The sequence below is a fragment of the Psychrobacter sp. Pi2-51 genome (genome assembly GCF_904846665.1).
GTDB classification, from domain to species: domain Bacteria; phylum Pseudomonadota; class Gammaproteobacteria; order Pseudomonadales; family Moraxellaceae; genus Psychrobacter; species Psychrobacter glaciei.
The window spans coordinates 57,672-115,342 of record NZ_CAJHBP010000009.1 but is presented as its reverse complement, the minus strand read 5'-3'; the positions used below and the strand labels follow the sequence as shown (position 1 = coordinate 115,342).

38 protein-coding genes (2 of these 38 cut by a window edge) are annotated in these 57,671 nt (G+C 43.5%); 22 read left to right on the top strand and 16 right to left on the bottom strand.

The window, feature by feature from the left end; genetic code table 11:
• A protein-coding gene (locus JMY08_RS07055; protein ID WP_201592554.1) for a YihY/virulence factor BrkB family protein crosses the window boundary here: on the bottom strand, nucleotides 1–188 show its 5' end (the start). The gene continues 676 nt to the left of window position 1, outside the view; only the first 188 of its 864 coding nucleotides appear in the window; it begins with the start codon at nucleotides 186–188; its stop codon lies off the left edge, out of view.
• A gap of 130 nt (nucleotides 189–318) precedes the next feature.
• A complete protein-coding gene (locus JMY08_RS07050; protein ID WP_201592553.1) occupies nucleotides 319–2,034 on the bottom strand; it encodes a TolC family protein in 1,716 nt (571 codons plus the stop codon).
• A 596-nt stretch (nucleotides 2,035–2,630) separates the two neighbouring features.
• On the opposite strand from JMY08_RS07050, the gene glpK reads away from it, so the two are divergent.
• The 5 genes from glpK to JMY08_RS07025 all read left to right on the top strand — a co-directional run bounded on the left by glpK (nucleotide 2,631) and on the right by JMY08_RS07025 (nucleotide 8,692).
• Complete coding sequence (gene glpK, locus JMY08_RS07045; RefSeq protein ID WP_201592551.1) at nucleotides 2,631–4,235, top strand: glycerol kinase GlpK; 1,605 nt, start codon at nucleotides 2,631–2,633, stop codon at nucleotides 4,233–4,235.
• A gap of 262 nt (nucleotides 4,236–4,497) precedes the next feature.
• Nucleotides 4,498–5,010 carry a hypothetical protein gene (locus JMY08_RS07040; protein ID WP_194618730.1) on the top strand — a complete coding sequence of 171 codons (513 nt, stop codon included), beginning with the start codon at nucleotides 4,498–4,500 and terminating at the stop codon, nucleotides 5,008–5,010.
• Between the two features lie 172 nt (nucleotides 5,011–5,182).
• Nucleotides 5,183–6,514, top strand: coding sequence for a hypothetical protein (locus tag JMY08_RS07035; protein WP_201592548.1), 1,332 nt, complete (start codon nucleotides 5,183–5,185; stop codon nucleotides 6,512–6,514).
• 241 nt (nucleotides 6,515–6,755) lie between these two features.
• Nucleotides 6,756–7,784 carry an endonuclease/exonuclease/phosphatase family protein gene (locus JMY08_RS07030; protein WP_201592546.1) on the top strand — a complete coding sequence of 343 codons (1,029 nt, stop codon included), beginning with the start codon at nucleotides 6,756–6,758 and terminating at the stop codon, nucleotides 7,782–7,784.
• A 215-nt stretch (nucleotides 7,785–7,999) separates the two neighbouring features.
• The gene (locus tag JMY08_RS07025; protein ID WP_010198157.1) at nucleotides 8,000–8,692 is read left to right on the top strand and encodes a TetR/AcrR family transcriptional regulator; all 693 of its coding nucleotides are present in this window, start codon (nucleotides 8,000–8,002) and stop codon (nucleotides 8,690–8,692) included.
• A 113-nt stretch (nucleotides 8,693–8,805) separates the two neighbouring features.
• Here the strand turns inward: JMY08_RS07025 and JMY08_RS07020 are convergent, their stop codons facing one another.
• From JMY08_RS07020 to JMY08_RS06990, 7 genes are all read right to left on the bottom strand, one after another.
• The gene (locus JMY08_RS07020; protein WP_201592544.1) at nucleotides 8,806–9,579 is read right to left on the bottom strand and encodes a hypothetical protein; all 774 of its coding nucleotides are present in this window, start codon (nucleotides 9,577–9,579) and stop codon (nucleotides 8,806–8,808) included.
• Nucleotides 9,580–9,681: 102 nt separating this feature from the next.
• On the bottom strand, nucleotides 9,682–15,027 hold the full coding sequence (locus tag JMY08_RS07015; protein WP_201592541.1) for a DUF11 domain-containing protein: 5,346 nt from the start codon (nucleotides 15,025–15,027) through the stop codon (nucleotides 9,682–9,684).
• Between the two features lie 120 nt (nucleotides 15,028–15,147).
• Nucleotides 15,148–17,184 carry a DUF11 domain-containing protein gene (locus tag JMY08_RS07010; protein WP_201592538.1) on the bottom strand — a complete coding sequence of 679 codons (2,037 nt, stop codon included), beginning with the start codon at nucleotides 17,182–17,184 and terminating at the stop codon, nucleotides 15,148–15,150.
• 46 nt (nucleotides 17,185–17,230) lie between these two features.
• A complete protein-coding gene (locus tag JMY08_RS07005; RefSeq protein WP_201592535.1) occupies nucleotides 17,231–17,695 on the bottom strand; it encodes a hypothetical protein in 465 nt (154 codons plus the stop codon).
• 567 nt (nucleotides 17,696–18,262) lie between these two features.
• On the bottom strand, nucleotides 18,263–20,356 hold the full coding sequence (locus tag JMY08_RS07000; protein WP_201592533.1) for a hypothetical protein: 2,094 nt from the start codon (nucleotides 20,354–20,356) through the stop codon (nucleotides 18,263–18,265).
• 69 nt (nucleotides 20,357–20,425) lie between these two features.
• Nucleotides 20,426–20,890, bottom strand: a complete 465-nt coding sequence (locus JMY08_RS06995) for a hypothetical protein (protein ID WP_201592532.1) — start codon at nucleotides 20,888–20,890, stop codon at nucleotides 20,426–20,428.
• Between the two features lie 291 nt (nucleotides 20,891–21,181).
• Nucleotides 21,182–24,313, bottom strand: a complete 3,132-nt coding sequence (locus JMY08_RS06990) for a DUF11 domain-containing protein (RefSeq protein WP_201592531.1) — start codon at nucleotides 24,311–24,313, stop codon at nucleotides 21,182–21,184.
• 837 nt (nucleotides 24,314–25,150) lie between these two features.
• On the opposite strand from JMY08_RS06990, the gene aceE reads away from it, so the two are divergent.
• Both aceE and JMY08_RS06980 read left to right on the top strand, forming a co-directional pair.
• Nucleotides 25,151–27,964: a pyruvate dehydrogenase (acetyl-transferring), homodimeric type gene (gene aceE, locus JMY08_RS06985; protein ID WP_010198169.1), complete on the top strand. Its 2,814-nt coding sequence runs from the start codon at nucleotides 25,151–25,153 to the stop codon at nucleotides 27,962–27,964.
• Nucleotides 27,965–27,989: 25 nt separating this feature from the next.
• Entirely contained in the window at nucleotides 27,990–29,738 is a 1,749-nt protein-coding gene (locus JMY08_RS06980; RefSeq protein ID WP_201592530.1) for a 2-oxo acid dehydrogenase subunit E2, read from the top strand.
• A gap of 257 nt (nucleotides 29,739–29,995) precedes the next feature.
• On the opposite strand, the gene JMY08_RS06975 is transcribed toward JMY08_RS06980, so the two are convergent.
• Entirely contained in the window at nucleotides 29,996–30,625 is a 630-nt protein-coding gene (locus tag JMY08_RS06975; protein ID WP_010198177.1) for an OmpW/AlkL family protein, read from the bottom strand.
• Between the two features lie 809 nt (nucleotides 30,626–31,434).
• Here JMY08_RS06975 and JMY08_RS06970 point away from each other — a divergent pair.
• Nucleotides 31,435–32,418: an ion transporter gene (locus tag JMY08_RS06970; protein WP_189581520.1), complete on the top strand. Its 984-nt coding sequence runs from the start codon at nucleotides 31,435–31,437 to the stop codon at nucleotides 32,416–32,418.
• A 146-nt stretch (nucleotides 32,419–32,564) separates the two neighbouring features.
• Here the strand turns inward: JMY08_RS06970 and JMY08_RS06965 are convergent, their stop codons facing one another.
• The 3 genes from JMY08_RS06965 to JMY08_RS06955 form a co-directional block, all read right to left on the bottom strand.
• Nucleotides 32,565–33,212, bottom strand: a complete 648-nt coding sequence (locus JMY08_RS06965) for a TerD family protein (RefSeq protein WP_010198180.1) — start codon at nucleotides 33,210–33,212, stop codon at nucleotides 32,565–32,567.
• Between the two features lie 80 nt (nucleotides 33,213–33,292).
• Nucleotides 33,293–34,432, bottom strand: coding sequence for a helix-turn-helix transcriptional regulator (locus JMY08_RS06960; RefSeq protein WP_201592529.1), 1,140 nt, complete (start codon nucleotides 34,430–34,432; stop codon nucleotides 33,293–33,295).
• A 210-nt stretch (nucleotides 34,433–34,642) separates the two neighbouring features.
• Nucleotides 34,643–37,411, bottom strand: coding sequence for an AAA family ATPase (locus JMY08_RS06955; protein ID WP_413786691.1), 2,769 nt, complete (start codon nucleotides 37,409–37,411; stop codon nucleotides 34,643–34,645).
• A 430-nt stretch (nucleotides 37,412–37,841) separates the two neighbouring features.
• Between JMY08_RS06955 and rsmG the strand changes: the two genes are divergently transcribed.
• From rsmG to JMY08_RS06905, 10 genes are all read left to right on the top strand, one after another.
• Complete coding sequence (gene rsmG / locus JMY08_RS06950) at nucleotides 37,842–38,558, top strand: 16S rRNA (guanine(527)-N(7))-methyltransferase RsmG (RefSeq protein WP_201592527.1); 717 nt, start codon at nucleotides 37,842–37,844, stop codon at nucleotides 38,556–38,558.
• Between the two features lie 261 nt (nucleotides 38,559–38,819).
• Nucleotides 38,820–39,593 (top strand): ParA family protein, encoded by a 774-nt coding sequence (locus tag JMY08_RS06945; protein WP_189581528.1) that lies wholly within the window; start codon nucleotides 38,820–38,822, stop codon nucleotides 39,591–39,593.
• A gap of 263 nt (nucleotides 39,594–39,856) precedes the next feature.
• Nucleotides 39,857–41,002 (top strand): ParB/RepB/Spo0J family partition protein, encoded by a 1,146-nt coding sequence (locus tag JMY08_RS06940; protein WP_201592526.1) that lies wholly within the window; start codon nucleotides 39,857–39,859, stop codon nucleotides 41,000–41,002.
• A gap of 78 nt (nucleotides 41,003–41,080) precedes the next feature.
• The gene (locus tag JMY08_RS06935; RefSeq protein WP_010198190.1) at nucleotides 41,081–41,815 is read left to right on the top strand and encodes a MotA/TolQ/ExbB proton channel family protein; all 735 of its coding nucleotides are present in this window, start codon (nucleotides 41,081–41,083) and stop codon (nucleotides 41,813–41,815) included.
• 86 nt (nucleotides 41,816–41,901) lie between these two features.
• Nucleotides 41,902–42,333: an ExbD/TolR family protein gene (locus JMY08_RS06930; protein WP_010198193.1), complete on the top strand. Its 432-nt coding sequence runs from the start codon at nucleotides 41,902–41,904 to the stop codon at nucleotides 42,331–42,333.
• Between the two features lie 138 nt (nucleotides 42,334–42,471).
• Nucleotides 42,472–44,259 (top strand): lipid A export permease/ATP-binding protein MsbA, encoded by a 1,788-nt coding sequence (msbA, locus tag JMY08_RS06925; protein WP_201592523.1) that lies wholly within the window; start codon nucleotides 42,472–42,474, stop codon nucleotides 44,257–44,259.
• Nucleotides 44,260–44,337: 78 nt separating this feature from the next.
• Nucleotides 44,338–45,450, top strand: a complete 1,113-nt coding sequence (gene lpxK / locus JMY08_RS06920) for a tetraacyldisaccharide 4'-kinase (protein WP_201592521.1) — start codon at nucleotides 44,338–44,340, stop codon at nucleotides 45,448–45,450.
• A gap of 35 nt (nucleotides 45,451–45,485) precedes the next feature.
• Nucleotides 45,486–46,301, top strand: coding sequence for a 3-deoxy-manno-octulosonate cytidylyltransferase (gene kdsB, locus JMY08_RS06915; protein WP_189581540.1), 816 nt, complete (start codon nucleotides 45,486–45,488; stop codon nucleotides 46,299–46,301).
• 137 nt (nucleotides 46,302–46,438) lie between these two features.
• Entirely contained in the window at nucleotides 46,439–47,575 is a 1,137-nt protein-coding gene (locus tag JMY08_RS06910) for a DNA polymerase III subunit delta' (protein WP_189581543.1), read from the top strand.
• A 155-nt stretch (nucleotides 47,576–47,730) separates the two neighbouring features.
• Nucleotides 47,731–48,078, top strand: a complete 348-nt coding sequence (locus tag JMY08_RS06905) for a PilZ domain-containing protein (RefSeq protein WP_189581546.1) — start codon at nucleotides 47,731–47,733, stop codon at nucleotides 48,076–48,078.
• Nucleotides 48,079–48,234: 156 nt separating this feature from the next.
• On the opposite strand, the gene ppk2 is transcribed toward JMY08_RS06905, so the two are convergent.
• Both ppk2 and JMY08_RS06895 read right to left on the bottom strand, forming a co-directional pair.
• Complete coding sequence (ppk2, locus tag JMY08_RS06900) at nucleotides 48,235–49,248, bottom strand: polyphosphate kinase 2 (protein WP_228293107.1); 1,014 nt, start codon at nucleotides 49,246–49,248, stop codon at nucleotides 48,235–48,237.
• A 236-nt stretch (nucleotides 49,249–49,484) separates the two neighbouring features.
• Complete coding sequence (locus tag JMY08_RS06895) at nucleotides 49,485–51,041, bottom strand: acetyl-CoA C-acetyltransferase (RefSeq protein ID WP_201592520.1); 1,557 nt, start codon at nucleotides 51,039–51,041, stop codon at nucleotides 49,485–49,487.
• Nucleotides 51,042–51,690: 649 nt separating this feature from the next.
• Between JMY08_RS06895 and JMY08_RS06890 the strand changes: the two genes are divergently transcribed.
• The 4 genes from JMY08_RS06890 (at nucleotide 51,691) to JMY08_RS06875 (ending at nucleotide 56,595) form a co-directional block, all read left to right on the top strand.
• Complete coding sequence (locus tag JMY08_RS06890) at nucleotides 51,691–53,091, top strand: 3-oxoacyl-ACP reductase (protein ID WP_201592518.1); 1,401 nt, start codon at nucleotides 51,691–51,693, stop codon at nucleotides 53,089–53,091.
• Between the two features lie 398 nt (nucleotides 53,092–53,489).
• A complete protein-coding gene (locus tag JMY08_RS06885; RefSeq protein WP_201592516.1) occupies nucleotides 53,490–54,404 on the top strand; it encodes a MaoC family dehydratase in 915 nt (304 codons plus the stop codon).
• A gap of 80 nt (nucleotides 54,405–54,484) precedes the next feature.
• Entirely contained in the window at nucleotides 54,485–55,009 is a 525-nt protein-coding gene (locus JMY08_RS06880; protein ID WP_201592514.1) for a beta-lactamase hydrolase domain-containing protein, read from the top strand.
• 170 nt (nucleotides 55,010–55,179) lie between these two features.
• On the top strand, nucleotides 55,180–56,595 hold the full coding sequence (locus JMY08_RS06875) for a serine hydrolase domain-containing protein (RefSeq protein ID WP_201592512.1): 1,416 nt from the start codon (nucleotides 55,180–55,182) through the stop codon (nucleotides 56,593–56,595).
• A 13-nt stretch (nucleotides 56,596–56,608) separates the two neighbouring features.
• Here the strand turns inward: JMY08_RS06875 and JMY08_RS06870 are convergent, their stop codons facing one another.
• Nucleotides 56,609–57,671 carry the 3' portion of a cation:proton antiporter gene (locus JMY08_RS06870; protein ID WP_201592511.1) on the bottom strand. It continues 185 nt past the right edge of the window, so the window shows 1,063 of its 1,248 coding nt (coding positions 186–1,248); the start codon falls outside the window, past its right edge — the gene reads right to left on this strand; it ends in the stop codon at nucleotides 56,609–56,611.

Genomic DNA, 57,671 nt, shown 5'->3' with positions numbered 1-57,671 from the left:
TGCATTTCAACAGGTGAAAAAGCGAGACCATAAATCAGTACAAACACGGCCATTGCTGGAAAAATAGACAAAAAACCAAAAAAGCCTACGCTTGCGCAATGTGCCCAAACATTAGGGCTATTTGCTATACGCCATGTCTGAAGCAGGTGCGGCAGCCAATGGGTTACTTTAGAAATTAATTTTTTCATAAAACGCTTATTCGCAGTAGAGCTAGGGTTAGTAGTATCGTAAGGTCAGTAATAATATAGCCATTAGCCATTTAATTATCATCAGTATAAGCGCTTATCAACACGCTCTATTACTCTTCACACGGGATCATCATTCACTATACAAGATAGGTAGCCGAATATCTGCCGCATTAAGATAGGTATTAAAAGCCAGTGGCGTCCCGCAACTTTGCATGAGAGCGGCAAGCGCTTGCACATAGCTGTTGGCTGCCTGCGCTTGTTCAGTTCGTGCTTTGAGAGACTGCGTTTGGGCTTGAACCACGTCGACCGTCGTATTTACGCCTTCTTGGAGACCCAACTGACGCAAGCGCAATACTTCTGCTGCCAAGTCAACATTGCTCTGTAATGCTTGATAACGTGACTGGGCATTATTTATATCGTGCCAATTTTTTTCGACCAATAACAATAGATTGTCACTGACTTCAATCTCAGAGAGATCCGCTTGGCGTATTTGGGCGTTGCTTGATGCCAGTGATGCTGTTTTATCGAGTCCACCCCATAGCTTCCAAGTGGCAGAGATACCAGCGACCCAACTGGGGTCTTTTTCGACTTGTCCGTAGCCGTACAGCATAACCGTAGGCTTATAACCCGTATCCGATAACGCATGCAGTTGCTGAGCCTGCGCGCGTTTGGCGGCGACTTTCTGTAACCCTGGATGATTGGCAAGTGCCAAGTCTTGGAAATAGCTCACATCAGGTAGCGGGCGACTTGAGACAAACAAAGGCGTGGTTGGTTTGATACGATAATCGGTACGTAATAGCCGCTGCAAAGCAATCATCGCAAGGCGTGCATCGTTATTTGCATTGACCGATTCGCTTTTAGCATCTGCTAAGGCAGACTGTGCTTCTAGTCTGTCGACGCGTGAAATAAAGCCTTCTTCGAACAGACGCTCCGCCATATGATCGGTCTGCTGCAAGGTATCATAAGCATCTTCACGCAAATAGGCAGCGATAATGGCCAGCTGCGCCTTAAAATAGCGCTCAATTAGGGTGTTATAAAGCTCGTTTTTGTCTAATAGGCTGTCCGCGACCGCTTCTTGGGTACGGGCATCGGACGCGCCTGTTAACGCTGTTGTCCGCCCAGCAGTGTAAATAGGCCAAACAACGCCAATACCTGCGCCCGTCGTTGAGCCTGAACGATTAAAATCATAAGACTCTGGGAGACGCTCACCGACCAATTCACCAAAATTTGGCAAATCTGTGGTTGGTGGAATAGGAGGGATAACCTCATCTACACTATTATTGATCTCATTAACGATGCCGTTTTTGAGCGATGATAAATCAATGTCTTCTTCCACATGATAGGCACTGGCCGATACGCGGGCAAACACCAGCGGATTGTCTATGGTTTTTAGGGCATCGGTCTGATATTGACTCGCGGCAATGGCGGCTTCATTGGCTGCTAACTTTGGTGAGACTTGCAATAAGATATTTTGCGCCTGCTCAAGACTCAAAAAGCTAGAGACTTCCAAGGGATAGCTATTATCAACCGCTTTGTGCGTGATAGGATCGATAAGCGTGGCTAGGCGGCTCTGTTGCTCAACGCCTTGGCTATGCATGGTGGTGGATGCAGGGTCATTGATGACAGTATTATCGCCCACTGACAACGTTGTATCCGTCTGAACAGCCGTCGCAGCGCCAGTTTGTCGTTCATCATCAGCGTCAACGATCTGGGTTACCGTTACTGGTGGCACGTCATTCTGTGACTCAACGTTATCCATGTTAGCGTTTGCTGAGGTAGCGACGGACAGCCCCATGAGCATAACCGTCATCACAGCAGTAGACAGAGTTGATAATGCAAATTTCATAAGTCACATAAGCCATTAATTAGAATGCAAGATTTTTTAAAACAACGCGCGATACTCATCACTTTAGCCGACCACATATTAGCGTCGTTATGCTCTTATTATAGTCAGTTCTATAAAAGCAGGATGTTTTGTCTTACTTTCTCTCGCTTTGCAAATATAAGGGAAAACAAAATACAAAAAACATAACTAAAGTTTTGTCATGCATAATTCGGGTACACTCTAGACACACAACCGTGACGGGTCAAGCCTCAATATCTTGTCGTTGTCTATTGTATAGTCAATCTTGATGTGGTAAAGAAATGGTTTTGGCTTTTATAATAGCATTATTATTGATTAAACTATCAGAACATAACCGTGATCATATCATGAATTTTTCATCTATTAACTAATTGATAATTAAATGATTTTTTGTATTTCATTACTTTAGTTTTACTGCTAATTATTAATAATGAAGGTTATGTTTCGACTATTGATATTATTAACTGGTAGAAATTTAAGTAGGTTAATTTATTTATGAAAACCGCTGAATATAAAAATATGAGAATGATATAAACTATCAATCATAGAATAAATAAGACCAGTAAAGGATATGAGTAATGGCAGGATATATTTTGGCTTTAGATCAAGGCACCACTTCGAGTCGCGCGATATTATACGATGATCATGCGCGTCCCATCAAAATGGTGCAACAGCCAACCACATTACAGACACCCAAAGCGGGCTTTGTGGAGCAAGATGCCCAGCAGATTTGGCAAACTCAGATTAGCTGTGCGCATGACGTTATTAACCAAGCAGGGCTGCTCGCTACCGATGTCACTAGCATCGCCATCACCAATCAGCGTGAGTCTATTGTCATGTGGGACAAGCAAACGGGCAAACCCTTGGCACCTGCGATTATTTGGCAGGACCGCCGTACTGCAAGCTACTGCAAAACGCTTGCCGCTGAAAGCGCGGGTGGTGGGGCTCATAGCGGTAGCACGGATGAAGACGATGACATGGCACACGAAGTGCAGCGAATCACCGGTTTACGCTTAGATCCGTATTTTAGTGCCAGTAAAATCGCTTGGCTGCTCGAAAATGACCCCAAGCTTAGCGTACGAGCACACAAAGGCGAGGTGGCAGTCGGCACCATTGATAGTTGGCTTATCTATAAATTGACAGGTGGTGAACATGTTATTGATGTGACCAATGCTTCACGGACGCTGTTGTATGATATTCATAAACTGGCATGGTCGGAGAAGTTGTGTACGCGCTTTGCTATTCCCATGAATATTTTACCCAAAGTCCTGCCATCCGATGGTGATTTTGGCAAAACAAAAAAAGGCTTATTTGCCAAGCAAATCCCTATTCAGGCAGTATTAGGCGATCAGCAAGCAGCACTTTTTGGCCAAGGCTGCCTCGATGCTGGCATGGCCAAAAACACCTATGGGACGGGCTGTTTTATGCTGATGAATATCGGTCAACAGCCAAAGTTGAGCGAGCATAAGCTATTGACGACGATAGCGTGGCAACGAAAGACGACAACGCTGCGCCCTGACAATTTATCCTTTGATCAAATTGTGCAGTCTGGCAAGCGTATGCTACAGCCGCCCAAAAAAGAAGTCACCTACGCGCTAGAAGGCAGTGTGTTTATGGCAGGGGCAATCGTCCAGTGGCTACGTGATAATCTGGGGATGATTCAGCAAAGTGGTGAGGTCGAAAACTTAGCGCGGCAGGTCAATAGTAGTGAAGATGTGGTGCTGCTCCCTGCATTCACAGGGCTTGGCGCACCTTATTGGCGCTCGGACATCAGTGCCAGTATTACAGGTATGAGCCGCGGCACGACCAAAGCGCATATTGCCCGTGCCGCGTTGGAGGCAGTTGCTTACCAAACGTATGACGTGTTAATCGCTATGCAAAAAGACAGCCCGCATCCCTTAACCGAACTGAGAGTCGATGGCGGTGCTGCCAATAATGATTTGCTCATGCAGTTTCAGGCAGACTTATTAGACGTCCCCGTACTGCGTCCCAGAGACACGGAAATTACTGCCAAAGGTGCAGCGCTCCTTGCTGGTCTAAAGACGGGATTGTACGATGAAGCAACGATGCAATCCTCATGGCAAGTCGATCGAGTATTTGAGCCGAGTATGTCTGCTGATGAACGCGAGCAGCACCTCTATAAATGGCAACGAGCCATCGCAAGGTCGTTAATGCAGATGTAGACAGGGTTTTTTGCTGAAACTAGCGGCATCATGTGTTTGTGATTACTCAAAGCATAAATCCATCGTACAAAACCTTGAGAAAGATACAGGCTGTAACGCAAGACAATCGTAATATGGACACAGTTTACATAATCTATCTATCTGTTCTTGTACATAAATTTCTATAATTTAGATGAATCAAATAAAAAATGACTCAAGCAATATCGCTAATTTTTAGCACTTAATAACTCTAAAATATAACAAATAATTTAAGGATAATATTATGAGTAACCATGACGAAATTGATCGCAGTGAAGTAAAACATATGTCAAAAGAAGCCAAGCAAGACTTGAATGCTGACATCATCACAGGTGAGCCAGGCTCACATCCAGTAGGTACTGGTATTGGCGGCTTAGGTGGAGCAGCTGCAGGTGCAGCAATCGGTACGATGGCAGGACCACTCGGTACGTTAATCGGCGGTGCTATTGGCGCTATCGTTGGTGGCGGTGCAGGTCATGCAGCAGCTGAAGCAATTGATCCAACCCATGAAGAAGCTTACTGGCGTGCAGAACATGCAAACGCTGACTATTATACAGAAGAGCATGACTTTGACCGTGATTTACACCCAGCTTATGCGGTAGGGTATGCTAACCGCGCTCGCTATCCTGCGGATGCTCGCTTTGAAGATCATGAAGCAGATTTGGAGCGTTCATGGCATGAAGTGAAAGGTGAGTCACGCATGGAGTGGAATGAGGCACGTAGAGCATCACAGGATGCATGGAATCGTGTGTCGTAACATTAGCAAATAGAAAACCTCGGCATTTCCGTATTTTTATAGCTGAGTTTTTACATTTGGCAATTGTAGTTATATTAAAGCCTCTAGAGCATGCTCTAGAGGCTTTTTTGCATGTTGAAACCTTGGTAGTTGTGGTAATCTTAATGATGTCTTAACAACCCATAGAGCTACTATGACTGACTCTTCTTCTGAAACGTGTGAGCTTGCCCCTGATATCGCCAGATTTTATCAAGGTAAGTCTTTACAAGGTCAGCCACCCAGTCTTTGGACGCTGGTGTTGTCTCAAGTCACTACTTGGATATTTGCACGGTCGCTCATGAATGCGGCCGTTTTGGGGTTTTTCTATGGTATCGCTGGTACTTTGGCTTATGGGATGTATTATTTTAGTTTTATCACTGGCGCGCATATTGTCGATAGCTTACGATTCAAACATGGTTTCAATAACATACAGACATTCATGCAAGTCAAGTTTGGGGCAACTGGTGAGCATCTTTATAATGCAGTGATTGGTTTTCGATTAGTGAGTGAGGTGTTCAGCAACTTACTGGTATTTGGGTTTATCACCACCTTGTTCGTGGGCTTTAATGAGAATTATCTAATACTGATTATAGCGGTTGCCACCTTAATTTATTCTTCAATTGGTGGGCTGCACACGGCGTTAAAGACAGATGTTGCCCAAGCGTTATTGACGATCGTCGCCATTGCTGTTCTGTCGGTTGCTATGTTTGCACATCCCTTGTTTTCCTTCGATGACATTATCAGCTCATCCAATACCGCTGACAACAAGGGATGGATATTGTTGATAGTTGCATTTATCCAAATATGGAGTTATCCCGCTCATGATCCTGTTATGACTGACCGAGGATTTTTAGCAGACAGGGCCACTACCAAAAAGTCATTTTACTATGCTGCTCCTATTTCGATGGCTTGTATCCTTCTGTTTGGTTTGCTAGGTGTATTCGCACAGCTGAACAATGCAGGCGGTGCCACTGAAGTGACGCAAACGCTCAATACGCTATTCTCACCAGCGGTAATGATGTTGTTTAGTTTCGCCTTAATTATTTCAGCCATATCAACATTAGATTCTACGTATGCCAGTGCCGCAAAATTGATAGCCATTGATATGAAACTGGTAAAGCCAACTGTTAGAAATGGCAGACTAATCATGTTAGGATTTTTGCTGGCAGGCTTGGCCTTCATTGCAACTGGTAGCAAAGACCTGTTTGATGCGGTGGCTATTAGTGGTACGGTTTCCTTGTTTTTAGCACCTGTCGTGTTTTTTAGTATTTGGTCAAGTTGGGAAGTCAAACCTTGGGCCATTATAGTGAGCTTTGTATCAGCGCTCATGGCTGGTATTGTCTATATGTTAGAAAACGGTGGCTATATTACAGTGATGGCACCAGTGTTTGGCGCAGAGCACAAATACGTGCAGCTGTTGATATTATGTGTCATGGCTTCTATGATTGGTAGTATCGCCTTTGTATTGGCTCGCAAACGAATGTGATTAGCCAATCTGTTGAACAGCTAACTACGTACAGATGTAACATGCATATAAATATTTAGTGTTATGACTTTGATGGAGCAAGTATTCGCTACATTATCAGTTGATCGATTTTTTGAGTTTTAAGTAGCAGGATAAAGCAATACGAAACACTACAGATTTAGTACGGGCGGTCTATTATCATGAACAAGTTGCGTTATTTATTCATAATAATGCATACTATACATATAGCACTAGGATTTTTATGACTTACTCTGCCAATAAAGGTATTGATAAACAATTTTATATCGCCACTGCTAATTTACTAAATTTTGCCAATCCCAATCGTACTTACTATGAAAATGCTGAGCCATATAGCAATAAAGAGTATGAAAATAAACTGCGTGGTATCAGCGATTTACTAGAAAAAGCCCATGCCGACATCATTGCCGTACAAGAAGTATGGGACAGTGAGGCGTTAGAAGCGCTGGCGGTATCGTTAGGATTTAAGCCTGAACATGTGGTTATTCCGCTGGCAAGCAATGATAGTGCGAGCCCTTATACCCAAGGTAGAGGGGCGCAAAATACGCCTGCAGTGGGAATTATTAGTCGCTTTGAGCAGCTAGAGACAACTTTATTAGAAGAGGTGGCACCAAAGGCGGTGATTGATATTCCTGATATCGGTCCTTATAAACGCTTTAATCGCCCACCGTTGGTATTGCGAGTCGATGCATTTGGGCAACCAATTACTGTTATTACGGCTCATCTTAAAAGCAAGCGCGCTTTTTTCTTACGTGATGAAGCTGGCAATTTGCTAGAAGATATGGATGACCCTAATATTCGTATTCGTGCCAAACTTCGTAGCTTATGTATGCGGGCAGCAGAAGCGGCCTCCATCCGTATGTTTATTATCGAACGCTTAAAGCATACTCGCGAGCCCTTAATCTTACTCGGTGATATGAACGATGTCACGGGTAGTGTGACCACGCAATTGATGACTGAAACTGGCGAAGTGAATTACGACAAAAGCATGCGTGATGTTGCCTTGTTTGATGCCGCTCGTGTCCAAGCGCGTTATGGCTGGATGAAAGATGTAGCGTATACCCATATCTATCAAGGTATGCCAGAAGTGATTGATCAGTTGTTTGTTTCAGAAGAATTCTTGCCTGATAGCAAGTTTGCGCTTGGTCAAGTTGAACGAGTTGACTATTTTAATGACCATTTGAAGTGGGATTATGCCGATAGAGTCATCGATCATGGTATTATAAGGGCGAAAATAAAACTTCATGATTAACCCTATTATGTTGTTAATTGATACATTCTTTTTTAACCCATGCATGTCCCTTGCTTGATAGTGTACAAGCGTTTATGATGCCTCTTCATTGAATATAGAGCGGTAATATTAGCCCGTATTACCAACTAACGAACAGTCTTTCTTAGATTTAGAATGAATACTGTCCAATGAAGACCATATTTATAAAGATAGGGCACAACATTAAGAGATTTATAATGAGCGAAAACAAAGACGAAAAGATTGAAGATGTGTTGGTAGACTCGGAACTGGCAAAAAAACTGGTACCGAATAAATTCAAGTTCACCAGTCAGCAAGGCCGTGCACGCCGTCAGAAACTTTTGGCTGGTGCCAAAAAGTTGAGCGAAACACAAGCTATTAATGATATTACTTTGGCTGCTGTATGTGAAGAAGCCGGCATTCCAAGAGCCTCTGCTTATCATTTTTTCCCTAATATCGAAGCAATATTTTTAGCATTACGCTTTTTGAATGCAATCGAAATATTAGAAATAGTAGAAACGGTCGATATCGGTAATTATGATAGATGGCAGGGTTATTTGACGGCACTTATCGATAAGTGTGTGACGATATTCCATAACGATAAAACCAAAGCCAAGCTTGTTTATGACACTAATACACCTGATTTTGAGGGCGATAGTTTTGGTGAAGATATCGATCATCAAATCGTTGATTTGGTTTATAAGCGTTTGTCAGAGCGTTATGAGATGCCGAGTTTCCACGACATTCAAGACACGCTATTGATCGCCTATAGTATTGTAAATGCTATCTTTACCCTATCTTATCGCCGTCATCAAAGTATCACCAATGAGTATATTCAAGAAGCGAACACCGCATTTATTGCTTACTTGCGTTGCTACCTACCAGAAAAACTACCACGTAAGAATCGCTAGTCTTTCTGCAATTTAGCCATTTTGATGACACGCCCTAAGTAAATAAAAAAATCCGACATCATATGTCGGATTTTTTGTGTCTACTGTCTTTGCTCATTATGGTTATGATTGGTCTAACGGATCGGCGTTAATATTTGCCCACGGCAAATATCAGTACTCGTATCTAAAGGCGCATATTGCTCATAATAGTTGACGATTAAATTCTGCAAAGCAACGTTGGTTTGCGAATCATTGGCATTCACATAGGCTTCACGTGCTTGCTCTAGCCAACGGTCTGCCATGCGAAAGTGGCTGCCTGACTCGCGCCAGCCTCGCTCGCATTGATTGGTCGCTGCCCAGATGAGAGAAACCTCACTGAAAGCCAGTTCACGTGGTGCTGAAGTAATACCGTCACTATCTTTTAGGGCGCTTAGGGTTGCCCACAGATCGGGTCGCATCAAGGCTGAGTTGGAGGGAATGTTTTGATGCAGGCTGATGTCTTGTATCGTATCATTCTTTAGCGCGTGTAGTATGGTTTCTGCAAACTGTGCTGCTTGTAGCCCAGCAGTTGAGCGACTATTCATGCTGTCTTGATGGATGGCATAGGTCAGCCAAGCTTGCGCTTTATAAGCAAAGTATTGCTGACGTGCGCTCATACTTTTTTTCTGATACTCTTTTAATTGTGTCAGCATACACTGCATAGCACGTTGATGTGTGCTTTGATATTTATAAGCAGGCGTTTTGCTTTGCAATTCACTATCACAATAGTCATTGGCTTGTAGAGTGGTAGCTTGAGTATGGCTGTCTGCTGCCACTGCTGATGACGCAGTTGCCAGTAGTAATACTGCTGAGAGCGCAGTATAGATAGGCTGTTTGTAAGTTATTGCTTTAATCGCAGAGTACAACATAATACTGACCTTATATTAAGGTAATAAGTGTGGATATTTACTCTTATTAAGACTGACTTTATGAGTGACTAACCGATGAATAATAGCAAAGTAACATTTAAATTATAACGTAGAATTACTGGTCAGACGTTTGTTTTTGCGTGGGTCTTCACGTTTGAATAAGTCTTCATCAAACTTAAAGCGTAGTCTAAAGTAAGCACCTTCTTGAGTGCTATCATCATAAGCGATGTCTTCATCTTCAAAACCCATAAAGTTGTAGCCGAGTGATAACCAAAGGTTTGTCATTGGGCTATAGCCCACTTCAGCACCCAGCATATAAGACATATCATCCGCTTGTTTATTCCAGTAAGTACCTGCTTGTAAACCAATATCCCAGCGTTCGCTAATATCGTATAAGCTGCGTGCATAGACAGCATGAGCTGTGTTATCGCTTATGATATTGTCCGCATCATACTCCGTGTATTTTCCTGCGTAACGACCTGATAGCGTCAATGGGCGAGTCGGGTGGTAGTTGCCGCTCCATGACCAAACAATCGCATCTTTTTGATAAGGATCATTGCCAGTCGCGTTGTCATCTAGGCGATACTCAAGCTTCGCAAGCATATCGAGCTGATTGCTATCATAATCACGATATGCAGCGCCAAGCTGGAAACGGTTGATGGTGCGATGACCATCGTTGTAATCTACTTGTGAGTAGATATCTTTTGCTAATAAAGTAATATCATCGGTGTAACGATAAGCAATGCCCGCGCTGCCGAGAAGGGTATCACTGGTGTCGCCCCAACGTTTTTCTAAACGCCCTGAAGCCTTGTAGTTTTCTTTGGCTAGGTACTCAACACCGACACCCGCTGCGGTTGCCGTGCTATCTTCCTCACCTTCTAAAGACTCGACACGCTCAAATAGTGTGCTTAAGGTCAGACCTTCTTGGACATACCATTTGTTTTTTAGACCGATAGCTGCTTCTGCTTCGCGTGCACTGATTGCATCACGCATACGGTATTCGCTGTAAACCTTACCGTCTTTCATATAAGTGGCATCGAATCCCACGACCGTACGCTGACGCTCATCAGAATCATCTAGACCGTAGCTACCTGACAAACTATTAATTAAGTCATGGCGGGCGTATAAGCGACCTAAGCTACCCAGTGGCGTCTCGCCGCCGATAGAGGTGGCATTACGTTCGCTATTGTCAATATCTTGCTCATATTCGGCAAACACTAACGAGTTGTTCAGCTTGGGCAAACGTGCTGTCAGACGGGCGCGGGCAGTCGTCCCTTCGATATCTTTGTCAGCGTTACTGACGCCATTGAGTGCTGATTGATTGATGATGTCATCGTTGAATATTGTATCATCGGTGACATCTAGCACGTCAGTGGCTGCTTGGGTATTACGTGAGGCGGCAGTCGCATCTTGCTTGTAGTAGCGCACCCCAATCTCGCCAACGATATTCTGACTTAGACGCTGTTCAATGCTTGCTTCTACACCTTCGCGATTGGCTTCGGTTGTATGATCTTCAGTGCGCACGCCTTCAAATTTAAGTGCCGTTTGCTTGTTGTTTAATGTATGAGTAACTTCAACACCAGATTCAGTACGACCAGCTGTCTGCGGCGAGGCGCCAGTGACAAAGCCTTCGTCTGTGTCGTTATAATAAGCTTTGGCACGGGTGTTTTTCTTGTTATCAAAGTCAAGCTCGATACGTAGTGCGTCGCCTTCGACATCGTTACCTTCTAAAAGATCGGCATTAATCTGATTGCTTGGTTGAAAGTTTGGGTTTTCAGCTTTGTTCATTGCATATTCGGCAACTAACTTTAGCTTATCGCTAAATTTGATAACGCTGTTGACACTGGCCAGCTCTTCTTTATTAAGTGGATCGTCACTGTTGACATAGCTACCACCGATAGCCACTTTAGCATTCAGTTGTTGCTTGGCAGCGATACCGCCGACCAAGTATTCTTCACCGCCTTCGTCTACTTCTACAGTGACTCGTAGATAAATAGGGTTGCCATCGATATCTTGGCTAGCGATAGGGGCTTTTAAGAATAGGCTGCGGCTAATAGGATCAATTTCATAATCTGCAAAGCGGGTAAGGGTTTCACGGTTGACGATTAAACCTGGATTATTCGCATCGCGAGTAATAACCTCGATCGTTTCTGAATTCTCTAATACGGCATCAAAGTTTTCAGCCAATGGATAAGGACCTGAGATACCCAAACCACGAGTTTCATTAACGCGCTGACTGGTGCTGGTCTCGGCTATGAAGGCAGTAACACGAGTGTTGTTGTCTTCATACTGTGCTTTTACACCCGTCAACGTACGGTTGTACTGACCAAGTTTGATGCCTTCGTCGTTATCGACTTGAGTTTTTAAATCACCATACATGGCAAATGAGCGGCCTTTATCTACTCGAACATAAAGCTTGCTGGTAGATTGGGCGTCAAAACCTTTGGCTGATGAATCGCCATAGACGGGATAGTACTCGCCAGGCTCGATATCACGGAATAGGCGCTCGCCTTTTTTATCACTGTCATAAGCGAGAGTTAGCAGATAGTCACCGCGTACTTTGCCTTTGAGGAACATCGCAGCACGACCAGATGCCGTATAGTCATCGTTACCAGCAAAATCATTAAGCTCTTGCTCAAATGCACCTTGAGCATCAGTAATACTGCCGCCATCAAAATCTTTGAGTGAAATAGCGCCTTCTACGATACCAACAGCAATGAGAGGGCGTAGTTTAGCAGTGAACTGTAACGGAATGATTTGTTTGCTACTACCAACATCGATGACCAACTCCCCTCTACCGGGTACGCTTGGCGCGGTCACAGGGATTAGTAGCTCACCGCCAGAGACGATCACTTGGGTACCAGCTTGGTCTTTACTGCTGTCGCTAAGATTGATACGACCAATATTGGTATCGATAGTGATCGGCGTCGAAGCGATATAAGGACGACCATCACGGTCTTTTAGGCTAATAACGACTTGATAATCGCTCACGCCATCTGCTGGTACTAGCTGTGCTTGAGTACGATAGTCGATCGCTTGCAAACTATCAGGCGTCAATACTTTGATAGTTTGCTCAGAGATGACTTTGCCATTTACGTCAGTAGAAACACCGCGCAGGGTATTGTTTCCGCGTTTTAGATCAACAGCATAGTAATCAAAAGCGGTCACATTCTGCTTTTCTTGCTCAGCCGTTTTGCCGATTTGCTGCTCTGAAACCGCTTTACCATTGGCATAAAGGGTAAAAATAGAGCCTAAAGGCGCTTGGACCTGTACCATTTGCTTATAAGTACTGAGCTGCTGACCTTCGCTTAGGTTGATAAAGGCAACATCATTATTAGCCACTTCTTTCAAGTATTCTTCTAGCTCTTTTTCTACTGGTGGCGCTACCGTGGTAACGGCCATATCGACACGACTGTCTGCTGGATTGACCATTTCATTGACGATAGCAGAGTCACAGTGATTACCAAGGTCTAGATCGCCATTGACGTTACAGCCACTGGCTTCTACATTGTCATCGTAGTCACGATTGTAATCAGGGTCTAGAGTTAGCTCAGTTTTTACGGCTTGCTCAAGAGTGTCATTTTTAGCGCTCACAGATTTGCTACGAGCAACAAGCTCTGCGTTCAAGCGTTCCGTGCTATCGCCCATACCACCAACGATAGCAAAATCGGCACGATGTAATTCGCCATATTTTAAGTCAATGAAACGGCTACCCGTATCACCCGCATTACGATTGCTTTGGGTAACCAATTCGGTTTCTCTAGGTATGGTAGTGCGATCAATTTTTAGCACGTGAGTCTTGGCACTAACGCCATAAAAATTATACTTACCTTCAGGATCGGTCACGATAAAGTTACCGTTTTCCATATAAATGCGCACGCCTGCGACGCCAAGCTCGCCATCTTCTTTTTGTTGGATACCATCACGATTGATGTCGTGATAGACCTTACCGATGATGATGCCATCTGTATTCATGACACCGCGCTCTACTTCAATCTTCCACTGTGCTTCTCTTGAGACTAAGCTTTGACCTTGTTCGTTGCTAGCAACAGCAGTCGCGCGATTGGTGCCATCACCACCCAATGATGAAGCGCCAATCAATACACGGTAAGTGATCTTTTTACTTGCGCCGTTTGCCATATTACCTAAGCTTAATACTTGGTATTTGCCATCGGCTTTGAATTCAGTGGTTTGTGCTTGGTTGATATCGACACCATTGCCAGACTTGTTTTCGTCGATACGAACGCTGCTTGCGACCATGTCAAAACCGCGTGGTAGCGCATCTTTTAGCTGGACATCATAGGCAGTGGCGTTACCATTATTGGTCACATTGATGGTGTAATTGACATAATCACCAAGCTCAGCACTCTTAACGTCACTTTCTTTGGTCACAACTAAGGTTGGATTTTCATCAATGATATTGATTTGTGTATTTAGGTCTAAGTAATCAATATATACGAGAACGTTGTCGATATTCGTGTTAGAGCCATCGTCCGGTAATGGCTCAGACCCAGTATCGACAAAGGGATTGATACAAGCTTCTAAATTAGCAGTTAGAGTATCGTTTGCCACAGTCTGGATGATCTTGTCATTGATAGCGTTGGCATTGTTTTGTGTTGGTGCGGACAGCTGATATTTACCTGTGTTATTACCTGTCTCTATTCCTCTAAGTGAGTAAGTATCGCCTGTTTTTGAGGACTTGATGGTAATCCATACTTGATCTGGCTTATCAGATTGAACGTTGCATTGGGCGTAGCTGGCTTCTACATATACATTAGAGCCAACTTGAGCGCTACCTTTGGGACCATCAAACTTATCGTTAGTGAAGTCGATACCAGGTTTGATGATTATGGATCTATCCGTTGCAGCTGCTGTAACGGATTCGTCTTCGATGACGACGGCACCAATTTTGATCGCTGCTGTATCGCCGTTAGCACTGTTAGGATCTGTCAGAGCCTGTATGATCAGCTGAATATTTTCAGCTTGACCCAAAGCAATTTGAGCACTTAAGCCGTCAATCGCAATCTGCTTGTCTGTGCTGTCAATGATGCCGTTTTTGTTAACATCTTGGTATACCGTAAAGTTAGATAAGCTACTTGGGTAATCGAAGCTTAAGGTAACCGTCTCATCATACGTACCATTGTTTGAAAGTACATTTATCCATTGAACTGTATCACCAGCATTGACAGTTTTTAGTGCTGGCTGAGTGATGCTGACATCATACTCAGGCAAGGTTAAAGATTTAAAGGTGACCTGATTAGACGAGCCTGACTGACTGCTGGTTCCGACATTGTAGTTGGTTTGTGCAATATTATTAATCGTTGTCACGCCATTACCGTCTTCGGCATGAGCGATATTTGCTTGCATAAGTAGCATCGATGCTGCCAACGCAGACAATGCGCCTACACGGTAGCGAGGGTTACGAGACGAGAATACAATCTGGCGCATAATCGGTAATCCTACTTATGAAAGAAAATATAGTTTCTATAGATATGAGTTGTAAATGGTAAAGATGGAGTTTTCTTAAGCGGCTTAAGAAAACTCCTTACAAGAAGTGTTCGCTGTTAATTATGGTGCAGTGTTAGTGCCGGTCTGAGATATTTTGGCAGAGAAATAAATAGTTCCTTTCTCTTTTCCTGTCAATGTGCCAAACGTACCAACAATGGTTTTACCAGAAACATTTGACGTCGCAGCTGGTGAGTTCACTGAGGTTTTAGACTCAAAATCATTTTGATAAGTCAATGTGTTGACCAAAGTATCCGACAAGACAACATTGGTGATTGTGTTGCTGGTGAAGGTGTTAGTAGCTTCTAGTCTGTAGAATGCACATTGCTCAGCTTTGGCAGTGACTTCAGTCGTTACCCATTGACTATTAGCAATGGTCGATGGCGAAGTACCACAAGCCGCCGCTGCTTGGAATTTGAATAAATCAATACCTTGCATCGTCGTCGTTGACGTCGTAGATATGTTGTCAGTAGGGGCTGGCGTGCCATCTACTATTGTCTGTGGCAATACTTTGATAGTGATGGTTTCAAACTTCCCAATATCGCTATCTTGGCCTTTGTTGCTGCCTGAACCATTGGTATTGACCAATACGCCAATATTAACCGATTGACCAGGAGTCAAACCTGCATTTACAGCCTCATTTAAGTCATATTGACCCTGTGCATTTGGCGTTAATACTGTCTCACCAGTATCAAGCACACCATTATTGTTGGTGTCTACAAATACTTGACCAACAGTAACCGGAACGATATCTGTTATTGGTGTAATCGTGAATAGGACATCACCTTTGGCTTTTGCTTCTGTAATGGCACTACCATCATTGCTAATAGTATAAGTGTAGCCGTTAGCGCTACTTTGTAAGGCTACTTCTTTATTGATACCGTCAGTGATGTTGATGTCACGATTCTGGTTCTGAGCGGTCACCGTAGCATTGGTATTATTATCTTTACCAATATTAGGATTGGTTGGATCTTCGTAGTTGTTCTCGTTCGTAACTGTATCGGCAGCATCACCTGAACTATCAACTAAATCAAAGATTCCGTCGCCATCGACATCATCTCTGACGATAGCGTAGTTGACGAAGTCGCTACCAGTCGTTGCATTATCTGACTTCTTAGCGCGGAACTTGAGAGTGATGGTGTTGCCTTGATTGATGTTCTGACCAGTAACGGTGATCGTTCTACCATCAGTTGAGATAACAGGCGTCTGGTTACTACTACCACCAGTTGTGGTGGGAGCAACATAGTTAGCTTCATTAGGTTGAATCACAACTAAGCCATCAGGCATCACATCTTCGATCGTGACGGCAGTACCATCGGCAGTGCCTTGGTTTTTGACAGTAATAGTATAGTCAACGTAAGCATTGACGTTATTCAAATCAATAACTTTGGTGCCAAGATTGCTTCGTGCTGACTTAGTGATCGCATAGATAGGCGATACAGTGATTGCGTTATCAGTGTTGGTAGCAGTTCCTGCTTCGCCTTTACCAGTTAGATAAGCACTTGTAGCAGTGACATCTAATATACCGTTATCACCAATCACACGACTGTCATTTTTGTCTGCTGCGGCAGCAATCGTAATAGCTGCTGACTCATTTGGTGCAAGCTTAATTGTTTCTCCATTAAGGATAGTCACAACGTTGCCCACAGGTGCATTATTAGCATCTAACTTTTGATAAGTAATCTTGCTATCTGCAAGAGTATAGTTGAAATCATCGCCACCTTCGTTCGCTAGATTAATCGTATAAGTATCCGCGATGTTACCGTTATTACTAAGGGTATGCGTGAAATTTACCGTTGCGCCTACTTGTGGATTGATATTGATGTTTTCATTGATATCGTCAGTAGCAGAAGCACCACCAGTTGCAACTAAACTAAACGCACCTGTTTCGGAGACTTTGATGGTTACTTCGTTAGACTCAGCGGTTTGCTGAGTATTATTACCAGTGACATTATAGGTCGCTGTCGCGATGTTTTTTACAGAAAACGCGTCTTTTTGGTTGTAAGATACGTCAGTTACCGCATTGGCTGTACTAGCGAGACCCATAGCGGTCACAATACCAACAGTCAAAATCGAGTATTTAAATAGGGTAGGTTTCATACGGTAAATCTCCTAAAGGGTATAAATGAAAAGTCCTAAAAACGAACTATTCGACAATGGTATTGAGTGCCACAGCGGCAGACTTCTTGGCGGGTAGTAATTTGATATTCCAACGCAATGTGCGGTATTCAGAATAGGGGATTTTGACCATTTTGCCATCGACTTTGCGCATGAGTGGCATATCGGCATAGTTTTTGCCATCGATACTGGCTTGCGCGCTTGCTGGTAGTGCTTCGCCGTTGAACGCCATATTGGCAGGAATCGGTAAGATAACGGCTAGATCACTGATGTTTTGATTTACGGTATTGGTATAAGTGGCTTTGTACTGAATAACCGTACCTGCTGGTGCTGTACTGACCGGTGCATAACTGACTTTACCGTCGGCATCCTTAACAACTTTGTTAGCCGTCAGCTCCATTTTTAGAGCATTGTCAGCATGAGCTGTGCCTAGCAAAGACAAAGAGGTCAGAGTAGCTAATAAAGTAGTACGAAAGATATTGAGGTGTTTCATAGTATATCCCTTGCTTGTATCGCAGCTGTTAGTTTGATTTTGACTCGGCATTATAAGAGTTATATCTACAGCGAAGCTACTAATGGACAGTAAAAATTGCTAACAACGATGAATTACATATTTTGTAAAGGCATTATTACAAATTGGCAACAACCAATCATCATAAAGATGACAAATGGTAGTTTGAAGTACTCCAAAGGTAAAAGTCATAAATATCAAGGTACTTAGCAGCATTGAACCACTAGTAAGGCTGAAAAAATTGACTTTAATACCTCAAAAAACTTAATGAGGCACATAAATTTTGTTTCAAATATATTTTATGTGGAAAATAATGTAATTTTTTTTAGCCGTTAAGCAATGATTTTGCAAGAATGCGATGGGTAATAAGATTTGATAAAGGATCTACAAATAAGACGTGATACTGACTGAAAATAAGAGATAGACCGTGCAAGAGTGTAACAGGGAAGGGTGTCAAATTATGGGTGTTTATAAGCATCTAGTGATGCTTATAAACATTTTGCTCAGGTAAATAAAACTAACAGTTAGTCACTATTAAACGCTACCTATTTATGGTGCTACCGTGCGATTGTTTTTAATCTTCACAGCAAATTTCATAGTACCAGTGCCTTGAGGCGCCAGTGTAGAGATGTTTGTGCTGATAGCATTTCCGTTGATCGCTGCTTGAGTATTAATGGTGCTATTTGCCGTAACCGTCGTAGCCGCTGTACCGTCTCTATAATCGGCTTTGTCTGAAAAGTTAGATAATAAATCCGAAATGGTCAATCCAGTAATGCTGAATCCTAACGGTGCCGCTGAAGAGTTGTTAAATGCCGCGATCTGATAGATAACACATTGACCAGGTAAGGCAGCAAGAGGATCAGATGAGCTGCTAAAAGTAGTATCAACGACGTTATCGCAATTAGCATCTAAGCCTTGGCTCTTGACCAAAGTTAGACCTTTAACGTTGGTAGTATCTGTAATTGAAGGCACAGTAGGTGCACCTGTACCCGCAGCTGTTACAGTAACTACTGTACTCTCAGTGGTAGCAGTCGTTGAGTTCTCTGGTGTGAACAAAGGCGCGTTGCTAGATGAGACATTATAATTGATAGTTACCGTACTATTAGGTGCTAGTCCAGCAGTCAGTTTACTTGTGATGTTATAAGTATTAACACCATTGACGACTGTAGGTGCGATAGAGATGGCGGTTTGCGGTACTAAAGGACCGGCAGGACCATCTGGATCATAAACGATCGTCACAGAGTTAGGCACTAGGTTCACAGCATTTGATTTGTTGCTGTCAGTGATAGTGAAGGTCAGCTGATTGTCTTTACCTTCAATATCTTTGCCTGTGTTGGTAATAATGGTCTGATGAGTGACTTGACCAACAGCATCTGTAGTAGAGGTGCTAGGGGCAATCTCTTTAGTCGTTGGATTGGTGAGCGTCAAGTTACGCTTAATGGTCGTAAAAGGTTGAGTTGAGTCATTACCATCATTGCCAGTAGCGACCGTACCATTAGTAAAGTCGGTGTCATCGACGAGGTAGAATCTACTAACGTTTTCAACAGTGCTGTCTGTACTATCGATAAGCGTGTTGTCAGTCGCTGGAATATTATCTAAATCGTCAGTGACTTTAACATGATTCAATGCATTATTAGCTAGGGCAGCAGCAGGGTCTTTTTTGACTGTGAAATTAATTGTGATACTTCCACTTGTAGGAATGTTCACTCCCGTTAACTCGAAGCCTTTACTAGTCTGACTGAGCGTGCCTTTAGTTGCATTACCAGCAACGACGATACTATTCGTCGTCAATGCTGACGCTATGAGCAAACCTGTAGGCAAATTATCTGTGATAGTAATATCAGTAGCATTAGCAGAGTATGTGGTAGTTGGGTTTTTGACTACAATTGTATAGGTTGACGTATCATTGTCATTGTTAAGATCTAAAGCTTTGTTAAACGTCTTAATGATGCTAAAAGTTGGTAATTTAGTGACAGAGTCATCAGTGTTAACCAGTGTTTTAGTTGGAATAGTCGCAGGGATAAGCGTACTGGTAGCGCTTAACTTGAGATTTTGTTTGTTACCACCTTTATTACCATTAGTCTTGGCATTAATAGTGAACTTAATGAATTGACCTTTTTCTAGGGTAATGGTTTGGTTGTTTGCTGTACTGACAGGAATACCAGATTCTGAGGAGACAGGAGTAACACCTGCACCTGGGACTTGCCCTTCATTATAAATAGAGTACGAAACGGTAGAGGCAGAGGCAGTAAGATCATAATCAGTATCGTCGCCAGTCACATTTTCTAACTTAAGCGTATAACTATCACTACGGTTACCTGTGTTGGTCAACGTATGCTGAAATACTGCAAAGCCATTGGGTGCCACTTCTTCATTCACGTTTGAATCGTCAGGAGAGTTGCCATCTGGGTTGTTTGAAACCAAAGAGAACGACAGCTTCTCTGATACTCTGACAGTCACTGTGTTCGATGTCACTGGCGTTTGCGCGACAGTGCCGACGCTGTAGCTGGCTGTTGCCACGTTTCTTATGTCAACAGTGGTATCGCTAGAAACACTTGTTGCTGCCATAGCAGTGGTGGTTATACCTAGTGCAGCAGTCACACCAACAGCGATTAGACTATATTTAAAAGTATTTGATTTCATAAGGTGCTCCGAGATGAAAGGTAATAAACGGTTAATTCAATAAGCTATATATGAGACAAGCAACTTTTATTAGCTAACCTTTGTATTTAGCGCCACGACAGCAGACTTATTAGCGGGCAGTAATTTGATATTCCAGCGTAGCGTACGGTATTCAGCTAATGGAATTTTGACTAGCTTGCCATCAACCTTGCGCATAAGCGGCATATCTGCATAGTTTTTACCATCGATACTAGCTTGCGCGCTGGCAGGCATGGCATCACCAGTGAAGGTCATGCTAGTAGGGATAGGTAACGTCACCATCAGATCATTGATGTCTTTATTAACCGTATTGGTATAATTTGCTTTGTACTGAATGACTGTACCGGCTGGTGCAGTACTTACGGGTACATAAGTGACTTTGCCTTCAGCATTTTTGACCATTTTATTAGCGGTTAGGTTCATTTTCAGTGCATCATCGGCGTAAGCGGTATTTAACAAAAAGGCAGAAGTTAAGGTTGCCAATAAAGCGGTACGTAAAAAATTAATATTTTTCATATTATAATTCTCGCTTGAATCACTACTATTTATTAGATAGTTGCATGATTACAAACAAGCGACACAAAGTCATTGAAAAAGTGACAAATGGCAGGTTGAAGTAGTTGAATGGTGTCGTTGCTTCTATTAGAAACGCTTATCTAAAAAGGATTAGAAGACAGCTAAGTATCAAGTAAGATTCAGATAGAAATAAGAAATATGACTGAAACTAACGGTTAAGACAAAAAACTGCCTATCTAGTATAGAGACCAGATAGGCAGTTTTTTTAAGGCATTTATACGGTACATGGGTTTATTGACTGGTACCGTACTTGGTATTGAAATACAGGGTCGCCTTTGTAGGAGAAGTTCCAGTAGGCTTAGCCAAGTTGAATTTACTAGAAACTATTTTATCTACGGGTAATGTGCTTGTATTTTCGTTGATAGAAACTGGATTTCCTAAAGGAAAAGGCGAAACGAATATAGATTTAACTGGAGTGATTTGCAGGGTATCTGTGATCTGAATATCATTTAAATCAACATGGCCTCGGTTATAGGCTTCTACTCTATAAGCGATACATTTTCCAGGCTCTATGTTGTTTATGTCCGCAGTGCTAAACAAAGGCGTCTGAGAAGGCGTATCACTCGTACCGTTATAGCTAGAATTGATGTTACAGCTATGGACATATTGCGACTTAATTAAAACTATAGAAGTATTATTGGATTGAACTTCACCGAAGTCTAGATTACGTAAATTATTACTTTCTGTCTTATAGTCAAAAGTATTAGCTACTAAAGTGACTTCACGAGTGTTTGGTGTAGTATCGACGCTATAGACCCAATTGCTTGGCTCTACTTGCACGACACAAACTTTTTGAGGGGATAATGTCGCTATGGTACTTCCTGGTACAGTAAATTTGTATTGGCCCAACAGTAGACCTGAAGTGGCTGTATCTGGTATGTTCTGTGCGGTAGTACCAGCAATATCGGTGCCGCCATCAGTGCCACAGTTTGTCAAGCGTACTTGAAGACCGCTAGCGCCAATACCTGACTCTTTATTGTTGCCGCTGCTGTCAAAAATACCATTGAAATAGTTAGCGTTGCCAGTGAAGGTGCTAGTAATATCTTGCCTAGTATTTTCATTAGAAGGAATTCCACCATTGTCATTAAATACGAAGCCAGTAAAAGTATATACCGATGGAGTATTGGTAATCGTACAGGTGATTTCATCGCCGTAGTTTAAGTTTGATAGAGTAAACGAACGAGTAGGTATAGTTTCTGCGTTCAGGGTTGCAGTACCATTCGTAGTTGTAAAAGTGCTTCCCGTAGTTGCATTGTTGCAAATATAAGTAGCACTATAATTGCTTACCGAACCATTTATGACGCGCTCACTAATAGTATATGTTTTAGATTCAGCTAAACTCAACAAATCACTAGTACCATTGTTAATGGTAGCAGCATTGCCAGTAGTGGTAAATGAATTAGCAGATAAAGAGTCTCCAGTTACTTTTATCTCGAACTGATCAGCACTGTCTGCGGAATCGTTGACACGATTGCCATTGAGCGCTTTTTTTACTACGAGCTTTGGCGGTGCTAAGCAGAAGTAAAAGTCGGAATATCCAGTTACATAAGCACCAGCAGAAGTGGTGGTAGCGCCTTCAGAGTATGGATTGCCGTGAGTTATCGCAAAAGGAGTTGAAGCAGGTTTATAACCCCAGTCGATATTGAAGTTACAAGGACTTGCTGTATTACAGTTGTCCCAAGCTGTTCCTGAAATGGTTTGATTACCATTGGATAGCTGGAATGGTTTGTTTTCAGTTTTCGAAAAAACACCGCCAGAAGAAGCTAGTGTTATGGACTCTATATAACGTCCGGGTTGATTGGCATCTAAATCCTGAACGACAAAGCCATACTTAGATACAGGCTTATTGATAGTCGCTGTTAGTCGATGATCGATAGGCGCACGGAAACTATCATGATACATGTTAATAGCGTTGGCAGTTGCATCAGTGAAATTAGTACCAGTTGGGTAACCTGTCCGTAAATTTATTTGATCAGTAAAGGATAAGTTAAATTTTATGTTACCAAAGACATATTCCTTAGATAAACTACCCGTTACCCAAGCAATAGGTAATATCTCTTTAGGAGTATAGTCTGGAGCATTATTACCAATATAAAACATCTTATGCCCACTTGGACAACTCGCGGGTGCTACAGGAGAACCACCACTAAATATAGAGGTAACAGTATTACTATCACTTGCAGCCTTCAAATCTAAATTACTTGCTTTGATGGTCGCCGTATTAGTAACCGTTGATCCTTGAGATGCTGTGACTTTGGTAGGTACCCTTATACTATAAGTTTTGCCCACCGCTAGGCTTGGTATATTGAAACCACCTGTACTTTCCAACTGCGTTCTAGTTGGTGCTATAGCACAAGTATCTGTACTATCTGTCCTATCACAACTGATATCATTCTGTTTACTAAGACCAGTAACGATTGGATCCTTCAAGGTAATATTAGTTAGGGGCGTATTACCATTATTAGTAACTTTAATCAGGTAATTAGTAATGTTGCTTGTACCTACACTGTCTGTCCCATCATCTTTTGTAATCTCATACGAAGCAGGCTGATAGCAATAGCTATCTAAACGAAAGTCAAAAATTCGACTTGAGATATTGTTAGTAGTATCGTTGTCTGTATTTGTATAAATCATCTTTACTGATTTAACAGGCTCACTAAAAACTACCGATCCTTGGCATCTGGATTCAAGAGTAGTACCGCAGTTGAAGTCTGTATCTAGTCTCAAACCTTCTCCGCTAGTATTAATAACACTAGAGCCAGATATGGATTGAAATACACCGTTTACAGTAGCGTTACTCTGCGTAGTTCCAACGAACTTTACATTATCGTCCCAATAGCTGGTTCCGCTAGATGATTTATCAATATCAAATGCACTGAGTGCTACTTTATTTAGAAAAAGAGGCTCACTATTCGCAGTGTTCTGAAAATCTAACGTAATCTCATTACGAACAGAGCTATTATTGGGTGTGTTTCCTGAAAATCTAATAGCAGTATAGCCACCACTTGTTAGTGTATTAACGTTTGTAATAGCACTACTACTAACGTTAAAATCGGCAATACTCATTTTTATTTTAAGTGGGATATTGACTACTGTGCTACTAGTAGGAGCATTTACGCTAGTCATATCAATATAGCTGCTATTGAAGCTGTTCCTAAGAGGAGAATAACTACTATTACTCAAAAAACCTTGAGTTGAGCCAGCAGGACAAGAGGTAGCAGAGCCATTATTCAAAGTAAGCGCAAAAGCAGACCCACTACCTAAAGAAAAGAGCAAAACTCCCACTACAGCCAATATTTGTTGTAAGTATCTGCGATATGAATAAATATCGGTAGCTTCTGGAATTTCTTGAGACTGATGCATATAGTCACCTTTTATGTATTTATTCATTCGAGAACTTTTATGTATGTAATACAAACATAACTGATTTATTATCTAGATAACGGTTACAAATGGTGGTTCAGTTTAATAGATAGAAAAATATGGTTTATCCAGTGAGCAGTAATAACGAAATGACAAAATACAATATTAGGCATCTGATGTGTAATTTGTAGGATCTATTGCTTACCAGTTTAACAGATGAATGTATAAATCATGTAACTTGCTATTTTATAGAATAATTGTAAAAAATGTCTTAAAGAGTCGATAGATGGCAGGTTTTTTGTGACCAGATGCCAAATTTCTGACTTGTAGTATAATTATTTATATTTTGTACTTCTTATTTTCTATACATCTTATGTTTACACATCGCGATTATCTCAAGTTATCTGAATTTTTCCTTGTCATTCAAATTGTTACATTCTGCATATTCTCTTAAAAAGCCATCAAATATTTACTTAATAACTAATCGTTATTTATTTAAAAAATACTTGTCATTTCGCCATTTCTTTACAGCCATAAACAACCTATCAATAAACGCCTATAATATAGAGTGATTATCGTTTAATAATTAGATATATAGCACGAGTTTTGATTTTGTTATGCTTCTTTTTCTTCAAGATGCTAAAGGGTCGTTGCGTTATATTGTCACCTGAGCTTTATATGACTGCAACACATGATGGAGCGGCGGCCTGTCGCCTGCTACCTGTAACAAGGAAGTCATTCAGCAAAGCGTTAGCACATTACTATATTAAATAACACGTTGATTTAACAATACCCTGTCATAGTACAGGGCTGACTGATAAAAAAGGATGAGTAAAGATGAGTTATTATAAGGATGCTGATAGCACCGAAACCCAAGAATGGCTGGACGCCTTTGAGTCTGTCATCAAACATGCGGACAAGGATCGCGCGCAATTTTTGCTAAAAGCCTTATACAACATGGCGGTACAAGAGGGATTGCCATTCAATAGACTAGATACTGCCTATGTTAATAGTATTGCGGTCGAAGATGAGCCAATGTACCCAGGTGATTTGGGTATGGAGCGTAAAATTCGTGCCTTGATTCGCTATAACGCTTTAGCAATGGTCATGCGAGCCAATAAGAACGATGATGACTTAGGTGGTCACTTAGCGACATTCGCGTCTAGTGCCACGCTATATGAAACTGGCTTTAACCACTTTTTCCGTGCGGCAAGTGATCACTTTGGTGGTGATATGATCTACTACCAAGGTCACTCAGCGCCTGGTATCTATGCTCGTTCATTTTTAGAAGGTCGTTTGACGGAAGATCAGCTCGATAATTTCCGCCGTGAAGTCGGTGGTAAAGGCTTATCAAGCTATCCGCATCCTTATCTAATGCCGGACTACTGGCAGTTCCCAACGGTTTCGATGGGCTTAGGTCCTATCATGTCGATCTATCATGCTCACGTGCATCGTTATATGGAAAACCGTGGCTTGCTCGAAAAAGAAGGTCGTAAAATTTGGACGTTCTTGGGTGATGGCGAAACGGATGAGCCAGAGAGCTTGGGTGCGATTTCTCTCGCGGGTCGCGAGAAGCTGGATAACCTGATATGGGTGGTCAACTGTAACTTGCAGCGTCTGGATGGTCCAGTCCGTGGTAACGGTAAAATCATTCAAGAGCTAGAGTCTGTATTCCGCGGCGCAGGTTGGCGCGTGATTAAAGTTATTTGGGGTGGTAACTGGGACAGTCTACTGGCCAATGACAAAACGGGTGTGCTAAAACATCGTATGGAAGAAGTGGTCGATGGTGAATATCAGTTATATGAGGCCCGTACAGCTGAGTTTACTCGTAAAGAATTCTTTGGTAAATACCCAGAGCTAGAAGAGATGGCAGATGCCTTGACGGATGATGATATCGCACGCTTAAACCGTGGTGGTCATGATCCAGTGAAGGTATATGCAGCCTTTAGTGAAGCCATGAAAACCAAAGGTCAGCCAACGGTTATTTTGGTCAAAACCGTCAAAGGTTACGGCTTATCTGCTCAAACACAAGCGGTCAATAAATCGCATCAGGTGAAAAAGCTTGATCAAGACGCACTGGTCTATTTCCGTGATCGTTTTGACTTGCCATTTACCGATGAGCAGCTAGAGACTCTACCGTTTTACCGTCCTGAAGAAGGGTCGGCAGAGATGAAATATCTCAAAGGTCGTCGTGAAGCCTTGGGTGGTCATTTACCAAACCGCCGCAGTGGACATATTCCATTGAATATTCCTGAATTGTCTATATTTGACCGTGTATTAAAAGGCAGCAATGGCAAAGAGCAGTCGACGACGATGGTATTCGTACGCCTGTTGTCAGCTATGCTAAAAAACAAAGACATTCAAGATCGTGTGGTACCAATCGTACCAGATGAAGCGCGTACTTTTGGTTTAGAAGGTATGTTCCGTCAATTGGGTATTTACTCAGCAGTTGGTCAAAAATATACGCCAGAAGATAGCGAAGCATTGATGGGCTATAAAGAAGCTATCGATGGTCACATGTTAGAAGAGGGTATCAACGAAGCAGGCGCAATGAGTACGTGGATTGCGCTCGCGACCAGTTACTCTGTGAACGCGTTGCCGATGATTCCTATGTATATCTACTACTCAATGTTTGGTTTCCAACGTGTGGGCGATTTGGCTTGGGCGGCAGGTGATTGTCAAGCGCAAGGTTTCTTGTTGGGTGCTACCGCTGGTCGTACCACGCTTAATGGCGAAGGTTTGCAGCATCAAGATGGACATTCGCAGATATTGTTCAACGTAGTACCAAACTGCGTCAGCTATGATCCTTGCTTTGGTTATGAGCTAGCAGTTGTGATGCATGATGGCCTGCGCCGTATGTATGGTGAAGGCGAGCGCGTTTATTACTACCTAACGCTAATGAATGAAAACTACGAGCAACCTGCCATGCCAGAAGGTAGTGAGGAAGGTATCAAGCGCGGTATGTATTTGCTTGAAGACAATGGCTCAGCACAAGTACAACTATTGGGTTCAGGCGTGATTTTGCGTGAAGTACAAAAAGCGGCACAGATTCTAAAAGATGAGTTTAATATTACCTCTAACGTCTGGAGTGTAACCAGCTTTAACGAGTTGACGCGTGATGGTATGGAGTGTGATGATTACAATCGCCTGCATCCAATGGATGAAGAAAAAGTGCCTTGGGTCACTGAGCAATTGGCACCGCACGAAGGTATCGTAGTTGCTGCAACTGACTATATGCGTAACTATTCAGAGCAGATTCGTGCTTGGTTACCAGACAATCGTCCTTATACGACGCTGGGTACTGATGGCTATGGCCGTTCTGACACTCGTGAAAACCTACGCAGTTTCTTCAATGTTGATGCTGCTCACATCGTCGTTGCCACGCTTAAGCGTCTGGCAGATGAAGGTGAAGTTGAGATGCGTCTGGTAAAAGATGCGATTTCAAGCTTAGGTATCGATGTCGATCAGCCACCTGCATGGCAACAGCAGTCTTATTCGGATCATTCTCCAGATGCGCCAGCACCAGGTAACGTAAATCCAAATCCTGTGCCTGAGTTCGTTGCTGAAGACGATGACGAAATCAGTAATGAGGGTCGTTCTGAAGATCAAGCAGATTCGACTTTACTCAATGACGGCGATGTCAAAGAATAATAACCATAAGACAAGGAGATAAATCATGGACATTAAAGCCCCCGATTTGGGTGTTGATAGCGCCGAAGTTAGCGAAATTATGGTAGAAGTTGGCGACGTCATCGAAAAAGACGACAACATCATTTTATTAGAATCTGACAAAGCCTCGGTCGAAGTGCCTAGCTCTGCTGCTGGTAAAGTGACCAAAATCAGCGTTGCGGTTGGTGATCAAGTCAGTGAAGGTATGGTACTGATTGAGCTTGAAAGTGAAGCGGACAGCGCAGAAGAGAGTAGCGATAGGGCATCTGATGCCGATCAAAAAGCTGATGACGAAAAAGATACTAATGTTGCACCAGAGATAGAATCTGTCGCTGAAGCCAAACCTGCGGCAACGGAGTCTAGTGCAAAGCCTGCGTCTAACGCTGGCAAAGCCACGACTCATGCATTACCTGATCTAGGTGTCGATGAGGCGCAAGTCTCTGAGATTATGGTCAGTGTTGGTGATATCGTCAGTGCTGAGCAATCAATCCTATTAATCGAATCTGATAAGGCGTCGGTTGAAGTGCCTGCACCAGTCGCTGGTAAGGTTGAGAAAATATTGGTCGAAGCCGGTGATATGGTTGCCAATGGTCAGGACTTTATCATTATTGTCAGCGATGCAGATACTTCTGAGTCACAAGATTCAGCGCCAGCCAAGTCAGACGACCATGCTAGTAAAGACAGCGTTAGCAAAAATAGTGCTGATAAAGACGATAGCGCTGCTCAGCCAAAAACGACTGGTGAGCCGAAGCAAGCAGCCAAACCTGCCAAGACTGATACAGCCGCTAGCAAAACAGATAGCAAGTTGACAGAAACTCAGGTGAATGAGAAGTTGGTCGATGTTTATGCCGGTCCCGCAGTGCGTAAGCTGGCACGGCAGCTGGGTGTCGATATTAGCCAAGTGACGGGTTCTGCAGTGAATGAACGTATCTTAAAAGAAGACTTGTTTGCTCACGTCAAAGAAAGTTTGACCACACAGAAAGCAGCACCTGCAAGTAGTGGTACTATCAGTTCAGGACTGCCAAAACTGCCAGATATGAGCAATACTGAGATTTGGGGTGAGACAGACACACAAGACCTTAGCCGTCTGCAGAAAGTCTCTATACCGCAGCTTAACTATAATACCTTACTGCCACAAGTCACACAGTTTGATCTGTCCGATATTACTGAGACAGAAAAGCTACGCGGTGAGCTAAAAGGTGGCATGAAAGCGGAAGGTATTGGTTTCACTATTTTGGCCTTTGTGGTTAAAGCAACGGCCTACGCCTTGACCCAGCATCCACGTTTTAACGGTCACTTAAGCGACGATAATACTCAAGTTATCTTGCGTAAGAGCGTTAATATGGGTATCGCAGTGGCAACTGATGATGGCCTTATCGTCCCTGTCATCAAGAACGTGCAAGACAAAGGTCTGAAGCAAATCGCCATTGAGATTGGCGAGCTAGCAGTCAAAGCACGTGATAAAAAACTCACGACCAAAGATTTGCAAGGCGCGAGCTTTACGATATCAAGCCAAGGTAATCTAGGAGGCACTGCCTTTACACCATTGGTCAACTGGCCACAAGTGGGTATTTTAGGTGTGTCTGAGGCAAGTATGCAGCCACGTTGGGATGCTAAAACCCAAAGCTTTGAGCCGCGTTTGATGTTGCCGTTGTCACTGTCTTATGATCACCGTGTGATTAATGGGGCAGATGCGGCAGTGTTTACCCGCTATATCGCCACGTTACTGGCTGATCCGCGCCGTATTTTGCTGTAAGAATCGCTTGTACTAAAAATATTTGCAATCATGAGACTGTCTTAGGATGGTCTTTTTTTGTGCTTAAATTTTAGGCATAAAAAAACCAGCGATTAAGCTGGCTTTTTTTGGTGGTATTTTGACTAGGGTCTGTTGAATATTCAAATATTAGGACTGCTGATATCAGTTTTTCTTGCTTGCTGCGCCTGCGCAGACAGAGGCTACAAAAAATTGATATCAGCAATAGCGTCGCGGTTCTAGGATATTTTGACTGTAGATTAGAACTGTTTAACGAATGCTACGCCGTATACCCAAGGGCTGATATCGACTTCGCCAATGTCATTGCCATTTAGGCTAGCATCTGTCTTGATATCCATATAGCGTGCATCGATACGGAAGGCTTCAGTCGGGGCAAAAGGTATGTCAAGACCGACATGACCGGCTACGCCGACGCTATCATCAAGCTCTAAGTCGTTGCCATTACCAAGATAGATTCTTTCTTTAAAGAAAGTTGTATAATTGATCCCCACACCAACAAATGGTTTGACGTTCATTGGTAGGTCATAGCCATCGAAGTGATACTGTAGAGATAGCGTAGGTGGGAGATGCTGAGTTTTTGCATCAATTTTATTACCATCGGCATCGGTTAGAGTGATGTCGTGATGGAACGGAATCGCCGCTAGCAGTTCGACACCGACGTTGTCAGCAAAAAAGTACTCACCGCTGATAGTCGGACGGATATCATCATCAACTTCTACGGAAAGTGTGCCATCTGCAAGTGTGCCGTTATCACTTTTAGGGTTGACCATATGAGCGCCAGCAGCCACAGACCATGTACCCGCAGGTACGGCAAAAGCAGTCGTCATGGTAAATGCGGCAGCCACTAAAACTAGGGATTGTAGTTTCATCGTTTGGTTCCTTGGTGCAAAAATAGATTATCGATAAGCACTTAATGAGGGATGACATTAAATACTGATATACAATGTTGGCTCTGTTGATTGCTCTGTAACATTGTTACGCTATTTTAACACTAAAACCATTTTGTTAGTAAGGTTTTAATTGAAAAACCTTACTATTTTTAAGGGAATGACAATGTAGAACAGAAACTTAATGTCCGTAAAAACATATTTGTTAAACAGTTCTCATTGTTGTAAGTTAGTAGTCAGGTTTATGTTCAGGACATAAACCGCGCCAAATTAATAACTAATAATAAATAACAAGGTAAAGGTATATTATGCTGGGTTACTGTAGTAATTCGCCATTGCGTTGTCAGAAAGCACGTTCGATGATCCTGTTAAATCAAGTGGATACTTATTGCCCAGAATGTGGTTTGTTTCTACTACCTGCTCAAAATCTCAGTCGGCAATTACGTGCCGACGAGCGATTTTTACAGTACACCTTTCTTATAACAGGACTTGTGTTGCTGGCTTGTGTCTACCTTTATTATCTAAATTTTGCATAATTATGATTTATAGTGAAACCTTTCGTGTTAATAAGTAGGCTGTTTTCACCATTACTGGCTTAGAAGGCTGTTAATAAAAGTCTCTTTATAAGAGCTTCTATCCAACATACGGTAATAAATGCTTGAAAATCAGGATAAGTAAAAGATTGGTTACTGATATAGAGTGCTCTTTATACTGTTGTTGAGCGCGACAGTCAGGCTTTAATACTTTTACTTCATTATCACAAGATCGGTGTTACACCGTATAGGGACCGCATGCAATTCCAACATATACGGCGCTTGCGTATTTTCGTTTATAACATTTTGCAAAATGATGAGCATGATACGCTCTTTAGCCGCTATGTCGATTATTTTCTGATATTTCTAATCATGACTAACGTAGCAGCTGTGATTGCGGAGTCTGTCGATCGGTGGTATTACCCTTACCAAAATTATTTTACGTGGTTTGAAAACTTCTCTATTGTGGTGTTCTCTATCGAATACTTGCTACGCTTATGGAGCGTCGCCGAAGCGAAGCCGGACAATACGACTTGGCGTCAACGTTGGCAGTGGTTAAAAAGCCCTTCTGCATTGATTGATTTGGTCGCCATTGTGCCTGCATTCTTGAACTTCTTTGTCACGATTGATTTACGCTTCTTACGTATTTTGCGGCTTTTCCGTATTCTTAAATTGACGCGCTATTTTGCGTCGATGCGTATTTTATTGGTGGTAATCAGTAAAGAAAAAGGCTCATTTCAAGCCGTTATCTTCATTCTAATTATCATGATTGTGACCGCCTCTAGTGGTATTTATCTGGTAGAAAACCATGCACAACCAGAAGAGTTTGAATCTATACCCAAAGCGATGTGGTGGGCTGTGGTGACACTGACGACAGTGGGTTATGGTGATGTGATACCCATTACCAACGCTGGTAAAATATTGGGTGCAATCATTACGATACTGGGTGTGGGTCTAGCAGCCTTGCCTGCAGGTATTCTCGCCACGGGTTTGGCAAACGAGCTAAACCAACGCCGTGAAGAACTAGAGCAGCACTTTCGTGAACAGCTGGTCGATAGTGATTTTGATTTGGTACAGAATCAGATGATGGTAGAAAAAATACGCCGTGAGCTTGGGCTAGATAAGGAACAGGCACAAAACATCGTATTACAGGTATTGCGAGAGCAAGAGCTTGAACGTCGAGAAAGAGAGGTAGAGACAAGACAAAAGAATTTCTGTCCACATTGCGGTGAGGCATTGTAAGTAATGCTCGCAGCGATACCTTCGCGTTTTTAGGATATTTTGACTACATTTGGAATTTGCAAAAATTAGAGTTTACAAAAAGGGTGCGACGTTATTAATACGTCGCACCCTTTTTTTTGTAGGGATAGATTGCTAAGTTGCTGACATTAAATCCCTTGCGGAATAGGGAGTGCGCGTGCCAATTCATGGGCGACTTGCTGCGCTGCAATGGCCAAATCTTCGGCTGGAAGCGGTAAATTTTGCAGCGTGAGATGCCAATCATCTACTTCTCGGCGCAAATGTGCCACCCAAAGTGTGGTGCAATCACGGGGCAATTGTTTTAGATTGACTTCAAAACAATGATTGCCCTCGTCATCGCTCAGATGAATTTCGCCTTTTTTGACTCTCGAAAACGGATGACCATGGTAAGAGTTGGCAATCATAGCAATATGGGTGATATGTGCTGGAATCTTATCCAAATAGAGTCTGATTTGTTCTTGGTCAAGGGGTGCCAAATACATGGCTTGATCGCCGCGATCTTTTCCATTGAGACTGTCACCTTGATGTTTTACTGATTCAGCTTTATCACGCAGCTTCTTGAACCAGACAATGTCGCTAATAGTGCAATGCTCGTCGTATAGTACACAAGCTAAATCAATATCAATCGCGCCTTCATTTTTTTTAAAACGCTTTAGCATACCTTTTGGTTCAGTCTTGGTAAACTCGTAATTGAGCGCAAAAAATAACGTTCCCGCATCCAACCCTAATCCTTTTAAGCTGTCCGATAGTAATGGTGACGGGGAAGTGGTCGACATAGTATTCCTTGTTACTTTTGATGTTTTAAGTGACTTTATTTTAATTGCATATCGTTTGAGTTAAGCATTGTACTCAATCATCACGATTGATTATTCAGTGTTTCATCCAAGACGGTTTTATCCAAGACGGCTTGATGCAGCAGCTCAGGCTTGGCATTTAAGAGACCGCTGCCAAAACCGCGCAACCACCAGACCAGCTGCGAGGTCAAATTCACTGTTGCTTGAACGGTCAGCGTGTCACCGTCATTTAACGTGACCGTTTGATCATCGCTAAGCTTGCTTTCAGTGAGGCTCTTGCCTGCTTGTTTGGTGAATTGTAGCTCAATAGGCGTATTTTTGCCATGATCGGCTAGCTCACGAAATAATGGATGGCTAAAGCCCATGCCACCAGCATCTAGATAGGTGTCTAGTTGGAATTCGTCGGGCGTTTTCGCCGAACTCTCAAGAATATCGACGCTGGCAAATCGATGCAAGGCAAAGGTGCGAATGACAGTCTCTGGATCATCCGTGCGAGTTGCCAGTAAGTAGATGATGACGCCGCGTTGAATGATAGCGATGGGATTTAGGATGTATTCACCGGCTTGCGATTTATTGCTACGGGTATAACAGGCTTTGATTTGTAATTGATAAAAGAGCGCATGGTAGATATTGTCTTTGCTATCCAAGTCAATATGTGGCGCGATTAGTGGCTGGGTGGCAGGCTCGATGCGCACTCTGTCTATCCATGAATGAGTGACTTTACTGTTTTTTAGCTGCCGCCGTGCTAGGTCAAACCACGGAAATAATTCATCTAAAATAACAGGCGGTAATAGCTGGGTTAGGTTGGCTTCAACCATATTAAAGGCAACCGCTTGCGACAAATTCATATGCGGTAAGCTTTGTAGTGGGGCATCATCGCACCAACGCCAGCCTTGCGGATTGGCATTGTTTTTTTCAATGGGAAAGCGTTTGGCGAGCGCATTTAAGTCGCGCTGAACAGTGCGTAGGCTGATGTCAAAGCCCGCCATCATCAGCTGCTCGTAGATGTGGGTTGTGCCCACCCAACGATTGCGCTGTAGCTGTGATAGCACTTGCCATTGGCGTGCAGTTGTCGCTGCACCGTGGCGATTATCACTGCTATTTCCTGAAACATTATTGTCCGTAGCCGCTACGGTATTGGCAGTCTCAATAGAGTCTGTTTGATCTTGGAGAAGGCCGGCGTCAGTAGAATGTACAGTCATTAAGCGATAACCTTTATGAAGTCACGAATCGGTTTTTAGATATCTTTATCGAGTCACTAGCCGTTTATCATCGCAGAAAAGTATCGTAGCGTCTAGGGCGTCTCATCATTTAGCCTATTGAGTCGTTAAGTGGTTTTAAATGGCTAACTTTTTCTATCAATCAGCTTGTACGGTATTGATGGACATTTTAGTATCATTATTATTGACCTCTTAATCGATGCCTTGATTGATGCTTTGGTTAACACCTTGATCGTCATTCATCGCGATTTCATTGTCCTCTTTCTTGTCTTTACGTTTCTCTTTTTTTCTCTTATCTTGTTTTTTTTGACGTTTTGCTTTCTGCTTTTTTTTATCTTTCTTTTTGGATTTCTTATCATCAATATCATCGTCGTTGTTATCTTGGTTCTCATCCCATAGCATCAAACGGCTTAAGACTTTGCCAAATAATGTCTCTTTACGATAACGACCTTTTTTATTCATGGTATCGATAGGTAAGCCAGTCATCAGTGTCAATGCTTCACTTAGGGTATGAACACCATAAATATGAAATTCGCCCGCTTTGACAGCAGCAATGATATCGTCGCGTAGCATAAGCTGCTTAACATTGGCCATTGGAATGACCACGCCCTGTTGACCCGTTAGCTCTTGCTCACGGCATGCATCAAAGAATCCGGCGATTTTGGAGTTGATACCACCGACCGCTTGCACTTCGCCCAGCTGGTTCATAGAGCCGGTAATGGCGAATGACTGATCAATCGGCACGTTTGCTAAAGCGGACAATAGCGCACAGCCTTCGCTGACGGTGGCACTATCGCCATCGATATGGGCGTAGCTTTGCTCAAAAGCGAGCGAAGCACTGAAGTTGAGCGCATGATGTTGGCTAAATAATGCGCGCAAATAGCTGGTCATAATCAGCATACCCTTAGCGTGCAAGCTACCACCCAAGTCTACGTCGCGCTCGATATCGAGAATCTCACCCGTACCGATATTTGGTTGAATGACCGCAGTCAGGCGGGCTGGCATGCCAAACTCACTATCGGCATAGCTGACCACGGTGAGGGCGTTTACTTGTCCAACGGCACTGCCTGTGGTTTGGATAAGCTGCTGACCGTTTTTGAGCTCATCCCAATAGAGGTCACGCAAATATCCTGAGCGCTCGTCCATATCTTCGATGGCTTGGACCACATGCTTTGCACTGACCACTTCCTGTCCGCCTAAACGCGCATGACGGTTAGACTCATGCAACAGCTTAATCAATAAATCACTGTGCAAACTTAGTCGATCTTGGTCTTCAGCTTGTAAGCTTAAATGCTCTAGTAGGGCGGCTTGTGCACTACGATCAAACGGGTAGAGGTTGGCATAATCAATGATGTCGGCCATTTTTGCGACGAGTGCCAATTCATGTTCACTGCTGCGAACCACATCATCATGGAAATCAGCGCGTACTTTAAACACCGCATCAAACTCAGGCTCAAGCTCTAACAGCTCATAATACAGATCTGCTTCGCCAAGCAAAATCACCTTAATATCAAGGTCAATGGGTGCAGGCGCTAGTGATAAACTGCCTGTTAAGGTCAGCATTTGCTCAAGGCTCGAGAGTTTGATTTTGCGCGATTGTAGTGCGCGCTTAAGACCCTGCCATGCATAAGGATGCTCAAGTAAATGACTGGCTTCTAACAGTAGATAACCACCATTGGCACGATGTAACGCACCGGCTCGAATCATACTGACATCGGTGGTCACCGTGCCTAATTGGGTGATTTGCTCAACATGACCCAATAAGTTCAGATGCGTCGGCAAATCTTCAAAGACAACAGGGGCGCCGCTGTCTGGCGTGTGACTGACAATGACATTGACCGCATAGCGGCTTGGAGTCGTCGCCAGAACTGCGGTCACAAACTCTTCATCATCGCCATTGACGATGCGCTCGACATGCGTAACCATGTCGGCAAATACGGCTTTGAGATAATCAACGATTAGCGGATGACTGGAAAACTGCTCATAAATAGGGGTAAACAAAGGCTGTAGGGCACGACGTGCAATATTGCGATGCAGTGCTTCTATAGCGTCATTGGCTTCGTCCTCTAACTGTTCTAGGGCGATGGTCAGCTGACTTAGGCGTTTTTGCATATGGTTCTTTTGCACAAAGTTACTTAGCTCAGCTTCGTATTCACTATTGCCATATTCGTTATCGTCAGCAGCATCGTTGCTAGAAGTGGTGGCTTTCTTACTTTCTCCTATTACTGATGGGTTTTGACTGTTAATAGACGTTTTGTCATCTTTATTATCAGTATTATTACTTTCAGTCGTGGTTTGATCGGTTTCTGCTGCCAATTTGCTTGGATGGACAAACACTGCCTTGTTATCAAAGGAGCGAAACGTCAACGCCAAGTCGTATTGCTTACCTTCCGCATTGAGCACTTCATAGGCCTGACTTTCTTTTTGATGCGTGTCGTTTTTGATGGCCTCGATTTTGCTTTGATACTGGTCGCTACGGAAGCGTTGGCTCAGTCGCTTTTTTGCTTGCTGCCATAAGTGATTGACTTGCTGCTGCAACAGTGAGGCTTGACCAGCAGGTAGGCGCAAGGCTAGTGGGGTGCGTGGATCGGTAAAATTATGCACATAGACCCAGTCGTCAGGCGTGGGTGCATCAGCGGCTATACGCGTTAGCAAACGACTAATGATGGTACGCTTGCCCAAACCATTTTCACCAGCCGCAAACACATGATAGCCACTGGCTTTGATATCTAAAGCCGTCTGCAGTGCTTTTAGCGCGCGCTGCTGACCAAAGCCAACGTCCAAATCTGGTGCCGTGCGTGTGTCCGTCGGCAGCTCATTTGGTTCGCTATACCGCTTTAGTTGCTCAGCGCTGACAAGGCAGCGCTGCTTAACCTCAGTAAAGAGTGGGTGCGGCGTATCCAGTGTTGCTTGCTTGCCGTCTTTCGGCGCGTCAGTCAATTCAGCAATAGGTGTTACCATATTAGTCGTGTCTTTTTTATTAGCGTCATTTGATATTTTAGACGTGGGGGCATGTTTTTGTTCGGTCATAGGCGTATGGTGTGTCGTCTTAAAAAAGTGGATTGTTTTTAGAGGGTAGAGTGGTTATTTTTTACACAATGTCTTTATGCTTAATTTTTTATTATTAATTAAAGACATCTTACAAGATATAGCGGTGTTTTAAATAAGTCATTAAACGCAGTTTTGTATCATAATTGGATGCGTCACTGAAAATAATGAATAAAAAAGCAGCAGATGGATGGTCAGTTTAATGCTATCAAAGCAGAATAACGCCTCAATAGCAGCGCAGATAGTATAAGATGTCTCACATTGGCGCAATCTGCAACTATTCAATAGGCAGGCTGCATGATAAAATAGTCGGTTCACATGTCAAAACTGGATAACTCGTTGTATGTCAGCTTCCGCTAAAACCACGTCATCGTCTGCTCGTACGGGAAATATTTCTATTGATCCTACGGGCTTTGTTAAGCTTGGTACGCAATTGCCAGCGTTGGCCAATATATTGGCACAAGCGATAAACGAGCTAAGTCTACCCTTAAGTGAGACGCAGCAGCGCACGTTATTATTGTACTTAGACCAGCTTTTATTGTGGAATAAAGCGTATAATCTGACCGCCATCACCGATCCAGAAGAAGCTTTGATCAAGCATGTGATTGATTGTTTGTCTATTATAACGCATTTACCGTCAGGCTCGCTGCTGGATATCGGCACAGGGGCTGGCTTGCCCGCCGTTATTATTGCGATTTGTCAGCCTGAGCGGCAGTGTACGGCGCTTGATAGCAATCAAAAAAAGATTCGCTTTATTAAGCAAATCAGTAGCGAGCTTGGCTTGAGCAATATGCAGCCTATTGCCTCTCGTATTGAAGCGCATGAGACCAGCTATGACGTGGTTACTTCTAGAGCATTTGCCAGCCTCATAGATTTTGTCGAAGTCGCGCAGCCAAGACTGGCGGATAATGGTTATTTATGTGCGATGAAGGGTAAAGCGCCAAGTGATGAAGAGCTACAAGCGCTAGATAACGACTGGCATATTAAGACGATTAAGCTTAAAGTGCCACGTCTGCATGACAGTCGGCATTTAATTGAAATGTCTGCTAAAAATGTCTAAGCTATGAGCACCTTGTAGTCGTGAAACATCGTTTACCTTGGTATTTAAATAGCATAATATCTAAAAAATCTGGATGCAAAGCGAGTTATTTATATTGTAAGTATCATTTGTATTATAGTGATAAGAAGCTTAACGCCAAAGATTGCGATTGCTAAAATGACTATTAATAACAGGCAATCAGTAGTTGGCGGTCACAGATACACAGTGCAGACAGTCGGTAAAATACAGTAAGTAAAGACCCTAATTAAATTGAGTGAGTGTATGGAAATCATAGCAATTGCGAATCAAAAAGGCGGCGTGGGTAAAACCACGACGGCGGTAAATTTGACCGCCAGCTTGGCTGCTAAGCGCAAGCACGTACTGCTGATTGACCTAGACCCACAAGGCAATGCGACCAGTGGTACTGGTGTGGACAAAAACGCATTAGAGTTGACCATCGCTGATGTGTTGCTGGATGGCGTCTCGTTGTCTGATACCATTGTTGCCAGTCCAGCAGGGTTTGATGTGATCGGTGCCAATCGTGATTTAGCTGGTATGGATATCACCTTGATGAGTAAAACCAACAGTCATGAGCTCTTTAAGACAGCGATGGCAGCGTTGGTCAATGATCAAGTCGCTACGAATAAACCCCCATACGACTATGTCATTATAGACTGTGCCCCTAGTTTGAACTTGCTAACGATTAATGCCTTGGTCGCCACTGATGGGGTGATTATTCCTATGCAGTGTGAGTATTACGCACTAGAAGGCCTAGCGGACTTATCGCAAACGATTGAGCGTTTGACTGAGCTCAATCCGAAGCTTTATATTCGCGGCGTCGTCAGAACATTATTTGATTCACGTAACACACTGGCTCGCGATGTCTCTGCTGAATTAGAGGCGCACTTTGGCGATATCATGTACAAAACGCACATTCCAAGAAATATCCGTTTGGCAGAAGCGCCAGCGCACGGCCTGCCAGTTATCGCCTACGAGCGCTGGTCAAAAGGGGCACGCGCTTATCAAAAACTGGCTGCTGAAGTGATGAAACAGTGATCAAAAAGCCGCTAGTTTTTTGTGTCTAAGCGCAAAAACTGGTCATAATGGAAAATGACCAAACAGAAAAATAGTATTAAACATCGTATTTATTATAGTCAATCTAAAATAATATCAATACAAGCAAACCGAGTGCTAGCGATACATTAGTATGGTCAGCGAGGTTGACAACGTAATGATTTTATAATGGGCAGGCTATAGTAATGAGTAAGCCGCATTCACAATTATTTGGCTTTTATTTTAGCGTTAGAGGATAGGTAATCATGGCGAAGAAAAGAGGGTTGGCTGCTAATCGAGGCTTGGACGCCTTGTTAGGGTCAATCAAAAAAGAAAAGCAAATTACCGCCTCTGCCTTGCAAGACGATATGGCTGCGCGTGACAACACTTTGCCAGCTGAAACATCAAATACTGATATGCTCAACACCAGTGTGCCTGCCAAAACTGTAGGCACAAAAGCCAATGAAAAACCGATGGCAAATACCACAGGATCTGGCACGACTAACCGTAATCGTACAGCGCGGTCACCGCGGATGGCTAGTAAAACGTCTGTCAATAAGTCCCGTACTGCTGGTACAGATAATAATGGAACAGAAGACCAAATTAGCTTGGTACAAATTGACGTCACGCGTTTACAAGCGGGTAAATACCAGCCGCGCCGTGACATGAGTGAAACTGCGCTGATGGAATTGGCGTCCTCTATTGAACAGCATGGCGTGATGCAGCCCATCGTTATTCGTCCATTACTGGCTAACGAAGACAAAAGCGAAGCATTCGTTACCCACGAAATCATCGCTGGTGAGCGCCGCTGGCGTGCGGCGAAAATGGCAGGTAAAGCCGTGATACCGGCGATTGAGCGTGCATTGTCAGATGAGCTGGCTATTGCACTGGCATTGATTGAAAATATCCAGCGTGAAGACCTGTCAGTGATTGACCAAGCCGCCGCATTACAGCGTTTTCATACAGAGTTTGGTATGAGTCATGCGATGATTGCTGAAGTTGTTGGCAAGGCGCGTACGACCGTATCGAACCTACTACGTTTGAACCAGTTACATGACACAGTAAAAGACCATTTAGCAAACAGCGCCCTAGATATGGGGCATGCGCGTACGCTTTTGGCATTGTCCTCTGAGCAACAGCCTATCATTGCGCAAAAAATCATTGATGGCGGCATGACGGTGCGAGAAGCTGAAAAGCTGGTCAAGTCAATTTTGCAGCCCGCCCCCAAAACCAACCGTACGGAAAAATCACAGTCTCGTGACGCTGAACGTCTAACGCAAAGACTGACCGATATGCTTGGTGCTGAAGTTAAGCTTAAGCATAAAAAAGACGGGCAGGGCAGTGTCGAGATATTCTTCCACAGCCAAGACCAGCTAGCCGCTTTGATTAAACATATAGAAGCACAGGTTTGATAGTTTCCGTCAGGTTATAACAACGGTTCAAACCATCTTTATAAAACATATTTTTTAAAAATATAAAAGAGAGTCAGTATGTGGGAGTTGGTAAAGGCGGGTGGATGGCTGATGACACCGATTGTGGTGTGTTCAATATTGGCGTTGGTTATCATTATTGAGCGTAGCCATACCTTGCAATTTAATAAAGTTGCCCCGAGTAGATTACGCGAACAGCTGATTACCCGTTTACGTGAAAATGGCGATATCGGGCGTACCCAGTTGATGAATGTCAAAGAAAAAACCGCTCTTGGTGATATTTTAGCGACAGGGCTGCTTTATCGTCAGTATGGATTAGAGTCAATGACGATGCATATGCAAAACCGTGCAAGTGTGCAAGTGCATCAATTAGAAAAAAACATCAATATGCTCGGTACTATAGGTGCGATTGCACCGTTGCTCGGACTATTAGGGACGGTACTGGGGATTATCTCGTCGTTCTTAGCGATTACTGATGGCGCGATGCAAGATCCAACGATGCTTGCTGCTGGCGTGTCACAAGCCTTGATTACGACGGCTGCTGGTATGATTGTGGCTATCCCAGCACTGGTTGCCTATCGCTATTTTCAGCGCCGTATCATTGATATCAATGCCCAGTTTGAGACCCAAGCAGGACTAATGATTCAAGAGCTGTATGATTATCAACTGTTTGAAAATACTTACAACCCTAGTTCAAAGACCTCAGCGCATCGTGCATCATCGGATGAGACTGTAGGTAATGAGCATTCAACCAGTGTTTTAAGCTCAGATAATGGTATTGCAATGACGTCGTAGTATGAATAATTTCATTGGTACTACGCATCATGATATGAATAGTCATTTATCGAAAAACTGAGTATTAAGCATTTAAAGAGGGTGATATGCGCTTTAGAAAACCAACCGTCGAGCCGCTTGAAATCAATTTAACGCCAATGATCGATTGTCTATTATTTTTAATTGTATTCTTGCTGCTGGCAACGTCGTTTAATCATTTTAGTCGCTTAAATATTATCCTTCCTGAAGCGGAAGGCGTGGCACTGACCGAACAGAAAAACAGCATTGAAGTCGCCGTGCAAGAAGATGGTAGTTATTTAGTCAATGGCATTACGCTTGCCAGTAGTAATGAGGCTGAGTTGACCAGTATGTTACAGCAAGAGGCGGGCAGTAATCGTGATATGCTATTCGTTATTGCAGCAGATGCCAACGCTACCCATCAATCGGTGGTAAGAGTCATGGATATCGCTGGCAAACTGGGGTTTTTGAACCTAAATATTAGTACTGTTGTACCACTTGGTCAGCCTTTACCACAATAATATTTTTATCCTATTTGTGCTGGGATTTTTAATTGTACTATTTAAACGCTTAAGCGCTGTATTATCACATCAATACCACTATAAAACTGTGCTACTAGCACAGTCCATTCATGTCATGACACTCAAATTGAGGCTTTTATGAGCCAAGCTTATCAACCGGACTCTGCAAAAACTTCTATTAAGAAAGTATCAGTGTCTTCAGAAAGTCCGCCTAAGCATAAAACATTACTGCGTCTACTTAGCTACCTAAAGCCATATTGGTGGGCACTGCTATTGACGGTCGTGGGCTTTGCGATTAATGCGGGGACAGAGATTTGGATTGCTAAGTTACTACAATATATCACTGATGCGATCAACCAAAATGATCAAAGCAAGAAAGCCTTATTTCCCCTACTGATCATCGGACTGTTCTTTGTACGCGGTGTGGGTAGCTTTTTGGGTAATTACTACTCTGCTTTGGTCTCGCGCAACTTGGTCTATGAGTTGCGAGTAGAGGTGTTCAATAAACTGCTGCGTTTGCCAAGCTCATTTTATTTGGCAAATCCCGCTGGGACTATTTCATCGAAATTGATATTTGATGTTGAACAAGTCACCGCCGCGAGTACAGACTCGATGAAGACGTTGCTGCGTGATGGTTTGACTGTCGTGGCATTGATAGGTTTTTTGCTGTATAGCAATTGGCGTTTGACCTTGATTTTATTTGTCGTACTACCGCCCATACTATGGCTCATTCGCATCGCATCCAAGCGTTATCTCAAGCTCTCTAAAGGCATTCAAAAGACGATGGGCAACGTCAGCCATATCACCAATGAAGTCATCGGTGGCTATCAAGTCGTAAAAAACTACGGCGGGCAAGCGTACGAAGCTGAACGCTTTGATAAAACATCAAAAAAGAACTTGCGCCAGGGCATGAAAGTTGTCGTTACCAATAGCATCAATACGCCTGCGGTACAGCTATTGATGGCGATGGCGATGTCAGTTGTGGTGTGGCTCGCATTGAGACCTGCAGTAATAGATAATATTTCAGCTGGTGAGTTTATCTCATACATTGCAGCAGCAGGTTTGCTGAGCAAGCCAGTCAGGTCGCTCACCGATATCAATCAAAAATTGCAAAAAGGCATTGCCGCTGGTGAGTCTATTTTTGCGCTACTTGATGAGCCAGAAGAAGAAGACACAGGTACAATAAACAAAGCACTGTCAGGTGAGATGTCGTTAGAGAATATCAGTTTGATTTATCCTGATTCGACGGTCGCCCTGCATGACTTTACATTGAATATAAAAGCAGGTGAGACGGTTGCACTCGTGGGACGAAGCGGTGCAGGTAAGTCATCGTTAGTTAATTTATTGACGCGCACTCTAGAAGCCTCTTCAGGGCAGATTACGTTAGATGGTATGCCTATTGAAAGTATTAAGTTAGAGAGTTTGCGCGCCCAAATTGCCATGGTGAATCAGCAAGTAGTCCTGTTTAATACCACAGTTTTCAACAATATTGCTTATGGCAGCTTAGCTCATAAGACCCAAGCTGAAGTGGAACGTGCCGCAAAAGATGCCTTTGCTCATGATTTTATTATGAAGATGCCAAACGGTTATCAAAGTGAGGTCGGTGCTGAAGGCTTGCAACTGTCTGGTGGTCAACGTCAACGCTTATCGATTGCTCGCGCCTTATTAAAAGACGCCCCGATTCTAATCTTAGATGAGGCGACCAGTGCGCTTGATAATGAGTCAGAATATTACATTCAGCAAGCGCTTGATAACGTAATGAAAGATCGTACTACACTGGTTATTGCACATCGATTAACCACGATTGAGTCAGCCGATCGTATCGCTGTACTAGATGGCGGTCAGATCGTTGAGCTAGGGACGCATGACGAGTTGATGCAGATGCAAGGTCACTACGCGCAAATGTATGAGCGCGATTTTGAGTAAGATTATGAACGATTTTACTAAGGTTTGAACGATAAAGTGTGAACGAGCACTAGGCTAATAAAAAAGTGACCAATACGAATGAGCATTGAGACGACAGTGACGCGTGCTTGGCAACGTCAAGCCGCTTGGTTGTGGCTATTATTGCCGATTAGCTGGTTGTATGGGCTCATTACCATGCTGCGTCGTCAAGCTTATAAGATGGGCTTACTATCCAGTTACCGCGCCCCAGTTCCTGTGATGGTGATTGGTAATATCAGCGTGGGTGGCAGTGGCAAGACGCCATTAATTATTGCCTTGGTTGATTACCTACAAAATCAAGGTGTAAAAGTAGGTGTTATCAGTCGCGGTTACGGTGGCGATAGTAGTCAAATGCCAGCTTTGGTCGATGCCGCCAGTTTACCCAATGTGGTAGGGGATGAGCCTTGTTTGATTGTCAATATGACAGATGCGCCCATGGCGGTATGCCCCAATCGTAAGCAAGCGATTACTACTTTATTGAATGCCCATCCTAAATTACAATTCATTATTGCTGATGATGGCTTACAGCACTATGCCCTACAACGTGACATTGAATGGATTGTGGTCGATTCAGCACGGGGCTTTGGTAATAAGCAATTACTCCCAACTGGATTTTTACGTGAGCCAATGTCACGGTTAGAAGGTGCTACGGTTATTTATCATGAAGGGCCAAATAACAGTGCAGCGCCTCATAATAAAAACACCAAGCAGCAGTCACAAGCTGATCATCTGTCCATGCACCTGCAAGCGGACGACATGAAATTATTATGGCAACCTGTATTGGCTGACGCTCATATTGATGCGCCTAAAAAGGGCAGTAGAGTCCATGCGGTGAGCGGTATTGGCTATCCGCAGCGGTTTTTTGATACTTTACACTCGCTTGGTTTTGAGGTTATAGGTCACCCTTATCCCGACCACTATGAGTTTAGCTTGGCTGAATTGTTGCAATATCGCGAATACCCCGTCGTGATAACCACTAAAGATGCAGTAAAAATAAGAGCTTTGCTATTAAAAGCAACTGCGGCGCAAACGTTGAGCAATGACCATAAAGAGCTTGTAAGTAGACTCTGGATATTGCCAGTAACAGCGGTGTTATCGGATAGTTGTTATGACAATTTACAGCAGCAATTAACCGTTTTAAATATTGATATGTCTAATAGTGAAAAGCTGTAAATCTTAGAATTTAAATGATTTTGTAGGAATAAACTATGTCGCCCATCATTACGCCCGCCAAAACGCATATTGTCGTTCCTGCTCGCTTTAAGAGTACGCGATTACCCGGTAAGCCTTTGTTAAATATTCATGGCAAGCCAATGATTCTTTGGGTCGCCGAAAAGGCGCAGGCAGCACACTTCGCTGATGATATGTGTATTGCGACCGATGATGAGCGTATTGCAAAAGTGTGTATGGATGCAGGTTTTGATGTGGTGATGACCAGCGCAGAGCACGCTTCAGGGACTGACCGTTTGGCTGAAGTCGCTGCCATTAAAGGCTGGGCTGAGCATGATATTGTGGTCAATATGCAAGGTGATGAACCGTTGGTACCGCCGCTATTATTAGAGCAGGTAAAGGCACTTTTGGTAGCAGACAATGACAGCGTGATGGCTACCTTGTGTGAGCCTATTGATGACCACGAGACTTTTATGCGTCCATCAGTGGTAAAGGTTGTCAGTCAGCACGCTAATGATTTGCAACGGGCGCTATATTTCAGCCGAGCACCGATTCCTTGCGATCGAGATGTCGTATTGGCTAATGAGAGCAATAAGCAGCCGCCCAAAAATGCTTATCGTCATTTAGGGTTATATGCTTATCGCGTCAGCCTATTGCAGCAGTTTGTGCATTGGCCGCAAACGCCGCTTGAAATACTTGAAAGCTTAGAGCAATTACGTGTTTTAGAGAATGGTGGTCATATTGCTATTGCCACAGCCGCTTGCCAGCTACCAGCAGGTGTCGATACTCAAGAAGATTTGGATCGTTTAAATAGCATGAGCTTGGCGGATTTTCAAAACCCTCTCTCTAAATAGCCTAAGTAAAAACAAACTTCCTGCTAAGTGACACTATTACACTACCTAATCGCACTACCTACTAATTTATCAGGCACATTTATCAAGCATAATAGTCGTCAAGTACAGTCATCAAGCAAAGCTATAGAGCAAAATTTATGAGTGACCTCACAGAAAGTACAGGTGCATTAGATACGTCAGATGGCATTTATTTTGCACCGTTACTGCCGTGGCAGAAAACTCTGTGGTCGCAGTTGACCAAGCGGGTGTCAACGTCGCAACAGTCTTTGCCTCATGCAATGCTCGCAGCAGGGATGCAAGGTATGGGCAAGCGTGCTTTTGTATGGCGTTTGGTCGCTTGGTTGTTGTGTCGTCAGCGTGATACTCATCCATTTGGTGCTTGCGCCGAGTGTGAGAGCTGCCAGTGGCTCAGATCCGGTACGCATCCAAGCTTACAAGTGCTTCCTATCGTCAGTATGCCGGTCAGTGTGGAAAATACAAGTAATAAAGAAGCTGCCAGTAGTAGTGCTAAAGACAAAAAATCTGCCAAAGCCGCTAGCAATAGTGCTCTTAAAATAAAAGTTGATGATATTCGTGCATTGCAGCCTTTTATTTACCAAGGTGGGCAAGGGATGCGCATCTGCGTGCTAGATCATGCCGAAAAAATGACGGTTGCTGCTGCCAACGCGCTGCTTAAGACTTTGGAAGAGCCGCAAGCACAAGTTCATTTATTTTTACTCAGCGATACGCCAGCGCAGCTTTTACCGACCATTAAAAGTCGGGTTCAACAGCTGCCACTTCAGACCATTGAGCCTGCTACTGCCGTTGAATATGTGACGCAGGCGCTTGGATCTACGGTCAATCGTGAAGCGGTCGGTACAGCGGCAATTGAGCAACTTATCCAACTGGCAAATGGTGCGCCTTTAGCGGCGATAGCGCTGGCGCAGGCACCTTGGTATAGTAAGCGTGCATTGTGGCTGACGACGTGGCAAGCGTTACGTAGTGGCAAACGAAGTAGCATAGCAGCCAGCGATTATTGGCAAACCCAGCTTAGTATCATAGAGTTTATCCAGCTGTCTGAGCTGATGCTGCTTGATATGCGCCGTGTTTGCTTGGGGCTGAGCGAGCTGCAAAAAGACATCAGTCTCTCAGTAGCATTAGACACTTATCAGCCTACTGACAGTGGTTTAGAAGGCTTTGCGGCTAGCCTACAGCAGACCAAAATTGCCCTACAACAAAATGTGCAAGAAAAATTCGCCTATGATAAGCTAATGCAAGAATTGGCCTATCTATAGTCAATCCACTGTAGAAATTAAGTGCAGCAGGACTAAGAAGATTAAGACCAAGATTAAGATGTTCATTATTATTTGGTGATCTATTAATGCGTTGGTCTAGCTATGATTTATCATTTATAAAATACATCAAAACTCATTTATAAAGGAAGCTGACTATGGCAATGCCAGGGCGTGGCGGGATTCTAACCTGCCATATGGAAGATATCGAAACGTTATACGCCAGCTATTTATCTTTTGTAAATAATGGTGCCTTGTTTATTTCCTCTGATCGCGTGCAAAAGCTGGGCGATGAGGTGTTTATTGCGGTGACTTTACCCAACTCTAGCGAGCGCTTACCGATGAATGGTAAGGTGGTATGGATTAGTTCTAAAGTTCAAAGCGGTCGTCCTGCAGGTTTTGCGGTGCAGATTGGCACTGATATCGCAGGGCAAAGAATCAAAAATGAAGTCGAGCGCTTATTGGCTGGTAAAATAGACAGTTTGCAGTCTACTTATACCATGTAGCGTGTCTGTCTATTCGTGCGCTTATCTACTGAAATAACGATGGGTTTCAAGATAGATAGTAAGATAAAAAACACCACCTTATATATGTATAAGGTGGTGTTTTTTTAAGTAAAATATGACTGGGTTAGATGAGGCTAAGCAAAGCAGGAGTGTGTTTTAGTAACGCGGTGGTACATACATATCGTCTGGAATCGGCTCACGGTAGTATTCATCATCGCGCTTGCGCTCGGGTAGCTCTACCTCATCGCGCGGCACTTCTTTGTAAGGAATTTGCTCCAGTAGATGCGCAACACAATTTAGCCTCGCGCGCTTCTTATTATTACCTTCGACCACCCACCACGGCGCTTCAGGGATATGAGTACGCTCAAACATGGTCTCTTTTGCCTTGGTATAGTCCTCCCAACGCCGCCGTGACTGTAAATCCATTGCTGAAAGCTTCCACTGTTTAAGAGGATCATGAATGCGGCTCATAAAGCGTGAATGCTGCTCATCATCAGTAATCGAAAACCAGTATTTGACCAAGCGAATACCAGAGCGTACTAGCATGCGCTCAAATTCGGGCACCGACTGAAAAAACTCTTCATACTGCGCATCTGTACAAAACCCCATGACGCGCTCGACACCCACACGGTTATACCAACTACGATCAAAAAGTACAATCTCACCAGCGGCTGGCAAGTGCGCCACATAACGCTGAAAATACCATTGTGATTGCTCACGTTCCGTTGGTGCAGGCAGGGCAGCGACTCTACAAACGCGCGGGTTTAATCGCTGAGTGATACGTTTGATAGCACCACCTTTACCTGCAGAATCACGACCCTCAAATATCACCACAATACGCTCACCACGAGCCACCACCCAATCTTGTAACTTGATAAGTTCTCGCTGTAGTCGCACTAACTCTTGAAAATACATACGGCGATCGAGTCTTTCTTGCTCGCTCATTTCCCGACCATCAAACCGAAAGTCTCGCATGTAATCATCGATTTCGTTCTCAAGCTCTTCGTCATAGGTATCAATCAAGTCTTGATGCATCTTACGGCGCAGCTCATCATCAAAGACTTCCTTATCCATGCGACCAATAAAATTGGCCTGCTCAGATGAGGTGAGCTCATTACGCTCTTGCGCGGTCAATGAATTGGGTTCAATCGCTGAGGGTATTTTGCTCATATCAAGCTCCAGATAAATGATGTCATGGTTATTATTGATTATTCTTACTTTATCATATCTGCTAGCAGTGCTATGCGTTGGCTACGTTTCATTATTGTGTTGCCTGACGGTTTCTGACCGAATTTACAATTCTTAATGGATAGAAGATAGGCATAAAAAAACACCCTCTAATCCATTGATTAAAGGGTGTTTTAAAACTCTAAACTATTTATTGCCAAGTTACCTCAGCTAGAAATTTACTTCTCTAGGATGCAAGTCACACCTTGACCACCCGCGGCGCAGATAGAGATAAGCACACGTCCTGAGCCTTTTTGATCCAGCAGTTTCGCAGCCGTTGCTAAGATACGACCACCAGTGGCAGCGAAAGGATGCCCTGCCGCAAGTGATGAACCATTCACATTGAGTTTGCTACGGTCGATAGAGCCTAGTGGCGCGTCAAGACCTAGACGCTCTTCACAGAACTTTTCATCTTCCCAAGCAGTTAATGTTGATAATACTTGTGAAGCAAAAGCTTCATGAATTTCGTAAAAATCAAAATCTTGCAACGTTAGACCAGCACGCTCAAGCATACGCGGTACGGCATATGCAGGTGCCATTAATAAACCTTCTGTTGTGCCAGATTTGCCGATGAAATCCACAGCAGCTGTTTCTTGATGGACGATATAAGCCAATGGCTTCAGACCATGCTCTTTTGCCCATTCATCCGTACCCAGTAGTACACAAGAAGCACCATCAGTTAGCGGCGTAGAGTTAGCAGCCGTCATCGTCGGGTTAGCATTCTTTCTGCCAAATACTGGCTTTAGTTTACCCAGTTTTTCTAAAGTGGTATCCGGACGCAAGTTATTGTCGCGCGTTAGACCTTTATATGGAGTGATTAGGTCATCAAAGAAACCTTCATCATAAGCGCGCGCTAGGTTTTGATGGCTATTAAAAGCAAGCTCATCTTGTGCTTCACGGCTGATATTCCATTCAAGTGCAGTGATGGCTTGATGATCACCCATCGATAAACCAGTACGTGGCTCACCATTTTTTGGCGCATCGAGTAAGTCTTTTGGATTTAAGCCCATTAATGCTTTTAGACGTTGTTTGTTGTCTTTAGCAGCACCCAATTTGATAAGGACTTTACGTAGGCCATCGCCAACTGCGATAGGGGCATCAGATGTAGTATCTACGCCACCAGTAATGGCTGAATCGATAAGACCAAGGGCGATTTTGTTAGCAGAAGCAAAGGTCGCTTGCAAGCCAGTACCGCAAGCTTGTGAGATGTCATAAGTTGGGGTATGTGGGTTCAGATCGGTGTTCAGTGTGGCTTCACGAGTTAGGTTGATATCACGGCTTAGTTTCATAACGGCACCAGCGACGACTTCACCGATTTTTTCGTCTTGCAAATTAAAGCGCTCAACCAAGCCATTCAATGCAGCGGTTAACATATCTGTGTTGCTGACGTCTGCATATGAGCCGTTTGAGCGTGCAAATGGGATACGGTTGCCACCTAAAATTGCGACGCGGTTTAGACCAGAAGCAAGCTTCGTAGAACTTGATTTTTTAGCAGAGGTAGCGGTCTTTTTGGCAGCAGGAGTATCGACTTTATCATCAGCGGCTTTTTTGCTGGTAGTGTCTTTAGCGGCACTTGCTTTAGTGTCGGTGCTGCTGGTTTTCTTAGCCGTCGCTTCTTTCTTATTGCTCTCTGGCTTAGCACTATCTGATTTAGTACTGCTTGATTTGTTATCGGTAGACTTTACGACAGTGCTTTCAACAACAGGACTCTCAGGGTGATTATTTTTATTACTCATAATATTATCCTTAAAATATTGGCAGAAAAAAAGAAGGTAGCCCTTAAAAAGGGTGGCTAATTAAAATGTACTGCTTAAGTTGCTTGCAGGTATTACTTAATGATTTAATTCAATGAGCAAATGTTATCATTTATTATGCCGTCTAGCTGTGTATCATAAGACGTTTTTGCTGCCTTACTGTATGTCTTTAGCAAACTATGTGACACTTATTTAAGCTCAGTAATCTCTCAGTCCACTGATAGCTATAAAAGTAGCCATGATATTTCTTAGAATGATAACTTTCTTAGACTGGCTAGTATTGATTATTAGCATTGCATAACGGCACGTTTGATAATATATTGTTATCGATAAATGCATTTGCCATAACTTATAGGTCTGATTTTAGCACAACATGGCGATTTTTAAATCTAAAAAAAGAGACTGTCTTGTATACTGGCTTGTCTACAGATTGTTATAGACATTGTTGGCTTTTGGACTTGTTTACCATGTGAGTGTATAGTTAAGGCAGTTTTGTACCCATTCACTAAATATAAATAATTATGATGCTAATGAGTCTTTATACTTGTTGGTGTTTGTATGAGTGATTATAAAAGACAAATTTCATTTTTCATTTACTCTTATCTTAACCTTTCGTTATAGGAATTATATTATGTCAGACCGTTATGGTGATTTTGTTCAGTCTTCTATTGGTAAAAAAGTTGCAAAAAACTTAGGCTTGCCTATGCCAGTAGAGCTTGACCGTTTTGATAGTGGCCAGCCTTTGGTACGCGGTAGCGTCTTGGTTGGTCGTGCTAATGGCGATGATAAAAGCGTGAGTGCTTCTGTTGCACGTATCTTGTCAGATGTACATGCTGATGTGTATGTAAACAGCAGTGATGACATCAAAGATGCGCTTTCTGATGCGGGTGTTGAAGCTAAATCCAATACGGGCGGCGATGATAAGTTTAAAGTATTGCTTTTTGATGCCAGTAATATCAGCAACGCCGATCAGCTCAAAGAAGTTTATGAGTTTTTCCATACGGTTGCTCGCCGCGTAGAACAATCAGGTCGAGTAATCATCGTTGGCCGTACGCCAGAAAACTTGACTGATATCGAAGCAGCACTGGCACAACGTGCGCTTGAAGGCTTTGTAAAGTCGGTTGGTAAAGAGTTTAAGCGCGGCGTTACCGCACAACTTATCTACGTTGAAGAAGGCGCAGAGCAAAACTTAGACTCAACCTTGCGCTTTTTCACGTCAGCTCGCTCAGCTTATGTGTCGGGACAAGTGGTACGTGTCAGCACAGGCGATAACGTTGATGTCGATTGGACACAGCCTCTAGGTGGCAAGACCATGCTAGTCACTGGTGCAAGCCGCGGTATTGGCGAAGCCATCGCGCGTGTATTGGCTCGTGAAGGCGCTCATGTTATCTGTCTTGATGTTCCGCAGCAACAAGCTGACTTGCAAAAAGTCGCCAGCGAAATCAGTGGTTCTGTATTGACCGTTGACATCACCAGTGCTGATGCAGGCAAAGAAATCGCAGAAGCGGCGCAAAATCGTGGCGGTCTAGATTCCATTATCCATAATGCTGGCGTGACGCGTGATAAGACCTTGGCAAAAATGGATGAGAAAAAGTGGGACATGGTCATCAATATCAACTTAGGTAGTATCGCTAAGCTGAACCGCTATTTACTTGATAATGACGTCCTAAAAGACAATGCGCGCATCGTTTGCGTCTCATCAATTTCAGGTATCGCTGGTAACATGGGTCAGACCAACTACGCGACTTCGAAAGCAGGTGTGATTGGTTTGGTTGATGCCACGGCTAAGCAATTAGAAGACAATGCCAAAGGCATGACTATTAACGCTGTTGCCCCAGGATTTATCGAAACTCAAATGACAGAAGCCATCCCATTTGCTATTCGTGAAGCGGGTCGCCGTATGAACTCAATGAGCCAAGGCGGCTTACCAGTTGACGTTGCTGAAACCATCGCATGGTTTGCATCTCCTGCCTCTGGCGGTCTAAATGGCAACATTGTACGCGTTTGTGGTCAAAGCTTGCTGGGTGCATAGCCTTGAGTGCCTAGCCTTAGTTTATTTGTGGGTATAGGTGATAAAGTTGCTTACAGTAAATATATGACATAACCTATTATTTTTTATTTACCTCACATATGCTTACGAAAAAATTGCTGATAAATTGTAATAAAGCTGCCCAAGGGTGGCTTTTTTATGATAAAAACACAGGAACCATAAGCCAAATTGTTTTTCGTAGTGATAAGTGCCTATACTGTTCATGAGAATAGCTATGAGACTGGCTATCAATGTATTAATGTATCAATGTATCAATGTGCTAATTGATGACAGGCTCCAGTACTTATAAAAAACATCGTTCAATAATAGGCTTAATCAACGACTTCATAGCATTTTAATATGCATTAAAAAATCAGCTTGAGCCACACTTAGGATTTATTATGTCAGACAAACATTATGATGCGTTGCCAAAAGCGCATACGACTTACGCCAATATTGTGAAAAGCCTATTGCCTATTGGTAATAGTGACAAAATCAGTAAAGATCAACTGCCGCAAGCGACCTATTATGTGGATGACCTGCACATTGATCAGGGCAATCTAAACGATTATCGTAAGATTTGCGGTTTTGCCGATAATGGCAAAGTGCCTATTACTTATTTTTCAGTGCTGTCACAGTCGCTGCAAATGAACATGATGGTCAAAGAGCCATTTCCGTTTGCTATGCTAGGTCTGGTCCACGTGGATAATAGCGTGACTCAGTATCGTCCTATTGGTGAGCGTGAGACTGTCGCTATGTCGGTCGCCTTTGATAACTTGCGTGACCATGCACAAGGTCAACAGTTTGACTTCGTGACGACGATCAAGTCAGAAGACGAAGTCATCTGGGAAGGGACGTCAACGTATCTGTCCCGTAGTAAAAAATCAGACAGCAGCAAAGATAAGAAAAGCGCCCCGCGTCCAGTAACGGTGAAGCCAGAAGTGAACGCAGACGGTGTGCACAGCATCTTTGAAGTGCCAGAAGATATCGGTCGTCGTTATGCCTTTGTTTCAGGTGACTTTAATCTTATCCATTTGCATCCGCTATCCGCGCGCGCGTTTGGCTTTCCTAAAGCGATCGCTCATGGTATGTGGTCAAAGGCCAAGTGTCTTGCCATGATGGACGAGCTACCTGATGCTTGTACGGTTGACGTTTCATTCAAATTGCCTATCTTTTTACCCGCTGAAGTAGAGCTTATCGCTGAGCCAGTAGCGCAGCTTGACAATGCAGACGATACTTGTGAATTTGGTTTATATAGCTCTAAAAATGACAAGCCGCATTTGGCTGGTGTCGTTAAATTGCACAATAACCATTAATGAACCGTTGGTAAAATGACCATTAGTGACCCAAACAGCTTTTATCTCAACAGCCCAATCTAACGAACAAATTTATAATTATGACTTCACATACAGCAGCAATAAATGCAGATCAACCTAATAGCCTAGCAGTTACTGATAATAACGTTCTAGATAATGGTGTCGATCTCGCCACTATGTTTGACCCTTACTTTCGTCCTGATGCAAACACCATTGTGTGCGGTGCGCTCGATGAGAAAAAAGTAGCGGCTTTGGCCGAAGCTGGGGTTGAGCTGGTCATTAACTTACAGCCCGACGACGAGTTGAGCTTTGATGAAGCAGCAGCAGTCGCGCAAGCTGGCATGCATTATGAGCATTTGCCTATCAACGGTGTTGCAGACTTAAAGCAGCTTAAAATATTGGCATTTGATAATATCTTACGCCAACATCATGGCAAAAAAATAGCCATGCATTGTGGCTCTGGTAATCGAGTAGGGGCCGCCATTGCTCTGCGTGCAGGATGGCTTCGTGGTCGTAAGATGGACACTGCCATGGAGCGTGGTCGCAGCCATGGCTTGACGAAGCTTGAAGACGAAGTTTATAAGCGTTTGCTTGTACCGCGCTAAGACATTAAGATGATAAAGTATTATTGAGCAGCACTGAGTAACAAAAAGGCGACCAATAGGTGGCCTTTTTTATGAGCAAATAGATGCTCAATATTAAGGCACTGAGGGACTTTTAAGACTTCGGCGTTTTTTTGACACTTAGCAATTATAAAAAATGGAGCAGGAAAACCATGACTGACAACAATAAAAAAACCAATCAGAATCTTGATCAGCAAATCGATGGCGAGTTTCAGAAACGCATGCAGCAATTATTGACTGATTTACAGCTTGACGACGCGCCCGCTGGCGGTGCTGTGGTTGTCTATCAGGACGGTAAATGTATCGCTCAGGCGAGCGTGGGCATGGCTCGTCCAGACATGTCATGGCAGCCTGATACCTTGGCGATTAACTTTTCTACTGGTAAAGGCGTATTGGCAACGCTAGTGCATGTGTTGGTTTCGCAGCAGCTGCTTGCTTATGATGAGCCGATTGCCAGCTATTGGCCAGCCTTTGCTGCCCAGCATAAAAGTTCTGTTACGCTACGCAATGTTATGTCGCATCAAGCCAATTTGTTTTCTATTCAGAGTGTTGACGCGGACAGCGAAGCGTTGCTCGATTGGCAATTGATGCTCAACAAAATTGCCGCAATGTCAGTCACTGCACCTGAAGATGCGGAGTTATATGACAGCGCTTACAGTGCTTTAGTTTATGGCTGGGTATTAGGCGGTGTCATAGAAGCCGTCACTGAGATGTCATTGGCTGAGGCGCTGCGTCATTATCTGACTGAACCATTGGGTATCGCCGACAGTTGTTATTTCGGCGTACCCGCTAGCAAAGTCGATCAAGTGGCGATGCTGGCCAAAAACTTTGCTGGGTCAAATGAGGACAGCTCACAGCTAGGTAATAGGCGTCATAAACCTACGATAAAAGCAGACTCACCAGAGACGCTACAAACTTATGCAAATCTACCCAGTTATGGGTGTTGGCAGCAGCAAACATTAGCAAATAAAGAAACGGCAAACACAAGTCAGGATGATGAGAAAAATGACTTACCTACATTAGACACCGCTCGTATTAATGGTTTGTACTTCAATACGAGCAAGCTTAATCTAAGAAATTATAAATCGGCACTCATACCCGCCAATAAACAACCTATCGACTATTACCAGCGCGAGACACTACAGGCAGCCATTCCAGCAGCCAATGGTGTTGCCTCAGCGCAGGCACTGGCCACCATCTATGCGATGTTGGCTAATGGAGGGAAATGGCAGGGACGCACGCTTATTGATAGTGCCACTTTCGAGCAACTATCGACACCGCAAGTCAGAGGACTAGATGCCGTCATGCCAGCGAATATGGATTGGCGCTTGGGTTATCATCGACTATTTAACATTTGCCAAAATGTAGACAGTGAGATGCTAAAGGCAAACCAGCAAGGATTTGGGCATATGGGTTATAACGGTTCAGTGGCTTGGTGTGACCCTGAGCAGCAATTGTCCTTTGCTTTTATTCATAACTTTGATACCACGATGCTCAATGATGTGCGTCAGTTTGCCCTAACGGAAGCCGTGCTTAGCTTAGTCGATTCGAAGCTTTCAAAGCGCTAGACAGACCCTAAGGTTATTGTAATTTATTGGGTGCTATTTTGAGAAGTCTTGTGGCGCTAAGACCATGGATAAAAATTGAAGCCAAAATCACAATCGAACAGACGACCCATAATTTGAGCGCATCTTCCTCGCCGAAAAAACCTTGATTGAGCGCGTAAGACAAATAATATAATGTGCCAATACCACGAATCCCCAATGCAGAGATGGCATACTTTTCGGCGTGTGGGAGGTTCAGACCTGACAAGGCAATAAACCCACCGATGGGTCGTATCAACAATAAAAAAGTGAAGCTAACAATGTAAACGCGCCATGTCAGCTCAACACCTGACTGCAATCCTTGACCAAGAAACATACCGAAAGCAACCAGCACTAGCGACATGAGCAAACCTTCTGACTGTTCTGCAAAATCATGGAGCTTGTGGTGATAACTGTGTTTATGCTCTGAACGCCGGAAGGCAAAAGCCGCGACAAATACAGCAATAAAACCATAACTATGTATAAATTCTGCTGACCCATATGCCACTAGTGTTAGGGCAATGACCACATAACCTTGAGAAATGGTCGTTTCGTGACTGTGCTTTGAAAACACCAATTTTGCCAATAGTTTACCGACAACAATACCAACCACCAAGCCTGCGCCAATTTTCCACAGCACATCTTGAGTAAACCACGACCAGAGCATCTCACCCGTAAAACGCTGCCCTTCGCTAAAAGCCTCTGCTATTTTAATGGCCAAATAAACGAATGGAAATGCCAATCCATCATTCAATCCGGCCTCTGAGGTCAAGGTAAAGCGCGGCGTATCTTCACCGCCCGTATTTGGAGGCCCCACTTGAATACTAGAGGCCAGCACGGGATCGGTGGGTGCCAATACAGCGCCTAGCAAGATTGCCGCGCCCATACTTAGACCAAATGCATAATACCCCAACACTGCCATAGCAAAGATGCCAATCGGCATGGTGATAATTAACAAGCGTACGGTAGGTCGCCATAGTTTCCAAGACAGCTCAGTATCAATCTTAATACCGGCACCAACCAAAGAAACCAATATCACAATTTCAGTCAGTTTTTCGACG

Bases quoted from the DNA above. Each gene is read 5' to 3' on its own strand.
- JMY08_RS07050 (WP_201592553.1), bottom strand. From the start codon at position 2,034: ATGAAATTTGCATTATCAACTCTGTCTACTGCTGTGATGACGGTTATG.
- glpK (WP_201592551.1), top strand. From the start codon at position 2,631: ATGGCAGGATATATTTTGGCTTTAGATCAAGGCACCACTTCGAGTCGC.
- JMY08_RS07040 (WP_194618730.1), top strand. From the start codon at position 4,498: ATGAGTAACCATGACGAAATTGATCGCAGTGAAGTAAAACATATGTCA.
- JMY08_RS07035 (WP_201592548.1), top strand. From the start codon at position 5,183: ATGACTGACTCTTCTTCTGAAACGTGTGAGCTTGCCCCTGATATCGCC.
- JMY08_RS07030 (WP_201592546.1), top strand. From the start codon at position 6,756: ATGACTTACTCTGCCAATAAAGGTATTGATAAACAATTTTATATCGCC.
- JMY08_RS07025 (WP_010198157.1), top strand. From the start codon at position 8,000: ATGAGCGAAAACAAAGACGAAAAGATTGAAGATGTGTTGGTAGACTCG.
- JMY08_RS07020 (WP_201592544.1), bottom strand. From the start codon at position 9,579: ATGTTGTACTCTGCGATTAAAGCAATAACTTACAAACAGCCTATCTAT.
- JMY08_RS07015 (WP_201592541.1), bottom strand. From the start codon at position 15,027: ATGCGCCAGATTGTATTCTCGTCTCGTAACCCTCGCTACCGTGTAGGC.
- JMY08_RS07010 (WP_201592538.1), bottom strand. From the start codon at position 17,184: ATGAAACCTACCCTATTTAAATACTCGATTTTGACTGTTGGTATTGTG.
- JMY08_RS07005 (WP_201592535.1), bottom strand. From the start codon at position 17,695: ATGAAACACCTCAATATCTTTCGTACTACTTTATTAGCTACTCTGACC.
- JMY08_RS07000 (WP_201592533.1), bottom strand. From the start codon at position 20,356: ATGAAATCAAATACTTTTAAATATAGTCTAATCGCTGTTGGTGTGACT.
- JMY08_RS06995 (WP_201592532.1), bottom strand. From the start codon at position 20,890: ATGAAAAATATTAATTTTTTACGTACCGCTTTATTGGCAACCTTAACT.
- JMY08_RS06990 (WP_201592531.1), bottom strand. From the start codon at position 24,313: ATGCATCAGTCTCAAGAAATTCCAGAAGCTACCGATATTTATTCATAT.
- aceE (WP_010198169.1), top strand. From the start codon at position 25,151: ATGAGTTATTATAAGGATGCTGATAGCACCGAAACCCAAGAATGGCTG.
- JMY08_RS06980 (WP_201592530.1), top strand. From the start codon at position 27,990: ATGGACATTAAAGCCCCCGATTTGGGTGTTGATAGCGCCGAAGTTAGC.
- JMY08_RS06975 (WP_010198177.1), bottom strand. From the start codon at position 30,625: ATGAAACTACAATCCCTAGTTTTAGTGGCTGCCGCATTTACCATGACG.
- JMY08_RS06970 (WP_189581520.1), top strand. From the start codon at position 31,435: ATGCAATTCCAACATATACGGCGCTTGCGTATTTTCGTTTATAACATT.
- JMY08_RS06965 (WP_010198180.1), bottom strand. From the start codon at position 33,212: ATGTCGACCACTTCCCCGTCACCATTACTATCGGACAGCTTAAAAGGA.
- JMY08_RS06960 (WP_201592529.1), bottom strand. From the start codon at position 34,432: ATGACTGTACATTCTACTGACGCCGGCCTTCTCCAAGATCAAACAGAC.
- JMY08_RS06955 (WP_413786691.1), bottom strand. From the start codon at position 37,411: ATGGTAACACCTATTGCTGAATTGACTGACGCGCCGAAAGACGGCAAG.
- rsmG (WP_201592527.1), top strand. From the start codon at position 37,842: ATGTCAGCTTCCGCTAAAACCACGTCATCGTCTGCTCGTACGGGAAAT.
- JMY08_RS06945 (WP_189581528.1), top strand. From the start codon at position 38,820: ATGGAAATCATAGCAATTGCGAATCAAAAAGGCGGCGTGGGTAAAACC.
- JMY08_RS06940 (WP_201592526.1), top strand. From the start codon at position 39,857: ATGGCGAAGAAAAGAGGGTTGGCTGCTAATCGAGGCTTGGACGCCTTG.
- JMY08_RS06935 (WP_010198190.1), top strand. From the start codon at position 41,081: ATGTGGGAGTTGGTAAAGGCGGGTGGATGGCTGATGACACCGATTGTG.
- JMY08_RS06930 (WP_010198193.1), top strand. From the start codon at position 41,902: ATGCGCTTTAGAAAACCAACCGTCGAGCCGCTTGAAATCAATTTAACG.
- msbA (WP_201592523.1), top strand. From the start codon at position 42,472: ATGAGCCAAGCTTATCAACCGGACTCTGCAAAAACTTCTATTAAGAAA.
- lpxK (WP_201592521.1), top strand. From the start codon at position 44,338: ATGAGCATTGAGACGACAGTGACGCGTGCTTGGCAACGTCAAGCCGCT.
- kdsB (WP_189581540.1), top strand. From the start codon at position 45,486: ATGTCGCCCATCATTACGCCCGCCAAAACGCATATTGTCGTTCCTGCT.
- JMY08_RS06910 (WP_189581543.1), top strand. From the start codon at position 46,439: ATGAGTGACCTCACAGAAAGTACAGGTGCATTAGATACGTCAGATGGC.
- JMY08_RS06905 (WP_189581546.1), top strand. From the start codon at position 47,731: ATGGCAATGCCAGGGCGTGGCGGGATTCTAACCTGCCATATGGAAGAT.
- ppk2 (WP_228293107.1), bottom strand. From the start codon at position 49,248: ATGAGCAAAATACCCTCAGCGATTGAACCCAATTCATTGACCGCGCAA.
- JMY08_RS06895 (WP_201592520.1), bottom strand. From the start codon at position 51,041: ATGAGTAATAAAAATAATCACCCTGAGAGTCCTGTTGTTGAAAGCACT.
- JMY08_RS06890 (WP_201592518.1), top strand. From the start codon at position 51,691: ATGTCAGACCGTTATGGTGATTTTGTTCAGTCTTCTATTGGTAAAAAA.
- JMY08_RS06885 (WP_201592516.1), top strand. From the start codon at position 53,490: ATGTCAGACAAACATTATGATGCGTTGCCAAAAGCGCATACGACTTAC.
- JMY08_RS06880 (WP_201592514.1), top strand. From the start codon at position 54,485: ATGACTTCACATACAGCAGCAATAAATGCAGATCAACCTAATAGCCTA.
- JMY08_RS06875 (WP_201592512.1), top strand. From the start codon at position 55,180: ATGACTGACAACAATAAAAAAACCAATCAGAATCTTGATCAGCAAATC.